At 65.5% G+C, this 56,305-nt stretch carries 61 protein-coding genes (1 of these 61 cut by a window edge); 43 read left to right on the forward strand and 18 right to left on the reverse strand.

Annotation, left to right across the window (positions count from 1 at the left end; all coding sequences use genetic code 11):
* On the forward strand, nt 1-208 hold a 208-nt coding region (locus tag ACOQFP_RS05340), incomplete at its 5' end, for an HNH endonuclease signature motif containing protein (protein WP_421583704.1).
* Between the two features lie 82 nt (nt 209-290).
* Here ACOQFP_RS05340 and ACOQFP_RS05345 read toward each other — a convergent pair.
* On the reverse strand, nt 291-980 hold the full coding sequence (locus ACOQFP_RS05345) for a hypothetical protein (RefSeq protein ID WP_421583705.1): 690 nt from the start codon (nt 978-980) through the stop codon (nt 291-293).
* A 128-nt stretch (nt 981-1,108) separates the two neighbouring features.
* On the opposite strand from ACOQFP_RS05345, the gene ACOQFP_RS05350 reads away from it, so the two are divergent.
* Nucleotides 1,109-1,792: a response regulator transcription factor gene (locus ACOQFP_RS05350; RefSeq protein ID WP_421583706.1), complete on the forward strand. Its 684-nt coding sequence runs from the start codon at nt 1,109-1,111 to the stop codon at nt 1,790-1,792.
* Complete coding sequence (locus ACOQFP_RS05355) at nt 1,789-3,237, forward strand: sensor histidine kinase (protein ID WP_421583707.1); 1,449 nt, start codon at nt 1,789-1,791, stop codon at nt 3,235-3,237. Before ACOQFP_RS05350 ends, ACOQFP_RS05355 begins: the two co-directional genes overlap by 4 nt.
* A gap of 12 nt (nt 3,238-3,249) precedes the next feature.
* On the opposite strand, the gene ACOQFP_RS05360 is transcribed toward ACOQFP_RS05355, so the two are convergent.
* Together ACOQFP_RS05360 and ACOQFP_RS05365 are read right to left on the reverse strand one after the other, a co-directional pair.
* Nucleotides 3,250-3,735: a GNAT family N-acetyltransferase gene (locus ACOQFP_RS05360; protein ID WP_421583708.1), complete on the reverse strand. Its 486-nt coding sequence runs from the start codon at nt 3,733-3,735 to the stop codon at nt 3,250-3,252.
* A 9-nt stretch (nt 3,736-3,744) separates the two neighbouring features.
* On the reverse strand, nt 3,745-4,485 hold the full coding sequence (locus ACOQFP_RS05365) for a lysophospholipid acyltransferase family protein (RefSeq protein WP_206492958.1): 741 nt from the start codon (nt 4,483-4,485) through the stop codon (nt 3,745-3,747).
* A gap of 70 nt (nt 4,486-4,555) precedes the next feature.
* Between ACOQFP_RS05365 and ACOQFP_RS05370 the strand changes: the two genes are divergently transcribed.
* Nucleotides 4,556-5,422, forward strand: coding sequence for a hypothetical protein (locus tag ACOQFP_RS05370; RefSeq protein WP_421583709.1), 867 nt, complete (start codon nt 4,556-4,558; stop codon nt 5,420-5,422).
* 31 nt (nt 5,423-5,453) lie between these two features.
* Here the strand turns inward: ACOQFP_RS05370 and serS are convergent, their stop codons facing one another.
* Nucleotides 5,454-6,707: a serine--tRNA ligase gene (gene serS / locus ACOQFP_RS05375; protein WP_421583710.1), complete on the reverse strand. Its 1,254-nt coding sequence runs from the start codon at nt 6,705-6,707 to the stop codon at nt 5,454-5,456.
* Between the two features lie 11 nt (nt 6,708-6,718).
* Nucleotides 6,719-7,111, reverse strand: coding sequence for an ankyrin repeat domain-containing protein (locus ACOQFP_RS05380; RefSeq protein WP_206491218.1), 393 nt, complete (start codon nt 7,109-7,111; stop codon nt 6,719-6,721).
* Nucleotides 7,112-7,145: 34 nt separating this feature from the next.
* On the opposite strand from ACOQFP_RS05380, the gene ACOQFP_RS05385 reads away from it, so the two are divergent.
* From ACOQFP_RS05385 to ACOQFP_RS05405, 5 genes are all read left to right on the forward strand, one after another.
* A complete protein-coding gene (locus tag ACOQFP_RS05385; protein ID WP_206491219.1) occupies nt 7,146-8,231 on the forward strand; it encodes a septum formation family protein in 1,086 nt (361 codons plus the stop codon).
* 13 nt (nt 8,232-8,244) lie between these two features.
* Nucleotides 8,245-8,577, forward strand: a complete 333-nt coding sequence (locus ACOQFP_RS05390) for a metallopeptidase family protein (RefSeq protein ID WP_206491220.1) — start codon at nt 8,245-8,247, stop codon at nt 8,575-8,577.
* 140 nt (nt 8,578-8,717) lie between these two features.
* A complete protein-coding gene (locus ACOQFP_RS05395) occupies nt 8,718-9,029 on the forward strand; it encodes a PE family protein (RefSeq protein WP_206491221.1) in 312 nt (103 codons plus the stop codon).
* Nucleotides 9,030-9,130: 101 nt separating this feature from the next.
* Nucleotides 9,131-10,315: a PPE domain-containing protein gene (locus ACOQFP_RS05400; protein WP_421583711.1), complete on the forward strand. Its 1,185-nt coding sequence runs from the start codon at nt 9,131-9,133 to the stop codon at nt 10,313-10,315.
* Nucleotides 10,312-11,175, forward strand: a complete 864-nt coding sequence (locus ACOQFP_RS05405; protein ID WP_421583712.1) for an ESX secretion-associated protein EspG — start codon at nt 10,312-10,314, stop codon at nt 11,173-11,175. Before ACOQFP_RS05400 ends, ACOQFP_RS05405 begins: the two co-directional genes overlap by 4 nt.
* Here the strand turns inward: ACOQFP_RS05405 and ACOQFP_RS05410 are convergent.
* The 3 genes from ACOQFP_RS05410 to ACOQFP_RS05420 are packed head-to-tail and all read right to left on the reverse strand — an operon-like array spanning nt 11,168 to nt 13,495.
* Entirely contained in the window at nt 11,168-11,833 is a 666-nt protein-coding gene (locus ACOQFP_RS05410) for a histidine phosphatase family protein (protein ID WP_421583713.1), read from the reverse strand. The two genes, ACOQFP_RS05405 and ACOQFP_RS05410, sit on opposite strands and share 8 nt — an antisense overlap.
* Nucleotides 11,830-12,762: a prephenate dehydratase gene (gene pheA / locus ACOQFP_RS05415; protein WP_421583714.1), complete on the reverse strand. Its 933-nt coding sequence runs from the start codon at nt 12,760-12,762 to the stop codon at nt 11,830-11,832. The genes ACOQFP_RS05410 and pheA overlap by 4 nt, the downstream gene beginning before the upstream one ends.
* Before the next feature lie 10 nt (nt 12,763-12,772).
* Entirely contained in the window at nt 12,773-13,495 is a 723-nt protein-coding gene (locus tag ACOQFP_RS05420; RefSeq protein ID WP_206491226.1) for a hypothetical protein, read from the reverse strand.
* A gap of 116 nt (nt 13,496-13,611) precedes the next feature.
* On the opposite strand from ACOQFP_RS05420, the gene ACOQFP_RS05425 reads away from it, so the two are divergent.
* The 5 genes from ACOQFP_RS05425 to ACOQFP_RS05445 all read left to right on the forward strand — a co-directional run bounded on the left by ACOQFP_RS05425 (nt 13,612) and on the right by ACOQFP_RS05445 (nt 18,369).
* Nucleotides 13,612-14,379, forward strand: coding sequence for a DUF2470 domain-containing protein (locus tag ACOQFP_RS05425; protein WP_421583715.1), 768 nt, complete (start codon nt 13,612-13,614; stop codon nt 14,377-14,379).
* A 34-nt stretch (nt 14,380-14,413) separates the two neighbouring features.
* Nucleotides 14,414-15,223 carry a CPBP family intramembrane glutamic endopeptidase gene (locus ACOQFP_RS05430; RefSeq protein WP_421583716.1) on the forward strand — a complete coding sequence of 270 codons (810 nt, stop codon included), beginning with the start codon at nt 14,414-14,416 and terminating at the stop codon, nt 15,221-15,223.
* A gap of 647 nt (nt 15,224-15,870) precedes the next feature.
* Complete coding sequence (locus ACOQFP_RS05435; protein WP_421583745.1) at nt 15,871-17,109, forward strand: LCP family protein; 1,239 nt, start codon at nt 15,871-15,873, stop codon at nt 17,107-17,109.
* A 32-nt stretch (nt 17,110-17,141) separates the two neighbouring features.
* Nucleotides 17,142-17,702, forward strand: a complete 561-nt coding sequence (locus tag ACOQFP_RS05440) for a ferritin (RefSeq protein WP_341245417.1) — start codon at nt 17,142-17,144, stop codon at nt 17,700-17,702.
* 112 nt (nt 17,703-17,814) lie between these two features.
* Nucleotides 17,815-18,369, forward strand: a complete 555-nt coding sequence (locus ACOQFP_RS05445; protein ID WP_206491230.1) for a ferritin — start codon at nt 17,815-17,817, stop codon at nt 18,367-18,369.
* A gap of 126 nt (nt 18,370-18,495) precedes the next feature.
* Here the strand turns inward: ACOQFP_RS05445 and ACOQFP_RS05450 are convergent, their stop codons facing one another.
* The 5 genes from ACOQFP_RS05450 to ACOQFP_RS05470 form a co-directional block, all read right to left on the reverse strand.
* Entirely contained in the window at nt 18,496-19,407 is a 912-nt protein-coding gene (locus ACOQFP_RS05450) for a DUF5926 family protein (RefSeq protein ID WP_421583717.1), read from the reverse strand.
* 10 nt (nt 19,408-19,417) lie between these two features.
* Nucleotides 19,418-20,191, reverse strand: a complete 774-nt coding sequence (locus ACOQFP_RS05455) for a glycerophosphodiester phosphodiesterase (RefSeq protein ID WP_206491232.1) — start codon at nt 20,189-20,191, stop codon at nt 19,418-19,420.
* Nucleotides 20,188-21,195, reverse strand: a complete 1,008-nt coding sequence (locus ACOQFP_RS05460; RefSeq protein WP_421583718.1) for a DUF4328 domain-containing protein — start codon at nt 21,193-21,195, stop codon at nt 20,188-20,190. Before ACOQFP_RS05460 ends, ACOQFP_RS05455 begins: the two co-directional genes overlap by 4 nt.
* Entirely contained in the window at nt 21,196-21,519 is a 324-nt protein-coding gene (locus tag ACOQFP_RS05465; protein ID WP_206491234.1) for a rhodanese-like domain-containing protein, read from the reverse strand.
* Nucleotides 21,520-21,804: 285 nt separating this feature from the next.
* Nucleotides 21,805-23,097, reverse strand: a complete 1,293-nt coding sequence (locus tag ACOQFP_RS05470; protein ID WP_421583719.1) for a DUF2254 domain-containing protein — start codon at nt 23,095-23,097, stop codon at nt 21,805-21,807.
* A 134-nt stretch (nt 23,098-23,231) separates the two neighbouring features.
* Here ACOQFP_RS05470 and ACOQFP_RS05475 point away from each other — a divergent pair, with 134 nt between their 5' ends.
* Nucleotides 23,232-24,389, forward strand: a complete 1,158-nt coding sequence (locus ACOQFP_RS05475; RefSeq protein WP_421583720.1) for a permease — start codon at nt 23,232-23,234, stop codon at nt 24,387-24,389.
* Nucleotides 24,390-24,443: 54 nt separating this feature from the next.
* Nucleotides 24,444-25,370, forward strand: coding sequence for an LLM class F420-dependent oxidoreductase (locus ACOQFP_RS05480; RefSeq protein ID WP_341244778.1), 927 nt, complete (start codon nt 24,444-24,446; stop codon nt 25,368-25,370).
* 121 nt (nt 25,371-25,491) lie between these two features.
* Here ACOQFP_RS05480 and ACOQFP_RS05485 read toward each other — a convergent pair whose 3' ends face one another.
* Complete coding sequence (locus ACOQFP_RS05485; protein ID WP_421583721.1) at nt 25,492-26,628, reverse strand: acyltransferase family protein; 1,137 nt, start codon at nt 26,626-26,628, stop codon at nt 25,492-25,494.
* Nucleotides 26,629-26,887: 259 nt separating this feature from the next.
* Here ACOQFP_RS05485 and ACOQFP_RS05490 point away from each other — a divergent pair, with 259 nt between their 5' ends.
* From ACOQFP_RS05490 to ACOQFP_RS05515, 6 genes are all read left to right on the forward strand, one after another.
* Entirely contained in the window at nt 26,888-27,511 is a 624-nt protein-coding gene (locus ACOQFP_RS05490; RefSeq protein WP_206491237.1) for a superoxide dismutase, read from the forward strand.
* Nucleotides 27,512-27,743: 232 nt separating this feature from the next.
* Nucleotides 27,744-28,271: a peptidase gene (locus ACOQFP_RS05495; protein WP_206491238.1), complete on the forward strand. Its 528-nt coding sequence runs from the start codon at nt 27,744-27,746 to the stop codon at nt 28,269-28,271.
* Nucleotides 28,272-28,477: 206 nt separating this feature from the next.
* Complete coding sequence (locus ACOQFP_RS05500; protein WP_421583722.1) at nt 28,478-29,176, forward strand: TMEM165/GDT1 family protein; 699 nt, start codon at nt 28,478-28,480, stop codon at nt 29,174-29,176.
* Nucleotides 29,177-29,209: 33 nt separating this feature from the next.
* The gene (locus ACOQFP_RS05505) at nt 29,210-30,394 is read left to right on the forward strand and encodes an ATP-binding protein (protein ID WP_421583723.1); all 1,185 of its coding nucleotides are present in this window, start codon (nt 29,210-29,212) and stop codon (nt 30,392-30,394) included.
* Nucleotides 30,391-31,407: a hypothetical protein gene (locus ACOQFP_RS05510; RefSeq protein WP_206491241.1), complete on the forward strand. Its 1,017-nt coding sequence runs from the start codon at nt 30,391-30,393 to the stop codon at nt 31,405-31,407. Before ACOQFP_RS05505 ends, ACOQFP_RS05510 begins: the two co-directional genes overlap by 4 nt.
* 126 nt (nt 31,408-31,533) lie before the next feature.
* The gene (locus ACOQFP_RS05515) at nt 31,534-32,301 is read left to right on the forward strand and encodes an SDR family NAD(P)-dependent oxidoreductase (RefSeq protein WP_421583724.1); all 768 of its coding nucleotides are present in this window, start codon (nt 31,534-31,536) and stop codon (nt 32,299-32,301) included.
* Between the two features lie 34 nt (nt 32,302-32,335).
* Here the strand turns inward: ACOQFP_RS05515 and ACOQFP_RS05520 are convergent, their stop codons facing one another.
* The gene (locus tag ACOQFP_RS05520; RefSeq protein ID WP_421583725.1) at nt 32,336-33,961 is read right to left on the reverse strand and encodes a TM0106 family RecB-like putative nuclease; all 1,626 of its coding nucleotides are present in this window, start codon (nt 33,959-33,961) and stop codon (nt 32,336-32,338) included.
* A gap of 124 nt (nt 33,962-34,085) precedes the next feature.
* Between ACOQFP_RS05520 and ACOQFP_RS05525 the strand changes: the two genes are divergently transcribed.
* The 9 genes from ACOQFP_RS05525 (at nt 34,086) to ACOQFP_RS05565 (ending at nt 41,739) form a co-directional block, all read left to right on the forward strand.
* Nucleotides 34,086-34,736 carry a DUF6474 family protein gene (locus ACOQFP_RS05525; RefSeq protein ID WP_206491244.1) on the forward strand — a complete coding sequence of 217 codons (651 nt, stop codon included), beginning with the start codon at nt 34,086-34,088 and terminating at the stop codon, nt 34,734-34,736.
* Between the two features lie 13 nt (nt 34,737-34,749).
* Nucleotides 34,750-35,268 (forward strand): hypothetical protein, encoded by a 519-nt coding sequence (locus ACOQFP_RS05530; protein ID WP_206491245.1) that lies wholly within the window; start codon nt 34,750-34,752, stop codon nt 35,266-35,268.
* A gap of 46 nt (nt 35,269-35,314) precedes the next feature.
* Nucleotides 35,315-35,995, forward strand: coding sequence for a YcnI family protein (locus ACOQFP_RS05535; protein ID WP_421583726.1), 681 nt, complete (start codon nt 35,315-35,317; stop codon nt 35,993-35,995).
* A complete protein-coding gene (locus ACOQFP_RS05540) occupies nt 35,992-36,564 on the forward strand; it encodes a copper resistance CopC family protein (protein ID WP_421583727.1) in 573 nt (190 codons plus the stop codon). Before ACOQFP_RS05535 ends, ACOQFP_RS05540 begins: the two co-directional genes overlap by 4 nt.
* Before the next feature lie 16 nt (nt 36,565-36,580).
* Entirely contained in the window at nt 36,581-37,525 is a 945-nt protein-coding gene (locus tag ACOQFP_RS05545) for a copper resistance D family protein (RefSeq protein WP_421583728.1), read from the forward strand.
* Between the two features lie 70 nt (nt 37,526-37,595).
* Nucleotides 37,596-38,786, forward strand: coding sequence for a DNA cytosine methyltransferase (locus ACOQFP_RS05550; protein WP_421583729.1), 1,191 nt, complete (start codon nt 37,596-37,598; stop codon nt 38,784-38,786).
* Nucleotides 38,770-39,624 (forward strand): GIY-YIG nuclease family protein, encoded by an 855-nt coding sequence (locus tag ACOQFP_RS05555; protein WP_341244675.1) that lies wholly within the window; start codon nt 38,770-38,772, stop codon nt 39,622-39,624. Before ACOQFP_RS05550 ends, ACOQFP_RS05555 begins: the two co-directional genes overlap by 17 nt.
* 19 nt (nt 39,625-39,643) lie before the next feature.
* Complete coding sequence (locus tag ACOQFP_RS05560; RefSeq protein ID WP_421583730.1) at nt 39,644-40,552, forward strand: LysR family transcriptional regulator; 909 nt, start codon at nt 39,644-39,646, stop codon at nt 40,550-40,552.
* 68 nt (nt 40,553-40,620) lie between these two features.
* Nucleotides 40,621-41,739, forward strand: coding sequence for a TDT family transporter (locus ACOQFP_RS05565; RefSeq protein WP_341244674.1), 1,119 nt, complete (start codon nt 40,621-40,623; stop codon nt 41,737-41,739).
* A gap of 2 nt (nt 41,740-41,741) precedes the next feature.
* Here the strand turns inward: ACOQFP_RS05565 and ACOQFP_RS05570 are convergent, their stop codons facing one another.
* Complete coding sequence (locus ACOQFP_RS05570; protein ID WP_421583731.1) at nt 41,742-42,092, reverse strand: VOC family protein; 351 nt, start codon at nt 42,090-42,092, stop codon at nt 41,742-41,744.
* Nucleotides 42,093-42,260: 168 nt separating this feature from the next.
* Between ACOQFP_RS05570 and ACOQFP_RS05575 the strand changes: the two genes are divergently transcribed.
* From ACOQFP_RS05575 to ACOQFP_RS05600, 6 genes are all read left to right on the forward strand, one after another.
* Nucleotides 42,261-43,298: an ABC transporter substrate-binding protein gene (locus ACOQFP_RS05575; RefSeq protein ID WP_421583746.1), complete on the forward strand. Its 1,038-nt coding sequence runs from the start codon at nt 42,261-42,263 to the stop codon at nt 43,296-43,298.
* Nucleotides 43,291-44,907: an iron ABC transporter permease gene (locus tag ACOQFP_RS05580; protein ID WP_341244673.1), complete on the forward strand. Its 1,617-nt coding sequence runs from the start codon at nt 43,291-43,293 to the stop codon at nt 44,905-44,907. The genes ACOQFP_RS05575 and ACOQFP_RS05580 overlap by 8 nt, the downstream gene beginning before the upstream one ends.
* 24 nt (nt 44,908-44,931) lie before the next feature.
* Nucleotides 44,932-45,948 (forward strand): ABC transporter ATP-binding protein, encoded by a 1,017-nt coding sequence (locus tag ACOQFP_RS05585; protein WP_421583732.1) that lies wholly within the window; start codon nt 44,932-44,934, stop codon nt 45,946-45,948.
* A 120-nt stretch (nt 45,949-46,068) separates the two neighbouring features.
* The gene (locus ACOQFP_RS05590) at nt 46,069-46,554 is read left to right on the forward strand and encodes a MarR family winged helix-turn-helix transcriptional regulator (protein WP_206491254.1); all 486 of its coding nucleotides are present in this window, start codon (nt 46,069-46,071) and stop codon (nt 46,552-46,554) included.
* A gap of 3 nt (nt 46,555-46,557) precedes the next feature.
* On the forward strand, nt 46,558-48,555 hold the full coding sequence (locus ACOQFP_RS05595; protein WP_421583733.1) for an MDR family MFS transporter: 1,998 nt from the start codon (nt 46,558-46,560) through the stop codon (nt 48,553-48,555).
* Nucleotides 48,556-48,673: 118 nt separating this feature from the next.
* On the forward strand, nt 48,674-50,080 hold the full coding sequence (locus ACOQFP_RS05600) for a PQQ-binding-like beta-propeller repeat protein (protein WP_421583734.1): 1,407 nt from the start codon (nt 48,674-48,676) through the stop codon (nt 50,078-50,080).
* A 26-nt stretch (nt 50,081-50,106) separates the two neighbouring features.
* Here ACOQFP_RS05600 and ACOQFP_RS05605 read toward each other — a convergent pair whose 3' ends face one another.
* Complete coding sequence (locus ACOQFP_RS05605; RefSeq protein WP_421583747.1) at nt 50,107-51,699, reverse strand: succinic semialdehyde dehydrogenase; 1,593 nt, start codon at nt 51,697-51,699, stop codon at nt 50,107-50,109.
* 116 nt (nt 51,700-51,815) lie between these two features.
* Between ACOQFP_RS05605 and ACOQFP_RS05610 the strand changes: the two genes are divergently transcribed.
* Nucleotides 51,816-53,021 (forward strand): lipase family protein, encoded by a 1,206-nt coding sequence (locus tag ACOQFP_RS05610; protein WP_421583735.1) that lies wholly within the window; start codon nt 51,816-51,818, stop codon nt 53,019-53,021.
* 90 nt (nt 53,022-53,111) lie between these two features.
* On the forward strand, nt 53,112-53,864 hold the full coding sequence (locus ACOQFP_RS05615; RefSeq protein ID WP_421583748.1) for a MerR family transcriptional regulator: 753 nt from the start codon (nt 53,112-53,114) through the stop codon (nt 53,862-53,864).
* Here ACOQFP_RS05615 and ACOQFP_RS05620 read toward each other — a convergent pair.
* A complete protein-coding gene (locus ACOQFP_RS05620) occupies nt 53,833-54,162 on the reverse strand; it encodes a WhiB family transcriptional regulator (RefSeq protein ID WP_421583736.1) in 330 nt (109 codons plus the stop codon). The genes ACOQFP_RS05615 and ACOQFP_RS05620 overlap by 32 nt on opposite strands.
* A 130-nt stretch (nt 54,163-54,292) precedes the next feature.
* Here ACOQFP_RS05620 and ACOQFP_RS05625 point away from each other — a divergent pair, with 130 nt between their 5' ends.
* The 4 genes from ACOQFP_RS05625 to ACOQFP_RS05640 all read left to right on the forward strand — a co-directional run.
* Nucleotides 54,293-54,676 carry a DUF5313 family protein gene (locus ACOQFP_RS05625; protein WP_206491259.1) on the forward strand — a complete coding sequence of 128 codons (384 nt, stop codon included), beginning with the start codon at nt 54,293-54,295 and terminating at the stop codon, nt 54,674-54,676.
* A gap of 24 nt (nt 54,677-54,700) precedes the next feature.
* Nucleotides 54,701-55,180, forward strand: coding sequence for a ribonuclease E activity regulator RraA (gene rraA / locus ACOQFP_RS05630; protein WP_206491260.1), 480 nt, complete (start codon nt 54,701-54,703; stop codon nt 55,178-55,180).
* 96 nt (nt 55,181-55,276) lie between these two features.
* Nucleotides 55,277-55,864, forward strand: a complete 588-nt coding sequence (locus tag ACOQFP_RS05635; RefSeq protein ID WP_421583737.1) for a TetR/AcrR family transcriptional regulator — start codon at nt 55,277-55,279, stop codon at nt 55,862-55,864.
* Nucleotides 55,865-56,022: 158 nt separating this feature from the next.
* Nucleotides 56,023-56,305: the 5' portion of a serine hydrolase domain-containing protein gene (locus tag ACOQFP_RS05640; protein ID WP_421583738.1), read on the forward strand. 866 nt of this gene lie beyond the right edge of the window; the window shows 283 of its 1,149 coding nt (coding positions 1-283); the start codon lies at nt 56,023-56,025; its stop codon lies beyond the right edge, outside the window.

A 56,305-nucleotide genomic window follows, 5' to 3' on the forward strand; every position in this document is an offset into this window, starting at 1 on the left:
CCACATCCGACACTGGGCAGACGGCGGCCCCACCGACCTGAACAACCTCGTCCTACTCTGCGGCTTCCACCACCGACTCATCCACCATTCGGACTGGGAAGTGTTCATCGCCGACGACAACCACCCCTGGTTCATCCCACCCGCCACCGTCGACCCCAACCGACAACCCCGACCCTCCCACGCCCGAGCCGGCCCCCACATCGCCTGAACCCGGCCCACACCTCAACGACCCCCGAAACGCAATCCAGCCCCGCACCGAGAACACGGTGCGGGGCCGGAAGAGATTGTCGTCAGGAACCGGAAGAACCAGTAGGAGGTGCGGGAAGTGCAGCACCATCACCAGGCGCAGGAGGCGTAGCGCCGTCGGCAGGCGCAGGCGGGCCGGCACCATCACCAGGCGCAGGCGGTGTCGCACCCTCGCCCGGCGCAGGCGGGGCAGGCGGGCCGGCACCATCACCAGGCGCAGGCGGCGTCGCACCCTCGCCCGGCGCACACATCGCACCCGGTCCACCCTTTCCTGGACCACCCATGCCCGGACCACTCGCAGGCGGCGCAGGCGGAGTCGCACCCTCGCCCGGTCCACCCATGCCCGGACCACCCGCAGGCGGCGCAGGCGGAGTCGCACCCTCGCCGGGGGCCGGCGGGGTTGCGGCATCAACGGATGTAGGAGTGGTCGATCCATCGGTGGATTCCGGAGCGGTCTCGGTACTGGGGATATCCAACCCTCCACCACCGTCGGTGCGCTGCAGCGACGAGGACGAGGCAACGGTCGACACTGCAGGCGACGTCTCGGGCCCGGTGGCTGCGAAGACCGCCGAGGCTACGAGTGCTCCGACTGCGAGGCCAGCGGCCGCTGTTGCTACCAGCGGAACCCGCCCCTTCCATCGCTTCTGCTCGTTCGATCCAGTTGCAACTGCCTCCTCGTTCGGGCCATCTTCCGGGTTCGGTACAGCCGGGATAGGTTGGGTCTGATCGTTCACAGTCACTCCTTGGTCGGATGTGGTTCGTTCGCTTCGTTCTGTCACCGACCCTGCCGCCTCTAGCTGAAGTCACCCTGAAGCTGGACGCATCTTCAGGATCACTTCAGCTGCTGGGTGACAATCGAGGCATGACTTACAGTGCCGCTCCGCGGGTGATGGTGGTGGAGGACTCGCTGCCGATCCGGGAAGCCCTGGTCGCCGCGTTCGAGGACGCGGGATTCACCGTCGCGTCCTTGCCCGACGGTGCCGACTTCGAGACGACGATGGCAGGTTTCCGCCCGGACGTGGTGATCCTCGACATCATGCTGCCCGGCGCGCGGGACGGCTTCGATCTCATCGGCGTCGTCCGCCAGAGCAGCGATGCGGGACTGATCATGGTCACTGCCAAAGACCAGTTGGAGGATCGGCTCCGCGGGCTCGGCGACGGTGCCGACGACTACGTGGTCAAACCCTTTCAGCTCGACGAGGTGGTCGCGCGGGCGCGGTCGGTGCTTCGGCGACGCGGCCGATCCTCCGATGCCGTGCAGGTGGGCGACCTGCTGGTCGACGAGCCGGCCGGCGTTGTCACTCGCGCCGGGCATGTCCTCGACTTGACGGCAACCGAACTACGACTGGCCACGTTTCTGGTCGCGCAGCGCGGGCGTACGGTCTCGAAAACCTCCATCCTCGAGGCGGTCTGGGGTTACGGCGCGTACGACGCCAACCTGGTCGAGGTCCATATCAGTGCGTTGCGTCGCAAGCTGGAGGCTCACGGGCCACGGTTGATCCATACGGTCCGCGGCCTCGGTTACGCATTGCGGGCACCGCAATGACCAGACCAACGAACCACACACCTACCCCGTCGTTGCGCATGCGGGTGGTGACCACCGTCATCGCATTGTTCGCAGTACTGCTTCTCATCGTCGGGGTGTCAGTGGATGTTGTTCTGGGACAACAGCTTCGACGCGATCTGGATGCGCGGTTGACCGACCGGGCTGCTCGCGCGATCGAGTTGGTGAACAGTGGCGTCGGCTCGGAGGACCTGGTGCAGGCGTTGCAGGGAGATGCCATCCGGGTTCGCGTCACCACCGCCGACGGCACCGTCTACGGCGCACCTGGCGAGCCGCCCTCGGCTCCGGCGAGCAGACCTGCTGCGCCACCGGCAGGTCCGGCCAACGCTCCCGTTCGCCCGGGGCCTCCCACTCCACCAGCACCACCGTCGGATTCGCTCGAGATCACCGAACCTCTGCCGGATGGTTCGACGCTGTCGCTACTCGGCGACACCACCGCCATCGCCGATGTTCGGCAGCAACTGCGGATTCTGATGATCGTCGCAGGCGCGGTGACGCTGCTGCTGGCCGCGGCTGCACTCACTGGCGCGGTGCGGCGGGCACTGTCTCCGCTGGACTCGATGACCTCCGTCGCTCGTCGAATCACCAATGGAGACAGGGGAAGACGGCTGCTGCCATCCAAACCGAAGACCGACCTCGGCCGCACGGCCTCCGCCGTCGACGAGATGCTCGACGCCCTGGAGGAGGCCGAAAGCAGAGAAGCTGCGGCTGCGCACGCGGCGCGCCTCGCCGAGGAGGACATGCGCCGGTTTCTGGCCGACGCGGCGCACGAACTACGCACCCCGGTCGCCGGGATCTCGGCACTGACGCAATCGCTGCTGCGCGATGTCGAGCGCCGTCCCGATCGAGTCGGCAGGTGGAGCGAACTGCTGGTCGCCGAATCATCGAGGGCCTCGCGCCTCGTGGCCGACATGCTCGATTCGGTTCGCGCCGAGAATACTTCCGAGCTGGAACTGGCCGACGCGGACCTCTCGGAGATCACTCGACGCACCGTCGAACGCGCGGAACTGCTGTCTCCACATGTCGAATTCGAAGTCGATGCCCCGCAGTCGGTCCCGGCACGGGTGGACGCAGGCCGCATCGAGCAGATCCTCTCGAACGTTCTCGACAACGCCTGCCGTTTCACCCCGGACGAGGGGACAGTTCGGGTGACGGTCGGTACCGATACGCATGCCGTGATCACCGTCGACGACGAAGGTCCCGGCGTTGCCGAGATCGACCGCGAGCGTATCTTCGAGCGGCTCGTTCGGCTGACCTCCGCGCGCGACCGCGCCTCGGGCGGCGTCGGACTCGGCCTGTCGATCGCACGCACGCTCGCTCGCGCGCACGGCGGTGAACTCGTCTGCGCTGCAGGGCCTTCCGGTGCGCGGTTCCAACTGACACTACCGTTGGTCGACCGGCCGACGGACTCCGAACAACACCGATGAACAGACCGATAACTACTCTGCGATGAGATCCATCAACAGGTTGTCGTGCCAGCCCGCCGGGCCCTTCTCGTACTTGCGCATGATCCCCACCGGCTCGAAACCGACTGCGCTGTAACAGGCTATCGCTGCGGCATTGTCCGAGGCCGGGTCGATGACGAGGCGGTGATGCCCCAGATCGACTGTCAGATAACGCACCAGTGTGCCGACGGCATCCTTCCCGACACCATGCCCATGAACCGCCGGATCGAGAAAGATGTCGATCGAGGCGTGCCGGTACATCGGATCGGTCTCTTCGCCGTACTGGATCAATCCCACTGTAGCGCCGTCGAGTTCGACTACCGAGCGGTTCTCTTCGGGGTTGTCGAACGGCCAGTTCTCGTCGGTGTCCTCGTCGCCCCACCGCGCGTACACCTCGGGGGTGTGCAGTATTCGGCGTAGTTCCGGGACGTCCTCGGCGGTGACCGGTCGCAGCACGACCCGTTCACCGCGGAGATTCATCGGTCCGCTCTACTCCGCTCGCTTGGCTGCGCGTGCCGCAGCGTCTTGGGCGTCGAGCTTGTCTGCTTCCTCCAGGGTGGGGGCACTGCCACCCAGACGCGCCGGAACCCAATAGGCCCCCGGCTCGTGGTGGTAGTTCTCCTGCAGTTCCAGCAGCATCTTCTGCATCACCGAGCGGAGCTTCTCGGTGAGCTCCTTCGGCGGGCCCTCCGCTGGGATCGGCTCGCCCACTGCGATCGAGATGGGGGTGTTGGTGCGGCCCAAGCGTTTCGGGTGGCCCTTGGTCCATACCCGCTGCGCGCCCCAGATCACCGTCGGAATGATCGGCACCCCGGCCTCGATGGCCATCCGCGCCGCACCGGACTTGAACTCCTTGATCTCGAAGCTGCGACTGATCGTCGCCTCCGGGTAGACCCCCACTAGTTCACCATTGCGCAGGCTCTGAACGGCCGCCTTGTACGACTCGGCTCCCGCACCACGATCGACGGGAATATGCCGCAGTGCACGCATGATAGGGCCGGAGATCTTGTTGTCGAACACTTCCTTCTTGGCCATGAAGCGGATGTAGCGCTTCACGCGACGCGGGGGCAGTCCCGCGTAGGTGAAATCCATGTAGCCGGTGTGGTTGACGGCGATGACCGCTCCGCCGCTGGCAGGGATGTTCTCCTCGCCCTCGACCTCGAACTTCAGGCCCTCGAACGCGAAGATCGTACGAGCGATGCCGATGACTGATCGGTAGACGGGTTCCACAGTCCGTTAGCGTAGTCGGTGGACGAGGCCGGAGAAAAGGTCCGAGAAATTGCAACGGGGGAGAGAAACAGTGAATAACAGTGCGGCCCCGGCCCGGCGTTGGCGAGTCGCCCGAACCGCGTTGCCGCTGATCGCATCGCTCGCCCTCGTCGGAGCCTGTGATTCCGCCGTCGGGATTCCGTCGGATCAACCCGCCGCGACGAGTGAAACCGCCCAGCCGACGACCGTCCCGGAGACCACGGAACCGACCTCGACCACACCCGCACCCCCACCGATCCCGCCCGGCCCTCCGGTCGGCGAGGTGCCGGGAAACCCCGGCGCGGCGGCAGCGCTGCGTCCGTTCGTGGGCGATCTCGTCGGCGGTGGAATAGGTGTCGTCACAGCACGGTGTTGGACGGTTCCGCCCACCAAGATTCCCGCGATGTACGCCGACACCGCCGCAATTCTTGCCGCCGTTGCAGGCCCCGGCCTCGACGGCCAGTACGCGGTGACGTGGACCGGGCCCACTGCGACGGTCAGCATCAAACGCAGTGAGATCGCATCCGGCTATGCATGCCCCGCCGTCTATCCCACCGGCAGCCCTCAGGTGTTCGACGCGGCAGATGCGGCCTACACCGTCGACCGCTATCTGGGACGGGTCGCCGGGAGTCCGGTCAACCGCAACGACGTCGAGCAGAACTACCCGCTCGTCTGCGAAGCCCGACGAACATGGGACCCCGCGGCCACCGGATCCCCCACCGCGTCACCGCTGGCAGAGAACCCGGGCATCCTGCCCGCGATCACCTCGTTCGATCCCGACAGCGTTTTCGTCACCGCACAGAACGGCATCTACACGCAGGTCAACGCGGACATCATCGACGCCTCGGGCAACTACCAGAACCGAACCTTCGTGCTGACGATCGGCGGCGAGGGCTACTGCATCGGCAATATCGCCTGATGTCGCAGGCGACGACCCCCGGGAAGAACACCTAGCGCAGTACGTCCGTTCCGACGAACGGCACGAGAGCCTCCGGGACCCGGACGGTGCCGTCGGCCTGCTGGTGGTTTTCCAGGATCGCCACGATCCAACGGGTGGTGGCGAGGGTGCCGTTGAGGGTCGCGGCCGTCTGCGGCTTGCCGTTCTCGTCGCGGTACCGCACGCCGAGGCGTCGGGCCTGGAAGGTCGTGCAGTTGGAGGTGGAGGTGAGTTCGCGGTAGGCCTGCTGGGTCGGCACCCATGCCTCGCAGTCGAACTTGCGGGCGGCCGAGGAACCGAGATCGCCGCCTGCGGTGTCGATGACGCGGTAGGGCACCTCGACGGCAGCGAGCATCTCCTTCTCGAACTCCAGCAGCTTCTGGTGCTCGGCCGCTGCGTCCTCCGGTTTGATGTAGGAGAACATTTCGATCTTGTCGAATTGGTGGACTCGAATGATGCCGCGGGTGTCCTTGCCGTAGCTGCCCGCTTCCCGGCGGAAGCACGAGGACCATCCCGCGTAGCGCTTGGGGCCGTCGGCGAGGTCGATGATCTCGTTCGAGTGGTAGCCGGCGAGCGCTACTTCCGAGGTTCCGACGAGGTAGAGGTCGTCGGCTTCGAGTCGGTAGATCTCGTCCGCGTGTGCGCCGAGGAAGCCGGTTCCGGACATGATCTCGGGCCGCACCAGCACCGGCGGGATCATCATGGTGAAGCCGTTCTTGACTGCTTTCTGCGCGGCGAGCTGCAGCAGCCCCTGCTGGAGCAGCGCCCCGTAGCCGGTCATGAAGTAGAAGCGCGAGCCCGATACCTTCGCTCCGCGTTCCATGTCGATCAGGTTCAGCGCTTCGCCGAGTTCGAGATGATCCTTGGGCTCGAAGTCGAACTCCGGGAGATCTCCGACGGTCTCGAGCAGCACGAAGTCGTCTTCGCCGCCCGCAGGTGTGCCGTCCTGCACGATGTTCGAGATCGCCCGGTGAGCGGTATCGAGGGCTGCGTCGGCCTCGGCTTCGGCGGCCTGCGCTGCCTTGACTTCGGCGGCGAGTTCCGACGCCCCGGCGAGCAGCGCGGGCCGGTCCTCGGCGGAGGCTTTACCGACCCGCTTTCCCAGTGCTTTCTGCTCGGCCCGCAGCTGATCGCCCGCCAGCACCGCAGCACGGCGGGACGCGTCGGCGTCGAGAAGCGCGTCGACGAGAGCGGGGTCCTCGCCTCGGGTTCGCTGCGAGGCGCGCACGGCATCGGGATTTTCGCGAAGGAATTTCAGGTCGATCACGAGAGGGAACCTTACTTGCCGAGCAACCCCAGGTAGTCCTCGCGTCCGAACATCGTTGCAGCATCGATCGCCGTCGGATGGCCACCATGGGGGTCGGCTCCGCCGTCGACGAGTACGCGCACGATCTCGTCCTCGCCTTTGAATACCGCCCCTGCGAGTGGGGTCTGTCCCTTGTCGTTGGGCTTGTTCGCATCTGCACCGCGTTCGAGCAGCACCCGCACCGCGTCGGCATGTCCGTGGTACGCAGCGAGCATGATCAACGTGTCCCCGGACTCGTTGTGCAGATTCACCGGCACACCCGCGTCGAGATAACTCGCCAGAGCCCGAGCATCACCGGTGCGCGCCATCGTGAACAGACGCCCCGCCAGCTCGCTGAGGTCATCGTCACCTGTCGGGTCGTTCATGGGCACCGAAGATACTCGGGCATGATGGAGGGTGATGCCCGGATACGAAACCGACACCCCGACGAGCGAGAAGTCTCGTCGAACACTGTCTGCAACCACCGCTCGACGCGGTCTTGCCCTGGTTGCAGTCGGAGCAGTCCTGGCTGCTGGGGCGACGGTTTTCTTCTCCGACGGATTCTCGACGCCCGAGAAGATCATCACCCATACGACGGCAAGTGGCCCTGCCACCGCCGGGCCCGTGACGGCGTCCTCGTTCGGTGCGGCCGATCCCGGCACGTGTCTGCAGTGGACGCCCACCGACGATCCGGAGACGGACCGCCAGGATCTGGCCGAAGTATCGTGCGCCGATCCTCATCGTTTCGAGGTCGCCCGCGACATCGACATGAGTGTGTACCCGGGAGTCGAGTTCGGTCCGGGTTCGCCGTACCCCGGATCCATTCGCTTCGGCGAGTTGCGCGACGAGCACTGCGTGTCTGCCGTAGATCAGTACGTCGGTGCCAAGTTCGACCCCAGCGGACGCTTCGGCGTCGGGCTGATGTTCCCCAGCCAGGCCGGATGGGCCAAGGGCGAGCGAACTCTGCGCTGCGGAGTGCAGATGCCGTCGAACACCGGTGCCCTACTGGAAGTGACCGGCTCGATTCTGGACCAGGACCAGTCCAAGGTGTGGCCGACGGGCACCTGCATCGGCATCAATCAGAACGTGCCCGCCGATCCGGTTGACTGCTCGGCACCGCACGCCTACGAGGTCGCATCGGTGATCAACCTGACGCAGCAGTTCCCTGGCGGTCACCCGTCCGAGGGCGATCAGGACGCGTATCTGGAAGGCACGTGCACCGATGCCGTCAACGGCTACCTCGGCTCGGACACCGCCCTGCGCGACAAGACCCTGACGTTGTTCTGGGACACGATCGACGGTGCGAGCTGGCTGGCCGGTAGCCGTCAGGTGACGTGCTCGGTGGGCAAAGAACTCGACTCGGGCGGCTTCGCGACCATCGTCGGCACCGCCAAGGGCGACATCCTCATCAACGGTGCTGCCCCGGTGCCCCCTCCTGCCGCTCCCGAGGGCCGGGCTCTCCCGATTCCGCTGCCCGGTGCCGCTCCGATCACTGCCGGAGGATGACATCCCCACCCACATGACCCGGGTCGACTTCGAGGAAGCCGTCTCCGATGCCCTCGACACCCTGCCGCGAGAGCTCACCGATTTCATGAACAACGTCGTTGTTCTCGTCGAGGAGGAGCACCCGACCGAGGACATTCTCGGGCTGTACGAGGGCATCGCGCTGACCGACCGCTTCGAGTACAGCGGTCATCTCCCGGACGTCATCACCATCTATCGCAAGCCGATTCTGGAGATGGTCGCCGACGAGGCCGAGGCCCGACGTGAGATCGCCATCACCGTGGCCCACGAAATCGGGCATCACTTCGGCATCGACGACGAGCGACTGCATCAACTCGGCTTCGGCTGAGCTCACACGCACGACCGCGGGGCGCAACTGCGCCGCAGAGAGTTCGTGCTCAGTTTTTCGCATGTCGATGGAACCAAACCGCGCACGCTGGCGTCCTACCTACCGACAGCAGAAGTTCTCGAGATCGAGGAGCGTGGCTCATGACCGTCATCAAGGTGGATCCTGTGGCACTCGAGCTCGCCGCCTCGGAACTCGATGCGGTCGCCGCGCGCTTGCAGGCCGCCGTCACTGCTACCGCTGTTCCGATGCGGCCTCTGCCGCCGGGCACGGACGAGGTGTCGCTGCTCACCGAGAGATTCTTCGGCACCGCCGCCGATACCTTCGGACCCGCCGCGGCGCAGGGCATCGCGGAGCTGCACCGAGCGGCAGCGGAATTGCGGAAGCAGGCCGCGGATTATGTGGCCACCGACGACGACACGGCCGGTGGCCTGCCCGGGCTCCCCGGCATCTGAGGCAGGCACGCACTCGAGAGAACCCGTCTCGACCGGACCACGACAATCTCGACCGGACCACGACAATGACGCAGGGCTCGACACATCATGGGGGCTAGAGGATGACGCTCGGAGTGACAGGTGTGGTGTGGCTGCCACGCACGGCGACGGGAAATTCGACGCGATTGCTCGGGCCAGGTCCGGTGCCGCTGCACGTCGCGGGCGGTGCGTGGGGTTCGGTGGCGGCGGCGTTCACCGAGGCGTCGGCGAGCATCGCTGCCGTCACGGCGGCGTTGACCGAAGGTTGGGAGGGTGATTCGGCTCTGCTCGCCCAGGCCGCGCTCGCCCGGTTCGCCACGTGGACCGGCGCGACGGCAGCCAAGGCTGCATCGTTGTCGGTCGAGGCCCCGGCGGCCGGTACCTCCTATGGCGTCGCGCTGGCGACCATGCCCTCGCTCGTGGAGATCGGTGCCGTGCAGGCCGCGAAGGTCGCCGCGGCGTCGACGGGCGGTGCATTGAACGGCAGTTACGAGGCGGCCGAGGTGGCCGATCGATTGCTCGATATCCGTGCCGCCCTGGTGATGGAAGGGTTCGAGCTGGTGTCCTCGCATCGCATCGTCAAGACCACCTTCGATCACCCGCCTGCCATCGTCTCCGATTCCGGCAGCGGCCTCGGTCGGTTCGCCAACGGTGCACTGATGACCTCGCCGGTTCAGGCAGCGATCGGTGGCCTGATGGCGGCACACAACCCGGGAGTTGCCGCGGCGGCAGGCCAGCTCGGTAGCGCAGCCACGTCGGTCGCCGGAACGGGCGTCTCCACCGTGGCCACCGCCGCATCGAACATCGCATCGACGGCGCTCGCCGGCGGACCAGGGGCCGCAGGTGCTCACGGTCTCCCGCCCGCAGGTCCGGGGTCCGGGGCTGTCGGCCCGGCATCGACGCGTCCGGTCTCGTTCGCGGCTCCAGGCGGCTCCGGCGGAGTCGGCGCTATCGGCGGGTTCGGAATGACCGGCTCGGGGTTGGGTCCCGCGGGCGGCGGATCGACACCGTCGGTCGCAGGCCAGAGTGGTCCAAGCAGTGCATCGGGCGCACCAGCCGCAGCCGACGGGGGCCTGGCTCAGCGTGGAACCGGCGCGGCTGGAGCCCCGGCCGCAGGCGCACGCGGTCAGGCCGAGGACGACGAGCACGAAACACCGGACTACCTCAAGCAGTTCGAGCACTTCGCGGATGGTCGCACCGTCGCACCGTCCGTCATCGGCGCGGATCCGACGCTGCCCGCATCCGCTACCAGCGGGAACGGCCGTTGATCGACTTGGGAACCGTGCCGGTGGGCCACACATTGCCGAACGCCCGGCTCGGCATCGATGAAATGGACTTCCTCGTCGACGAACTGTCGATCGCCGAACTGCCGGTTGTTCTCGATGTGTTTCCTCGCTTCGACGACGTCCTCGCCCGAGACCGGGCCCTGGGTCGGGGCCGCAGCGCCCTCGACACCGCAGGACTGCTGGCCGGGGGCGAGGTTCACGAAGACCTTCAGCACTGGATGCGGGTCCTCGAACAACCGCACTGGTACGTCTCGGCCCGCATCTTCGATACCGAGGCAGAACAACCCACTCCCACCACCCGAATCTGTGTCGCTTCCGACGATCGGACCACGGTGTCGGCGGTCCGCACAGACGATGTGACGACAATCCGGTTGATCCTGGGCGACCCCGCTCGCGACCTCCTCGCCTCGATCGGTTCGGCCACATCGCTCGAACTGGGCAACGTCGAACTGGGCAACTCCAACCTGGGCGATGTCAACGCTCCTACCGATCTGCTGGCCGAGGCGCTCGATGCGGCACCGAGCGATGTCGGGGCAACCGCTTCCCGCCTACGCAGAATCGGAGTAGCGGACGATCGCGCCGCCGCACTCGCCTCTGCCCTGGCCACCTGCGCCGGACGAACCGAGATCACGGCCGTCGCGCGCAGGCACGGCACCCGTCAGGTGGCCGGCCGGCCCGTGGCCCTGTTCGACACCCGAGCAGGCCGCATCGTCGCGACCTCGGCCCTCGCCGCCGACGGCACGTCCTGGAGTTCACTGACCGGCGCGACGGACAGCAAGGTCGCGGCCGCCCTCACCGAACTGATCGGCTCGGCGCGGCGCGGCGCCATGGCCGCTAGCTGATCGGATTGTCTGCTTCGTCGCTGCCCTTGCCCTCGAACGGCGGCAGGAACGTGCCCCATTTGGCGCAGGCCCACCCACCGCCGGGCAGGGGAAGAAGCTCGACGGTGTCCGTGTTGTCGAGGTGATTGTCGGCCGCGAAGGTCCCGTCGACGCCGGTCAGTACCGCGGCCACCAATCTGATGGCGGCACCGTGACTGACGACAACCACATCGCCTGCCGTGTCGTCGCCGAGGTACTGCGATCGGAATCCGTCGAGCACCGGCACATAGCGCTCGAGCACCGACTGGCCACTGTCTCCACCCGGCACTGCCGCCGCCAGGTCGCCGTCGTGCCAGCGACGAAAGACCTCGGTGAACTCCCGGTGCGCGTCAGGGTCGTCTCGGTCTTCCAGATCCCCGGCGAAGGTTTCGTGAATTCCGTCGACCACGAGGAGCGGAACCGATGTCGCACGTTCGATGTACCCGGCCGTTTGTTTGGCGCGCAGCGCCACCGAGGACGCCAGCACAGCGGGAGGGCGATTGACCCACGTCTGTGCGTACCTCTCGGCCTGCTGATGCCCCAGCTCGGTCAGTTCGGCTCCCGGCGGTGCGGTATCGAGCATCTTCGCGACGTTGGCCTTGGTCTGACCGTGCCGCACGAGGATCAACTTACCCATCACAGATCACCGCGACCAGCTCGGATATCGGTGAGCCACTGCACGTGTTCGTCGATCGGCGGCGGCACCGATCCTCCCGTTCCCGTTGCGGTAGGCCATGATCCGAGGAAGCGCAGCGGCATCTTGCGGTGGAAGGCCGTCAACGCCTCGGCGACGAGCGGGTCCTCGATATGACCTGCGCAGTCGACGAAGAATCGGTAGGTGCCCAATTGTGAACGGGTAGGCCGCGATTCGATGAATGTCAGATCGATGTTGCGAATTCCGAACTCGGCCAACGCCGCGGGCAGAGTGCCGGGATCGTTCGGCGGTTCGAGCACCACTGCCGTGCGATCCGCACCGGTCCGCGGGGCAACCGGCCGCGGCGGCGTCACCAGCAGGAAGCGGGTTCGGGCACCCTCGACGTCGATGACGCCGTCGGCCAACGTCGCCAGCGACAGACGCTCACCGGCCAACCGCGTCGATATTGCAGAATCGACGATTCCGGCGGCAACATCCTCTGCCGCACCGGCATTCGACGACGCCGACTGGACCACCGCATCGGGCATCGTGGATTGCAACCACTGCCGCACCTGATTGAGAGCGATGGGGTACGCACTGATGGTGCGAGCCGATTCGAGCGTGACGGAAGGGCCGCCGAGGACGGTGAAGGCCACCTCGATCTCGGTCTCGGCGACGATCTGCAACCGTCGCCCCTCGGACAGCGCGTCGAGTGTCGGGGGGACAGCCCCTTCGATCGAGCTTTCGATGGGAACCACAGCCGCATCGGCCGCACCCGAGCGGACGGCCTCGAGGGCGGCAGGCGGGCTCGCGGCCGATACCCGCTCGACGGCACCGTGCAAGCCGACGGCTTCGATGGTTCCCAGCTTTTCGAACTGCGCCAGCGCCATCTCCGTGAACGTTCCCGATGGGCCGAAATAAGCTATGCGAGGCACGCCTTGAAGGCTACGTTGCCGCGCTGTCGTCGGCGATCAATCCGACCTCGACGAGCCGCGCGCGGGCACCGGCGGCATCGGGAACCTCGACTCCGAACAGCACGTCGCGCACCGCCTCGGCGGCCTCGGGGATCAGAGCCCGTAGTGCAGCGACATTCGGCGCGGCCAGCGCGCCGACGATGTCGTCCCCGCGCAGCGACGCCACCGTTGCGGCGAGGATCGCGAGCACCTCGTCACCGGTCTCGGCGCGTGCGACCAAACCGACGTCGGAGTGGGACACCACCGCGAGTACGTCGGCGATGCGCCGTGGGGTGTCGCCGACGCCGATGCCGAGCGTCCGGTGCGCGAGGGCGACGGCCTCCGCCGTCTCGGCGACGTCGATCGCGTCGAACACCGGGAAGACCACCAACGGGGAGGGCAACTGCAGCGCAAGCGCATCGGCGAGATGCTCGGCTGGCGCGTCGACCTCGAATCGAACTGCCTCGTAGCCGCAGGTCGGATCGTCGCGAAGCCGGTCGGGGTCGATGTCGAGACGGACCACGACGCGACCGAGGTTTTCCGATTCGGCGGTTGCGAGCAGGGTCGATGCCCGGACCACCGGCGGGCCGTACCCGGCTCCGCGTGGGGCGGCGTGCAGCTCGGCAGCATCGGAGCAGATCGGCAGCAGCAGCTCCTGCACGAGTGCGTACGGGTCGGGTCGGTGTGGCACACCGAGGGTCAATGGAATCGGCACATCCTCACGGTAGTCCCGGCACGCTCTTGCGATTCCCCCCACATCGCTATAACTTAGGGAACAGTAACTTAGGTTGCCCTCACCTACTTGGCCGTTCGATCGCATCGGAGGAACCCATGCTCGGCGCAACCACCACCGGCCCGTCCACCGCCGAACGCGTACGCAGCGCGTGCATGCGCGCCGACAACGCCAATCTCGCCATCGACGGCCGCGATCCGGTGATCACCTCGCTGCACCACCTGCGACCCAACGGTGAGATGATCCTCGCTGTCCCCACCGACACCCATGACGACACGGACACCCCGCACCGTTCCCGTACCGGACTCCCGGCCGTTCTCGAACTCACCGATCACGCTCCGCTCGCCCTCCGGGAACCGGTCCGTTCGCTGGTGTGGCTGCGCGGAGACCTGCGCCCGGTCCCGGCATCGCTGCTGCGCCCCATGGCCGCAGCCGTGGCCGCCGAACACCCGTATCCGGCTTTGCTGGACGTGGGCCACACGACCTCGCTGATGCGGCTGACCCTCGGATCTGCTGTGGTCGCGGACAGTAGCGGCGCGGCACCGGTGGACGTGGAATCGCTGTTGGCGGCCGAACCCGATCCGTTCTGGGAGATGGAGACCAGCTGGCTCGAACATCTCGATTCCGATCATCCCGACCTGCTCGCCCAACTGTCCCGACGCCTCCCGCCGTCACTGCGGCAGGGCCGGGTACGCCCACTGGGTATCGATCGCTACGGCATTCGACTGCGCATCGAAGGTGAGCACGCAGACAACGACGTTCGACTGGGATTCACGACGCGCGTCGACGATGTGGTCTCACTCGGCCGGGCGCTGCGCGTGCTTGCGGGCTGCCCGTTCCTCAACGGGCTGCGCGCCCGCGGCTGATACCCAAGCACGAGAAACAAGGCAGAATCGTGCGGTGATCGACTTCAAGAGCTGGTTGACGCCACCGCCGCCGGAACGTACCGCTCCCCTGCCGGACGCCCGCGAACGCACGACCATCAAGGTCGAGATCGCAATCGTGCTGCTGGTGACGTTCGGCCTCAGCGGCATGAGCAGCATCCTCTCGCTCATCGAGGACGCCCTCCAGACTGCTGCTCTGTCCGATCAGACCGTCGCACTGAACTCCTCGCGATCGAGCTTCAGCCTGATCGATCTGCTGTTCCAACTCCTGAGCATTCTGCGATTGTGCGCGTGGGGTGCGTTGGGCCTGTATCTGCTGTGGCGGGCCGATCTGACTCCTCGCATGATCGGTCTGGCCAGACCACGCCTGAAGCTCGACCTCGGTCACGGCCTCGGTCTTGCGATGCTGATCGGCCTTCCCGGTTTGGCGCTGTACCTCGTCGGCAACGCCATCGGCCTCAATCTGAACGTCGTCCCCAGCGCCCTGGACGACCATTGGTGGCGCATCCCTGCACTGATTCTGTACGCCCTGGCCAACTCCGGTGCCGAGGAAATCATCGTCGTGGCGTATCTGATCTCGCGCCTGCGCAGACTCGGCCTGAGCGAGAACGCGTCCCTGCTCGGTTCGGCCCTGCTGCGCGGCAGTTACCACTTCTACCAAGGGGTGGGAGGCGGGGTCGGCAACTTCCTGATGGGCCTGGTGTTCGGCCGCTACTGGCAGCGCACCGGCAGGCTCTGGCCGCTTCTGATCGCACACGCATCGATCGACATAGTTGCCTTCGTGGGCTACGCCCTGCTGCGCGATCATCTGACCTGGCTTCCATAGACCTGCCGGCAATGCATAGACCTGTCGCCTATCCATAGGCCTGTCGGCAACGGGCCTGTTGTTTCCGCGGCGGTGGGTACAGTCGATCCGTGAACGACGACGATCGCTACGGACGGCATGGCGCGCCGGACCGACGCACGCCGCCTCCCGGTCGAACGCCGCAGCCCGGCGCAAACCCACAGCCACGCGCAACTCCGCAGCCCGGCCCAAACCCGCAGCCCCGCGCAACCCCGCAGCCCCGTCGAATCCCGCAGTCCGAGCCACGTCGCGCCGGGGGTCAACCCCCGCAGCAGCCACCACGCAGGCAGCCTCCGCAACAACAGCCTCCGCAACAACAGCCACCACAGCAGCGGCCCCGACACCAGCAGCCGCCCGGCCCGAACCGGCCCGAGCAGCCTCGCGGCCGACAACCAGCAGGCAACCGGCCCGATCGACAGCCACCCGGAAACGAACGGCCCCGTAGCGAGCCGCCCCGCAACCAACGCTCCGGTCAGCAGCCACCACCCCCGCGGCACGATCGCCCAGCTCCGCCGCCGGGTCGGAACCCCCGCCACTCGCGCGCCGAACCACCCATGCGCCCTGCACCTGGTCGTCCTGCACCTGATCGCCCTGCACCGCACGGGTTCACCGCGGAAGACGCCGAGTTCATCAGACGCGACGGCAGGCCCGCCGCCGGTGCCGAAGGGTCGGGTGCCCCGCCGCGGGCGTGGTCTCTCGCCCCAGAACCCCGGTCGGCACAGTCGGGTACACCGAATTCGACACGCCGATACTCGCGCCCCTCCGAGGAGCGCGGTTCCGAGTACGCGCCCCGCCAGGAGCCGGAACCGTTCGCCGACCGCACGCCGCAACCGGCCCCCTCACAACGAGCGCTTCGACGACCTGAACCACAACGGCCGCAACGTGATTCACGTCCTCCGAAAATCGCCAAGCCACGCAGGCGCAGGCATTGGGGTCGACGTTTCCTGATCGTGCTGCTGATCCTCGTACTGGGGATCGGCGGCGTCGTCTACTACGTCGACAGCTCACTGACGCGGGTGGACGCACTCAGCTCCTACCCTGGCCGCGTCGGCGACACACCGGGCACCAATTGGCTGCTCGTCGGATCGGATTCACGCGCCGGCCTGACACCGGAGCAGGAAGCCAATTTGGCCACCGGCGGCGAGGTCGGCCCGAGCCGAACCGACACGATCATCCTGATTCACATCCCCGAGGGCGACGGCCCGCCCACGATGGTGAGCCTGCCACGAGATTCGTATGTGTCGATCCCGGGAAACGGCAAGAACAAGCTCAACGCGGCCTTCGCATTCGGTGGACCGCCACTGCTGGTGCAGACGGTCGAGGAGGCAACCGGGGTGCACATCGATCACTATGCCGAGATCGGCTTCGGCGGCTTCGCCGGGATCGTCGACGCGGTCGGCGGGGTCAACGTGTGCGTGCAGAATGCGATCGACGACCCGTTGGCAGGTATCAACATTCCCGCCGGATGCCAGGATCTCGACGGGTCCGAGGCGCTGGGATTCGTCCGGTCCCGCGCCACCGCGTTGGCCGATCTCGACCGGATGAACAATCAACGCGCGTTCATGTCCGCGCTACTCGAAAAGGCCACCAGCGCGTCGACTTTCCTCAACCCACTGCGGTTGTGGCCGCTGGTGTCCGATACCGCGTCCTCGTTGAGCGTCGACGACGGAGATCACATCTGGAACCTGGCGATGCTGGCCTGGGCGATGCGCAGTGGACCGGTGACCACCACGGTGCCGGTCGGCGGATTCGAGGACTCCGACGTCGGAAACGTACTGCTGTGGGACGACACTCGTGCGCCGGCCTTCTTCGAGGCCATCGCGCAGGATCGTGAGATTCCGCCGGAACTGCTGACCGGTGGACCCTGAGGCACTCACCGCACCGGTATAGGTTGGGGTTCATGACATCGCCGTCTGCCCCGTCCGCCGCGACTTCCGGTGGGTCGTTCCACGATCTGCTCCGAGCTCAGGTTCGCCACGAGTTCACCGCATCCCAGCAGTACGTCGCGATTGCGGTGTGGTTCGACCGTAACGATCTGCCCCGGCTGGCCGCGCGCTTCTATGCCCAGTCCGCCGAAGAGCGTCGGCACGCGATGATGATGATTCGGTTCCTCATCGACAACCGGCTCGACGTCGACGCGTCGGGCATCGACGATGTCGTCACCGATTTCTCGTCGGTGGTCGAACCGGTGGAACTGGCGCTCCAGCAAGAACTGTCGGTGACCGATCGGATCTCCGCGCTCGCGCATGCGGCTCGGTCCGAGGGTGACTACATCGGCGAGCAGTTCACCCACTGGTTTCTCACCGAGCAGGTCGACGAGGTCGCCGCGATGCGCACTCTGCTCACCGTGGTGCGCCGGGCCGGATCGAATCTGTTCGACATCGAGCAGTACGTCGCCCGCGAGATGGGCGGCTCGGTGACCCGAGCCACCAATGCCCCCGCAGAGGCGGGAAGCGCGTAGTCTTCGGCCCTGCTCAGAGCGGACAATTAGGATTCACTGTATTAGGCAACGTTCGCCTCATTAAGGTTCCACTTGGATGACAAGGGCCTCTGACCAGGCATATTGTCCTTCCATGAGCTCTGACATCAAGGAAACCAGCCACACGAAATTCCATGCCCTTCTTCGTGACCAGATTCGCAACGAGTTCAACGCCTCGCAGCAGTACATCGCCACCGCTGTCTACTTCGCGAATGTCGATCTGCCGCAGCTGGCCAAGCACTTCTACGCGCAGTCGGTCGAAGAACGCAATCACGCCATGATGATCGTGCAGTACTTCCTCGATCGCGACATCACCGTCGAGCTGACCGGCGTCGACGCATCGAAGTCCGTCTTCACCGATCCCCGTGAGGCAATCGCTCTGGCGCTGGCCCAGGAAGAGACCGTCACCGAGCAGATCATCACCCTGGCGAGCACCGCGCGCGAGGAGGGCGACTACCTCGGCGAGCAGTTCATGCAGTGGTTCCTCAAGGAGCAGGTCGAAGAAGTTGCCAGCATGAAGACCCTGCTCAACATCGCCGATCGCGCGGGCCACAACTTGTTCGATCTCGAGCAGTTCGTCGCCCGCGAGATGAACACCGCCGTGACCGTCGACGCAGGCGCACCGACGGTCGCCGGCGGATCCCTCTGATCTCACGCCGACGCGAGGCGTGAGTAACTCACGCTCGTACGGGTGGTCGTCGCACACGCACATCGCGATCGACGACCACCCGACTCACGTTCTGTTGCCGATCTCGGCGCGAGCGGATCCGGCCGATCAGCGCAGCGTGACCTGCCTGCCGCGCAGTCCGTCACGCGAACGCAGCTGCGCCGCAGTCAACGGAGCATCGACAGCGAGCGCCTGATCGAGCTTGTCACCGAATTCCTTGGTGGGAGCAGCCCATTCGGTGGGGTGCATTTCGGGATCGAGATCGAACACCGGCACCAGCAGACCGTGGGTGCGGAAAGAACCGGCGTAGCGCGATCCTTCGCCCAGGTGCAGATCTCCCGCAGCGTGGAGTCGGGCGAGAGCGAGCATCACCTCGTCCTCGCTTTCCGGGCGCACCCAACGGATGTGCGCCTTCTCGCCCGCATCGACCCACCAGGCCGCAACGACGCCGTCCGCCTCGATCCGCGCCGAGGGCATGATCGCCTGGTTCGCGCGTTCCACCGTGGCAGCGACATCTGGTGCCGGAGTGGCACTTTCGGGAATCCACCAGTTGAAGTCCTGATGGACGGTGATCTCGAGCAACGCGGAGGCGTCGAGCACATCGGTCAATGCGGGAGTGTTCTCGTCCACGGCCGCAGCCTCGAGGGACTCGCCGGCGGCGGCGGTCGACACCCAGCCCAGAGCGCTACTGATATCTGCGGCAAAATCTTTGGACTGTGTCTGCACCTGCAGGCCGACGAATCCTTCGACGGTGCCCGCGTCTTCGCGCACCAGTGCCGCGACCGCTCCGGGCAGCACGGTCGCCAGCGTCACGGTGCGACCCTCGACCGTGATCGGCGCAGTTGCCGTCGCCGATGGGACGAACTCACGCAGGGCCACCAGATCGCACTCGGCAGCGAGGCCCTCGAACGGGCGCGTCGACGCCGACTCCAGGCTCGCGCGTTCGGCCTCACGCTGGGCTAGCTTCGCCGCTCGGTTGCTGCCCTGCTTCGGTCCACTGTTTCTTTTGCTCTTACCCACGTCCGAGAACCTACACGTTCTTCGATTCGAGCCAGGCTCGCGTTCGGCCGGGATGATTCGTGGCGATCCACCCGACACCGAGTTCGCGGCACAGGTCCACGTCCTCTTTCTCGTCGACGGTCCACACGTAACTCGCCCGGCCCGACGCGGCAGCGCGGTCGATGAGGCCCGGGTGCTCGCGGAGTGCACGAATGGACGGGCCGACCGCGGTGGCACCGACGGTCGTCGCTGCTCCCCCGCCGAGGTAGTGCGAACTGTCGCCGAGAAGCACTGTCGGGAGCATCGGGGCCGAGCGACGAACTCGCCAGACCGCCGAGGGCGCGAACGACATGATGACCGCGCGTGAGTGGTCTGCCGAGGCCGGCGCGCCGATGCCGAACCTGTGCAACTCGGCGAGCACCGCGCTCTCGATCAGCGAGCCGTAGCGCACCGGATGCTTGGTTTCGATGAAGAGTTTGACCGGCTTGCTGCTCCAGTCGAGGACGAGGGAGATCAGGTCGCGCAACGTCAGAAGCTCGGCGGGTTCGTCGGGTTCGCCGTAGTCGAGCTTCGCCAGCTCGGCAAAGTTCATCTCGCTGACGATCCCGGTGCCGTTCGAGGTCCTGTCGACTCGGCGATCGTGCACACACACGATATGGCCGTCCTTGGTCAGCCGAACATCGCACTCGACACCGTCTGCGCCCTCCCGCAGTGCGAGATCGTAGGCGGCGAGAGTGTGTTCCTTCTTCGCGGCCGACGCCCCTCGATGCGCGACGACGAGCGGGCCGCGGCGGTCGGGGCTCACGAGGCCGACACCGCCCCGGGTTCGTGATCGGCGGGCCTGCGTTCGGTACCAGTGGCGATCACCCAGCGGGTGGGTAGCGCGAGAGTCGATCCTCGCAGCGTGCGGCCCTCGAATCGTCGCATCACCGCCAGAGTCAGCACCGCGGACGCGGCGGCGACCGCGGCGACGAACGCCGACAGCAGCACTCCGTCGGCCCGAGCTTGCAACGTCCCCTGCAGATTCCACAGCAACTGGACGATCACCAGCACATTGCTGGTGGCCCACACCCCCCACCAGAGGCGAACCAGCGCCAGCTCACGATCGACATCCGCCTCGCACTCACCCCTGAGGCGTACGACCTCGGTGAGGTACACCCCCGGCATCACGATGCGTACCACCGGCAGCATCGACAGCAGCAACATCCGCCGCACCGACCGCGGATCGCTGGAGCCGACCGCGGCGAAGGCATGCCTGCGTTGCTCGATCAGCCAGCACGACGAACTGATCAGCGCGAACAATCCAACGACGAGCGCGCCCACCTGAGCGAAATACACCAGGGCGTCCGATGCGGCCAGCGTGATCGGCGAGACCAACCGGGTCCGGTTGTACAGCAGTATTGCGTACCGGAACACTTCGGCGATGGCGGCGAGCCCCAGCAGCAGCGCGGTGACGAGGACGAGCAACTGCGCACTGGCGCCATACCGTTCGATGCGACCGACCCGGCGCTCGGCCATCGTGTCGCGGGGAGTGTCACGCAGCCCCCACGTAGGCATCGTGTCGTAGTGCGGCGTCGGCGTCGGCGACGCGGTTCGAGGTGCACGTGCGGCTCGCGGATTTCCTTCGGCCGGGCGGGCCACCCAGCGGAAATTTCGCCGACCCTGCGCGGGTGCCCGGGTGGACACCGGCGAGAGCAGAACCCCGTGGCAGCGGGGACACCACGTGCCCGGCCGTGCGCCGACCGCCCAGCGAGTGCTGCAGCGGGCGCAGACCTGGAACGCCTGTGCGCGTCCCTGCGGTGCCGTCATCTAGATGATTCTCGGTTCGTGGGAGTCGTCGTCGCGCTGAATCGGTCGACCGGATTCCTGCCAGGCCAACATCCCACCGTCGACGTTGATCGCCTCGAATCCGACGCGGTTGAGGTATTCGACGACTCGTGCAGAGCGGCCACCTGCCTTGCACACCACGTAGACCTCGGTTTGATTGTTCAGCTCACCGGCGCGGGACGGAATGTCTCCCATCGGGATGTGCACGGCGTCGGGAGCGTGTCCGGCCTGCCACTCCTCGTGTTCGCGCACATCGAGCAGCAGCGCCGTCGCCGGAAAGGGCGCCGGGAGTCGGTCTACGGTCACTGAGGGCGACTGCTCGGGGTGAGACACACCTCGATCTTGTCACGGCGTCGCGCGGGGCTGCCACCCGTGTCCCGACGGCCGAAGCCGAGGCCGGTTATGACCTATGTCACATCCGTCACAGAAGTTATCCACAGTATCCACAGGTTGATACACAGAATTGGGCCCTGTGCCGGTTTCCATCCACAGGTCAGAGCTCCGAGTCGGACTCGCGGTGTATCGAGTACCAACTCGGGTTGTGGATCAATGGTGATTTGACACAGCCTCGGTATGGCGGCTCGTGTGCCGCTACGAGGCCGACAGAATCGCCTGTCGGGCGACATCGATCTCGCCGCGGCAGAAATCGACATTGACCCGATCTGCCGTCGACGCAGCCTCCGCTGCATCGATCAACGCCAGATGTCGCAGGACCGACTCACGGACATCCGTGTCCACCGCGGCGATTCCGATACGACGGGCGAGCATGATCGCCGAGGTCATCGCCACCGGCGCGTCCAGAGCGTAGATTCGCACCGCGTCGAAGACATCGTCGATCAACTCCGTCAGCGGCAACCTGGTCACGATGAGCCGCACGGTCTGGCCGGAGTCGACCCGGCCCAACCTCGGCGCGGGGCGTCGGGCCATCGGGACCAGCCCGGTCGCCAACTCGTTGAAGGCATTGTGTGCGGTGTACGGATCGTTGGTTCCGGGCGACAACGCACGCACCGCCATCTCGACCAATTGCTGCACCGCGAACTGGATGTCCCGATACGGAGTTCGGGTGATCCCGAACTCCACCGCCTTGCACACCGCCTCCGTGACATCGGCTACCCGCTCCGGGGGATGAACGCACACCAGCTCTTCACCCTCGACGATATGGTCGCCCGGCCGCACCAGCACTTCCACCAGACAGTCGGCCGACTCCGCGGCCCGCAGCAATGCGTTCTCGTCCACACTCAGCACGAACCCGGACTCCGTGCTCACAATCGGCGCACTGTCCGTCCGGGGTGGAACCGCGGGCCTCGAGTTGTCCGGCTGCTCCTCCGGATACAGCGTGTCCACCACCGCAACCAACTCCGAACGCACCCGAGCCGACAGGGTCGACACCTGGATGGAACGAGCGATGTGATTGATGAAATACACCAGGACAGCAACGTCGAGAACGGCCAGCAGAACAGCAACGTTGACCGCGATGTCCGGAACGAACGAACCGTCGTCGATGGTGGCGTCTCGAATCGACCGCAGCACCATCAGCGAGTAGAGGAACGTCGCCCCGAATATCCCCAGCACGAACTGATTGCCGCGGTCGTTCATGAAGTTGCGGACCAGGCGAGGTCCGTAAGTCGAACTCGCGGTGGCCAACACCGACACCGTGATCGAGAAGGACGTCGCGGCCACCGCCAACATCGAGCCGCCGATCGCGCCGAGGATGTCTCGGCTACCGCTGGCCCCCACGCGGTAGAGAAGGCCACCCCAGAAGCCGAGGTCGGTGTCGTCGAGGGCTCGATCCAAGAAGATCAAACCCTGTGCGAGCACCAGCGCACCGATACCCAAGACCATCGGCAGAAACCAGAACACATCGGACAGACGTGACAGCTTCATTCTCATTCGATTTCCGTCCATTCCTGCCCGTGGTGCACGCGATCGCGCCCAGGCGTCTAGCGTCACACGCTATGTGACTCCGGCCGCACCGGGCCCATCGAACAGCACCGACCGAGCCCACGAAAGGGGAATCGATGAACGCTCTCGGTCACGCACTGAGCCTCACCGGTTCCATGGCGTGGAGCATTCTGTGGGCACTGATATTCGGGTTCACCCTCTCGGCCGTCATCCAAGCCGTGGTGCGCAGATCCACCATCGTGCGCGCTCTCGGCGATCACCGACCACGCACACTGGCAGTGGCCACCGGCTTCGGAATGGCATCGTCCTCGTGCTCCTACGCGTCGGTTGCGTTGGCCCGCTCACTGTTTCGGCGAGGAGCCGACTTCACAGCCGCGATGGCCTTCGAGATCGCGTCGACCAATCTCGTCATCGAACTGGGAGTCATCCTCGCCCTGCTCATGGGATGGCAGTTCACCCTCGCCGAATTCATGGCAGGCCCGATCATCATCGTGATCGTCGCGCTGCTGTTTCGCATCGTGCTGCGCCGGAAAGTGCTCGACGCAGCCGCCGAACAAGCAGACAAGGCACTGGCCGGGTCCATGGAGGGCCATGCGGCGATGGACATGTCCGCGGACGGAGACGGCAGCTTCCTCTCGCGTCTGTTCTCCGGCACAGGTGCCACCGCGGTCGCGAACGTGTTCGTCATGGAATGGGCGGCGATCTGGAAAGACCTCCTCGGCGGCCTGCTGATCGCGGGAGCGATCGGTGCGTGGGTACCGAACAGCTTCTGGCAGGGACTGTTCCTCGAAGATTCATCCCTGCTGTCTGCAGTGTGGGGTCCGATCATCGGCCCGATCGTCGGCATCTTCAGCTTCGTCTGCTCGGTGGGCAACGTCCCGTTGGCAGTGGTGCTGTGGACGGGCGGAATCAGCTTCGGCGGCGTGATGGCCTTCATCTTCGCCGATCTGCTCATCCTCCCGATCCTCAACATCTACCGGAAGTACTACGGCATGGCGATGACGGTGCGCATCGTTCTCGTCTTCTACATCGCGATGGTCGCCACCGGATACATCATCGAGATCGTGTTCTCCGCGTTCGACCTCGTGCCCGACGCCTCCTCGGCCCACCTACCCGACGAGGGCATCTCCTGGAACTACACGACCTGGCTCAACATCCTCGCGCTGGTGCTGGCCGCAGCGCTGGTGACCCGATTCTTTCGGCAGGGCGGCGCCTCGATGCTCTCGATGATGGGCGGGAGTCCCTCCGAATCCGACGGTGGCAAGTCCCACTGATCACGTCGCCGCGAGTGGCCCAGCACGAGGATTAGTCTGAAAATCATGACCTCCATCGAGTTGCGCGTGTTCACCGAGCCACAGCAGGGTGCCACTTACGACGACCTCCTGCGCGTCGCCAAAGCCGCCGAGGACTTCGGCTACGGCGCCTTCTTTCGGTCCGACCACTACCTCGCGATGGCCGGCGACGGCCAACCCGGCCCCACCGACGCATGGATCACCTTGGCGGGCCTGGCGCGCGAGACCTCGACCATCCGTCTCGGCACCCTCGTCACCTCGGCCACCTTCCGCTACCCCGGGCCACTCGCCATCGCCGTCGCGCAGGTCGACGCCATGAGCGGCGGACGCGTCGACCTCGGCCTCGGTGCCGGCTGGTTCGAAGACGAGCACAAGGCCTACGGCATTGCGTTCCCGCCGCTCGGGGAACGCTTCGACCGGCTGGAAGAACAACTGGCCGTCATCACCGGTCTATGGAAGACCCCCGACGGCGAGACGTTCTCACACCCCGGGAAGCACTACCCCGTCACCGACTCCCCTGCGCTCCCCAAACCGGTGCAGACCCCGCATCCGCCCATCGTCATCGGCGGCGGTGGCAAGAAACGCACCCCGGCACTCGCCGCAAAATACGCCGACGAGTTCAACATCCCCTTCGCCTCGCTCGCCGATACCCGGACACAGTTCGGCCGCGTCCGCGAGGCCTGCACCACCATCGAGAGAGACCCCGATTCGCTGATCTACTCCAACGCCCTCGTGCTCTGCTGCGGCCGCACCGAAGAGGACATCGCCCGACGCGCCGCTGCCATCGGCCGGGAGGTATCGGAACTACGCGAGAACGGCGCGGCGGGCAGCCCCGCCGAACTGGTCGACAAAATCGGAACCTTCGGAGCCGCCGGAGCGACCCGCGTGTACTTGCAGACCCTGGACATCACCGACATCGATCACCTCGAACTCGTCGCGTCCGAGGTGATGCCGCAGCTGTAGCGTCCGGAGACGTTCCCACCCGAGTCCACCTGCAGTCCCGCCCCCTGAAGTCCACTGAATGTGACATCGACCCCCGAAAAGGCCACTGAACGTCACATCGAGTACCCAGAGGTCCCTCGGGTCAGGCGGCGGATTCGGAGCGCAGGCGGGCGTAGGTCGCGCTGATCCGCCGCGCCGCGGGCAGTTCGATCCAGCGGTACATGATTTCGGAGAGTGCGGCGGTGCCTGCCAGGAATGCCAGTACCGCTGCGCTGGGGCCCAGGTGGGGCTCGACCGTGGCGTAGATGCGGTAGAGCACGAGGGTGTGGATCAGATAGATCGCGTAGCTGCGGGTGCCGATCCAGCGGACGACGGGCAGGCGGGTGATCGGCCCGTCGTATCGGGCCAGGAGTAGGACAGTGCTCGTGACGACCACCAACGTCCAGAGGTAGGTGTCGCCCATCCAGAAGGTGTGCACGTCGATGGACAGTCGGATGACTTCGACTTGGGCGATCACGCCGACCACCACCCACCGCCAGGTGACCAGCTTCGCCCAGCCGAGGTAGATGATCTGGCCGAGGAACAGGGTCGGCAGTACGCCTGCAACCTTGGTCAGGAACGGAACGGTGTAGGGCTGGGGCAGGTAGAGGTTGTAGGCGATGACCAGTGCGCACAGTGCTGCGCCCAGAAGTGGTACCGCGATCGGTGTGGTGCGCAGCGTCCCGCGCATCGAGATGCAGTAGAGGTAGAAGACGATTTGCACGACGAGGGTCCAGGTCACGCCGAGCACGGCGACTTCGGGTCGCAGGAAGAATCCGCCGAGGAAGAAGCTCAGCACGGCCTCGCCGTTGGTGATTCCGGGTTGTCCGCTGAACATGCCGTTGAGGCCGAGCCTGACGAGGATGATGGCCAGGGCGACGGCGAACCAGAGTGTCGGGATCAGGCGGGCGAGGCGGGCGACCATGAAGTCCCGACGCGATTGCCGCATCGCGGATCGGGTGATCAGCAGGCCGGTGAGCAGCATGAACATACTGACGCCGACGAAGGACAGGTGCAGGTTGAGCCCTGCGCCCCCGATGAGCACTGCGGTGACGACGTCGATGACCCACCAACCGCCGCCGACATCGTCGATCAGATAGAAGGAGATGTGCGAGTACAGGACGGCGAACACGGCGATCACGCGAAGCAGGTCTGCGCCGCCCAACTGGACTCGAGGCGCAACGTCGCGCTGTGTGACGGACTCCTCGACCGCACTCTGGCTCGGCCGGTTCCCCTCCACCCTCGCGAGTTTAGGTTCCGTTCATCTCGAGTACCAATCCAGAGCCGGTCCGCAACTGTTTCGTGATATTCGAAGGGGATTCTCAGCCGGTAATTCGACTGCCTTGTTCACACGAATTTATTCCGAGAAAAGCATCTCGGTTACAACGGTTGCACACGGGGTAGGAATGAGATTGGGTTGAACCCTACGAAAGATCCGAAGTAGGACGAACGTGCCCGCATCACACGATGGGTACGGCGTCGTTAGAGAAGGGAACCACGTGTCCGAGTACACCTTGCCCGACCTTGATTTCGATTACTCCGCCCTCGAGCCGCACATCTCGGGCGAGATCAACGAACTTCACCACTCCAAGCATCACGCCACCTACGTCGCAGGTGCCAACACCGCACTCGAGAAGCTGGCCGCAGCCCGCGAGGCCGAGGATCACGGCAGCATCTTCCTGCTCGAGAAGAACCTCGCGTTCCACCTCGGTGGCCACGTCAACCACTCCATCTGGTGGAAGAACCTCTCGCCCAACGGTGGCGACAAGCCCGAGGGTGATCTCGGTGCCGCGATCGACGATCAGTTCGGTTCGTTCGACAAGTTCCGCGCGCAGTTCACCGCGGCCGCCAACGGCCTGCAGGGCTCGGGCTGGGCAGTTCTGGGCTACGACTCGCTCGGCAAGAAGCTGCTGACCTTCCAGCTCTACGATCAGCAGGCCAACGTGCCGCTCGGCATCATCCCGCTGCTCCAGGTCGATATGTGGGAGCACGCCTTCTACCTGCAGTACAAGAACGTCAAGGCCGATTACGTCAAGGCGTTCTGGAACGTCGTCAACTGGGCCGATGTCCAGGCTCGTTTCGAGGCCGCAACGTCGAAGACTCCGGGCCTGATCTTCCCGTAGGTTTCGCACCACGAGCGTGGAGCTCGAGCATCACCAGCGTCACCGATAGCGTCGATGGACCACTGCCCCGCTCAGACGGGTGCAGTGGTCCATTCACGCTTCGAAGCCGTCCGACTCCGATGCTGGCACTCTCCCTATCTTGTGTGCCAGCCGTTTTCGGGTCATTCTCTTCTTTACCCAACGTCGTGTGCCTGGCTTTCTGCCCTGTACCTGTCTGGGAGGAATTGACGAGATGGACGAGCGAGATCTCATCGGTGTTTCACCGTTTCATGCCGCCGGCCTGCTTCGCGGCTTCGTGATTTCCGGCCGTTGGCCGGACACAACCAAGGAATGGGCTCAATTTCTGGCCCTCGCCGTCCGGGTTGCCTCGATGCCGGGCCTGTTGGCGACGTCGACGGTGTTCGGGGTGCGGGAGGAGTTACCCGAGGATCCCGCGCCCGGGACGGTGGGATTGGTGGTTGCCGAGGGCCCGGTGATCGGCGACTTCGCACTGGCTCCCGGACGCTTCTCCGAGCACCAACCTGCCGCACTGCTGATGTTGCATCCGCCATCGGAGACGACGCCGACCCTCCCCGAGTGCATGGGTGCAGCATCCGGTTGCGTTCTGCTTCCCGGCCTTCCCCACCTGGGCCTGGATCATCGGGCTGCATGGGTGGAGGCCGAGTCCGACGGCACCGTGACCTCGATGGTCAGCCGGGTGGGCCTCGACCCGATCAGCGATCCCGACACAGCGGTTTTGGCGATGCTCCTCGCATCCTGACCGGTACCCGCACCGGATTCTTCGGCACCCCAAACTTATTGCTGCATTGGACAATTGGCGATAGGGCCCATAAAGTCGATGCAGCGAAGGGGAGTAGCCCCCAATCATCGTGTCGACATACTGGCCGCCCAATACGGCCCGGCACCTGAACCGGCCAGTTCCGGTGGGCGAGACCTTCGGTCCGTTGGACGACCGAGGAGTCTGTTGTGCTGTCCGCATTACTGTTGAGTTTCGCTGTCATTTTCGTGGCCGAACTGGGCGACAAGTCCCAGCTCATGGCCATGACGTTCGCACTTCGATACAAGTGGTACGTCGTCATCGGCGGCATCACCGCCGCTACCACCGTCGTGCATCTGGTCTCGGTTGCGGTCGGACATTTCCTCGGCGTCTCGATCCCGACCGAGCTGATCTCCATCGTCGGCGGCATCGCGTTCGTCATCTTCGGACTCTGGACGCTGCGCGGCGATTCCCTGTCCGAGGACGAGGGCGCGAAGGCCTCCCGCGTCACCAGATCTGCATTCCTGGCGATCGCCTCGGCATTCTTCCTCGCCGAACTGGGCGACAAGACGATGCTGGCCACCGTCACTCTCGCGGCCGACAACGACTGGGTCGGGGTGTGGATCGGCTCGACTGTCGGCATGGTCGCGGCGGACGCGCTCGCCATCGTGGTCGGCGCGGTACTCGGAAAGCACCTGCCGGAGCGGGTGATTCAGTTCGGCGCGGCCATCCTGTTCTTCGTCTTCGGTGCCGTCCTGTTCTTCGAGGGCTTGATGCCGGGCACCGCCGCCCCGTACATCGCGGCCGGGGTGGTGCTCGCAGTCTCCGCCGTCGTCGTCGCAATCCTTCGGCGTTCTCGCGCGAGGTCCGCCCGGGAGCCAGAGGAGCAGAACACCACCGGAGCCTGACCCTGGAACTACACTCCTGCTCTGGAGGGGTGCATGGAAACAGATCATCAGGCAGCGGGGGCCGACCAGGCGCACCGATCGACCGAACGCCTGATCAGAATCACCGGCCGGTTCATCGGTGTCGGCTATGTGGCGTACCTGCTGCTGTTGATCCCCGATATCGCACGCACCGGTACCGTCGTTTCCGGATGGTGGACGCCAACTGCAGTGGTCGTCGTGTTCGGCACCGGGTTCGCATTCGCGGCCTCCACCTTCCACCCGAGCATCGGAGTCATCCGCATTGCCGGTTCCATCGCCGCGCTGGCGTTCCCGGTCTGGGCCGCACTGTGGTGGATTGCCTGGGACGGTGCGACGTTCGATCAGAGGGGACTGTTTCTCGATGCCTTTCCCGGCCTGGCAGCACTCGCGGCCGCCACGGTGTGGCCTCCGATCCCCGCATTCGTCCATATGACCGTCAGCGTCGTTCTTGTACAGCTCGCCAATCAAGCTGTACGCGAGCCATTTCCGCGCAGCAATGCGATTGCCGAGATCTTCTTCGCGTTGATGTTCTGCACGGTGTTCGTCGCCGCAACGCTCGCCGCGGTACGCACCGGACGTATTCTCGACGCCACCGTCTCCTCGGCTCACAACGATGCCGCCCGGGCAGCCGCGGCCACCGGCCGCGAGGTCGAGCGCGAACGGTTCGACGCGCTCATCCACGACGAGGTCATGTCGTCCCTGCTTGCCGTGACTCGATATGGCCGCACGCCGAGCCTGGCGCGTCAGGCCCGCTCGGCTCTAGCGCATCTGGATGACCTGACCACCGATACCGTCGCCGAAACGTTCTCGGCAGACGAGGCTCTGGCTCAACTGCGTTCTGCCGCAACGACAGTCGACGAGTCGATCGAGTTCACCGTGGACGAGCACATGCTCGTGCGGACGGAGCAGTATCCAGCCGATGCAGTAAGAGCCATCGCAGCCGCACTGGCCGAGGCACTGCGCAACAGTCGAATCCACGCCAGGGCATCGAACCGTTCGGTTGCCCTGGAGATGGCCGCGTCGTCGATGCGCGTCATCGTGAAAGACGACGGCGTCGGCTTCGATCAACGCTCGGTGCCACCCCATCGACTCGGCGTCGCCGTCAGCATCGAAGGCAGAATGCGGCAGCTCGACGGCGGTGCGGCCGAGATCGAATCGTCCAGCTCCGGCACCACCGTGACGTTGAGTTGGAAGCGATGAACGGTCAGGACATCCGTGACCTGTTGTCGATGAAGTCGCCGGCTGCGTACGCGGTTGCTGTCTTCTACATCCTCGCGTGCCTGGTATGCGCATCCGCGACCCTGACCGGGGTGTCCGCCGTGTGGCCCGAATACGCAGCGGTGCTCGTGCTCTCGGCCGCAGTCATCCTCTTGCTCAGGGCGCCGGGTGACCCACCGAGCCGGCGGGCGACCGCACTGATGGCCGCATCGGGCCCGGTCGCAGCCGCGCTGGTGTTCGCCGTGTTGCCGGTACCACTTGCCGGGAGCCTGCAGACTTGGCCCTTGGGCATGCCATTGGTGATCTACACCTTCATGTGCGTTCGCGGTCGCACCCTGGCCGCGTGGCTCGGGCTGACACTGACCATGTCGGTGGCCATCGGGTGGGCGGTGGTGACGGGCCAGGGATTCCTGTACGGACTTTCGTTCAGCGCGATCAACGCCGCGCCGATGGTGATGGCGACCTTCTTCGCCTTCACCATTCGCCCGTTGGCCGCGTCGATCTTCGAGCTGCGCAAGCAATCGACCGTTCGAATCGCTTCCCAGGCTGCGGCCGCGGCCGCCCTCGAGGAGCGGGACGCTCGCCTGGCGAGCCTCGACGCGCTGGCCCGTCCGTTGCTGCAGCGCATCGCCGACGGACCCGAACCCACCGAGGAGGAGATCCTCGCCTGCCTGCTCCTCGAAGCCGAGCTCCGCGACTCCCTGCGCGCTCGGGGTCTGATGCTGCCCGAACTCTCCCGTGCAGCACGATCCGCCAGGGCCCGCGGTGTCGAGGTGATACTTCTCGACGACCGCGGGTCGGCCGCGCTCGACGACGACGTACGCGAACGCATCGTGGCTGCCGCGTCGAGCACTCTCGATACCGTCGGAGCCGGCTCCGTGACCGTGCGGTTACTGCCTCCCGGCCGCCCCGTCGCAGCGACGGTTCTGCTCGACGACCTCGGCGACGGTGCAGAACGCGTCGAGTACGACGACACCGGCCGCATTCGGAGCTGAGCGGGACCCGGTCGCTGTGACGAGTGCCTCACGAGAGGGTGAGGTACCCCGCCGGTTATGGTGCAATCGACCACGAGGGTGCGGCCTGGCCGCGGCCCGCCACTGTGAGCGAAGGGGATCGACGACGTGGAGATTTCAGGAACAGCAGCACTTGTCACCGGCGGGGCTTCGGGCCTCGGTGCCGCAACGGCCGCACGTCTGGCCGCCGCGGGCGCGACCGTGTTCGGGCTCGATCTGCCGCAGTCCATCGAGCGCGCAGGCGACAGCGTCCCGGACGGGGTGACGCTGCTACCTGCGGACGTCACCAGCGAGTCCGAGGTCGAGGCCGCACTCGACACGATCGTCGAGTCCGGTGTGCCGTTGCGCATCGTCGTCAACTGTGCGGGTGTGGGCTGGGCTGGTCGCATCCTGTCCAAGAAGGGACCGCACGATCTCGAGCTGTTCCGCACGGTCATCACCATCAACCTGCTGGGTACGTTCAACGTGATGCGACTGGCCGCGAATCGGATGCAGTCGCAGTCCACCGTCGACGAGGCAGGCCAGCGCGGCATCGTCATCAACACTGCGTCGGTGGCGGCGTTCGAGGGTCAGATCGGCCAGATCGCCTACACCGCCTCCAAGGGCGGCGTGCACGCGATGACCATCACCGCGGCCCGCGACCTTGCCCAGGTCGGTATCCGCGTCAACACCATCGCTCCCGGCATCGTCGACACCCCGATGTTGGCCGGCGTCACCGAGGAATACCGTCAGGGCCTCGAGGCTTCGGTCCCGTTCCCCTCACGCCTGGCCCAGCCGAGCGAGTACGCGCAGCTGGTCCAGATGATTGCCGAGCACGACTATCTCAACGGCGAGACCATCCGGATGGACGGTGCGATCCGTATGGCTCCGCGCTAGAAGTCGATGCGTGGCCCCGTCGAAGTCGATGGGGTCACGCGCGAGCGCGCAGGTCTGCCACGGTCGGGATCTCGATCTCAGCCCTGTCGGACATCCACTCGCGCAACACTTTGGTGGCGAGAACGTCGTCCTCGTTGTAGACCAGCAGTCTCTCGCGTTGCGTCGGATCGGGCTCTGCGTCGTATCCGACGGCCTCGCGATACCAGCCCATCGAGGCCTCGCCGCCGGCCTCGTCGTCCCGCCAGGCGAACCCCGCCACCGGCGCGATCTTCTTGAGCCCCTTACCGTTCGGGCAGATGAACTGATCGCTCACGGCCTGGTAGACGTCCACCCATTGGGGACTGTCGATGAACTCGCGTATCTGCGCCTCGGTCGGCACACCCGGCACATCGGCGAACCGACGGGCCGAATCGAGCAACCACTTGTCCTCGGCTTGACGTGAATAGCAATACGCCGCAAAGGTTTTCCCACGAGCAGCGGCGTCGGCTCTGGTGTCCATCAACCAGTTCCAGAACACTGCGAACGAACGTCCCTCGTCGACTGTCGGCAAGGGATCCCAGGTGACGAACCCCCGATACGTCGACGGCGGGCCGCCCGCTTCGGTGAGCAATGTGCCCCACAGGTATGCGCCGTGTTCTTGATAGCTCTCCATGTCCACGTCCACCTCGACGTCGGCGCGATGGACCGACACGGTCTCGGAGCGGCGCAGCAGCGGCACGTCGGCACGCCAGGCCAGGGCGGCGGACACCGCATCGTCGAAGTTTCCGAACGGCCATTCCTCGGGAGCCGGGCCGGTCCATTGCGCCAGCTCGTCGATGGTGCGCACACCCGCGCTGCGCAGCACGTCCGCCCGGGAACCGGACGCGACGAGCGAGACGTCACGAACGGCGATCAGCTGCGGTTTGCAGTCGAACCACCACGCACACGATCTGCACTCGCTGACCTGCGAAGGAACGGTGTACTCGTTGCCCCTGGCGACGGCGAGCCGATCGGCGAAGCGCGTGTCGTATTCGGCGAGAACCGTCGTCAGGTCGTGCACCAGCATGCACTCGCCTCGATAGCCCACCGCGCCTCCGACGGGCGTGGCGGTGGCCAATCCCTCGTGGGCGAGCATCCGGTACAGGTGGGCGAGCCGAAGCTGGTCGCGTAGCTGACTACGCACCTTGCGGGTCTCGTCGACGATGGGTGCCCAGTGCGTCAGCGGTGTGGTTCTCGCGCCGCGGCCCGGGTCGGTGACCTTGTGATTGACGACGATGACGGGGATGTATCCGCCCGAGGGCTCGCGTACGAGTAGCTCACTGCGACCGCGGCGGCCGGTTTCTCGTTCGAGCGGTAGAACGGCGTTCCAGATGCGCTCGACGCCTGCGCGGCAGGCGGCGATGGTGGCATCGGCGGCGGCCCTGGCGGTGGGCTCGTCTATTTCGGTCCACTGCATCGGATCGGGTAAGGCCAGCTGCGCGCGGACGTTCTCTCGGTGCGCCTGAGCTGCTTCCCGACGTTGGCGTACGCCTGGGTTCTCGGGCTCTCCGCGGAGCAACGAGCCGTAGGCGGTGTCGAGGTAGAGACGATGACGGCACCGCGTCAGCGATCCGGCGTCGAGCAGCACGGGTTCCGGAGATGAGACTGGCGCACCTCGTTGACCGTTCACAGGGTTAGACATTAGGTCAGCCCTCCGACATCCTGCGGAACGACCCGACAGGCAGGAGTGGAGCCTGCGGAACGACCCGATACGCTGTGTGTGACGCACCGTTTCCGCCTAGCTGCACACGTCAGGAGCCTCGTCGATGGGTTTGTTCCGCAAGCGTAAGGGTCGTGCCACCCGCAAGGCAGAGGCCAAGGCACTCAAGCACAAGGCGACATTGGAAGCGAAACTCGGCGCGAAGAACGAGCGCAAGCAGTTGAAGTCGATCGCCAAGGCGCAGCGCAAGCTCAGCACGGTGGAGGCGAAGTCGCAGAAGAACGTCGAGAAGGCACAGGTCGCGGCTCTGCGCGCTCAGCAGAAGGCTGCAGCTCAGGGCACGCTCAGTGTCGCTCAGATCCGTAAGTACCTCGGCATCGCTCGGTTGCTTCTGCCGGTGTTGGCTCCGATCGTCTATCGCGGTGCCACCGCTGTGCGCGCCCAGCTGGACAGCCGCAAGGCTCAGCAGTTGGGAGTAGCTCCGGAAGAGCTCAGCGAGTACACCGGCCACGGCGGCAAGCTCAGTGCCCGTATCGCGGGTGCCGAGCAGTCGCTCAACACCATCGGTGAGCGTCACTCCGATCCCGAGACCAAGAGCTTCGGCGCGGCCATCAGCGAGCGCCTCGATGATCTGACGACCGCGGTGCGCGCGTCCGAGCAGATGCCGACTGCGCGACGCAAGACTGCCCACGCGGCCATTTCGGCCGAGCTCGACGGCATCGAAGCAGATCTGCTCGCCCGTCTCGGCGTGCGCTGAACCTGCACACGCGATGAACGATGCCTCCGCAGCACCGCTTCGAGGCGGAGCTGTCGGTAGCGTCACGGCGGTGCTCGCGGCGGCCGCACATGGCATGGCCGGCGGTGGTTATCCCGACGGATCGGCAGTGGCGCTGCTGGTCGTGATCAGTCTCGGTATCGGTGCTCTGACCGCTTTACCGCGACGATCGACGGTGTTGCTGCCCGCTCTGATGGGTGGCCAACTTCTCGCGCATCTCGGGCTGAGCATGAGCGATATGGGTTCGATGCACAGCCACTCGATTCTTCCCAGTGCCGCGATGATCGGGTTCCATGCGGCCGCTTCGGTGGTGGCCGGGCTGTTGATCGCCGCGGCCGAACGTCTCTACGGTCCGATCACGTCCATCGTCCGCGCGGTTCTCGCACTCCTCACTCCCCTGCCCGACGGTTCCGCCGTCGGTCGCGTCAGGTTCTCGGTTGCGGTGTCGTCGGTGCACGGCACTGTGCTGGACTGGGCCATTTCTCGTCGCGGGCCACCGGTGTCGGTGTACTGACCGACATCCCATTCCGCACTTCTGCACAGAAATGAACCGAATACTGATGAAGAGCTCTCTTTCCCGTGCCCTGTTCGTTTCCGGGGCCACCGTCGGCGCGTTGTTGCTCGGCGCAGGCGCAGCATCTGCCCATGTCGTCGTCGCTGCCCCGGACGCCGAGCAGGGCGGTTACTCGGTCCTGACGTTCCGGGTACCCACCGAGTCCGACACCGCCTCGACCAACTCGGTCAAGGTCACCCTGCCGGGCCTCAATTCTGCTCGTACGCAGCCCATGCCGGGTTGGACGTCCACCGTCGAGAAGAACTCCTCCGATCTCGCGGTGTCGGTGACGTGGACGGCGAATCCCGGGTCCGAGGTCGGCCCGGGCCAGTTCCAGGAATTCCTGCTCTCGGCGGGCCCTCTGCCCGAGCAGGAGACCGTCTCGTTCCCGGCCACGCAGACGTACACGGACGGCAAGGTCGTCGAGTGGGACGAGCCGATGGGCGATGACGGCAGTGAGCCCGAGTTGCCTGCTCCCACTCTGACTCTCGCTGCGTCCAGTGGCGATGCGCACGGTGGCTCCCATTCGGAGTCCTCCGAGTCTTCGACCGAGGCGTCCAGCGAGGCGTCGACCGAGGCTTCCTCGTCCGACAGCACGGCCCGATGGCTCGCCGGCATCGCGCTGGTGTTCGGAGCCGTCGGCGCGGGACTGGGCATCGGGGCGACGATCAAGAGTCGACGCTCGTGAGGGCGCTGGTCACGTCCACGAGGGCAGTGATCGTCTCCGTCGCGGCAGTGCTGACGCTGTTGATCGCCGCGCCCGTCGCGTCGGCGCATTCGCAGGTCACCGGATACAGCCCGGCCGACGGTTCGTCGCTCGATACGTCTCCGGCCACGGCATCGGTGTCGTTCAACGAGGTACCTCAGTCGCAGTTCGCCACGCTCAATGTCGTCGGGCCCGACGGGAACCTGTGGTCGAAGGGTGATGCCCGCATCGAGGGTCAGAGCGTCGTCGTCGATGTCGGCGAGTTGGGGCCGGCCGGCGAGTACACCCTCGCGTATCGCATCACCTCGGCGGATGGCCATCCGGTGAGCGGTACGTCGACGTTCACGTTGACGCAGGCGGGGACCGGCACGCCGGGTGCGTCGGCGGACGCGTCGGGTTCCTCGGACGAGTCCGAGAGTTCGTTTCTCGGCGGCTACGGCCCGGTCGCGTTGATCGTTGTCGCAGTCCTTGCGTTCGCCGGTGCGTTGGCATTGGCACTGCGCAAGCCCAAGAGCCAGCGCACGTCCAAGAGCCAGCGCACGGCGAAGTAGTACCGACGTGGCTGCGGTGGGCGAGAGAAGTGTTCGTCTCGTTCTCGCCGCCGTAGCCTCGGGATTGGTGGGGGTTGCGGCAGCTTTCGCGTTGGCGTATCCGACATTTCCCGGTGGGTCGTCGTGGTTACGAGTGGTGGCGGTGGCGTCGGGTTCGGTGGTGTTGGGGTTCGGCGTTCTCGCGGTGATGGACGGACATTCCGATTCCCGACGCCTCGCCGTGGAGCCATCGGTGATGTGGCGGGCCATCGGGTTTCTATCCGGAGTGTGGGCGGTGGCCGAGTTCGCCCTGTTGGCGGCGGCGGCAGCGGATTCGGCCGGTCGTACCCCGTTGACGTTGTCGCCGAGCGCATTCACGGCCTTCGCCACTTCGATCTCCGTCGGTCGGCTGGGTTCGGCGACGGTGATCCTGGCTCTGGCTCTGTGCGCTATCGGGGTGGTCGGGTATCGGCGCGCGGCGAGTTGGTCTCCGATTCCGGTGATCGTGTTGGCGTCGATCGCGCTGGTGGCGCGGCCGATCACCGGGCATATGTCGCAGTTCGCCTTCGGCTCCATTGCCGTTGCGGTGCATGTAATCTGCGCGTCGGTGTGGCTCGGTGTGTTGGGGGCGATGGCGCTGAGCGTGCGAAGCAAGTCCGGGTGGGCGGTGTTGCTGCCGATCTATTCCACGGTTGCGTTCTGGTGCGTTGTGGGGGTTGCCGTCACCGGTGTGCTCGATGCGATCCTGAAGCTGGGGAGTGTCGAAGCGATTGTCGAGACCGGATACGGCCGAATAATTCTCGCCAAGCTTTCGATCACGGTGCTCTTGGTCGCGTTGGCCCATCGGATTCGTGGGACGTGGTTGCCGACCGTGGCCGCGCATCGATCCACTGTGGAGTACTCGCTGGGGCGAGCGGCTGCGCACGTGTGCCTGCTGGCGGTGGCGTTCGGCTTGGCTGCGGCGCTGGCGACCACCGCCTGAGGGGCAGGAGTGGAGCCTGCGGAACGACCGGATATCCAAGCCTGTCGGGGTTCTGTACTAGCCTGAGTGAATGCCGAAGTTGACTGTGGTGCCGGGTGGTTCTTCGGCGTCCTCGGTCGGTCGGATCCACACGGTCGCAGAGTTCTTCGCCGGTATCGGTCTGGTACGAATGGGCCTGGAGCAGGCTGGTTTCGAGGTTCGCTGGGCCAACGACATCGAGCGCGACAAGCACTCGATGTACCGCCAGCATTTCGGTGACGAGGCGGGGCGTTTTCAGCTCGGCGATGTTGCGCATACACGTGCTGAGGATCTGCCGGAGAACCTGTCGTTGGCGTGGGCGTCTTTTCCGTGTACCGATCTGTCGTTGGCCGGTGGCCGGGCGGGCCTGGCAGGCAAGAACTCCTCGACGTTCCGGCATTTCACGCGGGTGCTCAGTGAGCTCGGTGCGGCGCGTCCCGAGGTGGTGGCACTGGAGAATGTCGTCGGCCTGGCCACCAGCCATGGCGGGGACGATCTGGCGGCGGCGGTCCGGGAGCTCAACGAACTCGGTTATTCGGTCGATGTCCTGACCATCGATGCCCGACGCTTCGTGCCGCAGTCACGTCCGCGGTTGTTCTTGATCGGTGCGCAGAATCCTCCCGAGGATGCCCGCGATCCCAACAGTGAGCTGCGGCCCGATTGGTTGCAGGCGGTGTTCGGCGATTCGACGCTGCTGACGCATCGGGCACCACTGCCCAGTCCGCCGATCCCGTTGACCAGTGGTCTCGGGGATCTGGTCGAGCGCATGCACTACCGCGACTCTCGGTGGTGGGATGCCGACCGAACCGCGGCGTTCGTGCAGTCACTGTCGCCGATTCAGTTGCAGCGCATCGAGATTCTGAAGAAGGCCCGCAAGGTCAGTTATCGTACCGCCTACCGCCGCACCCGCAATGGGGTCGCCGTGTGGGAGGCTCGACCCGACGATATCTCCGGTTGCTTGCGTACCGCACGGGGCGGCTCCTCGAAGCAGGCCGTGGTCAAGATGGGCAACGGTCGGCTGCAAGTGCGGTGGATGACACCACGCGAGTACGCCCGCCTGATGGGTGCGGGCGAGTACACACTCGATGGCCTGCGAAACAATCAGGCGCTCTTCGGTTTCGGCGATGCCGTGTGCGTTCCGGTGGTGGCATGGCTCGCCGAGCACTACCTCATGCCGCTCGTCATCGGGACGTTGAGCTCGAGTGCAGCCACTACAACAGCAGCGCATGTCCAGTCACGGTAAGTCCTCGCTGCGGTCGTCCGCCGTCGCGCCGCGCAAGAGCACTCTTCCCGCGGACGACGTTCAGTCCTTTCGCACCGCACTACGAGAAGTCCTGAGCGAGAAGGACGATCAGGGCCGGGTGTGGTCGGCTGCCAAGTGGGGCGTGTACGCGTTCTACGACTACGACGGCGAGCCGATCTACGTGGGGCAGACCAAAGAGAAGCTCAGCGTCCGCGTGCAGCGGCATTTGACCAACCAGCGGACCGATGCCGTCGCAATGCGGGTACTCGATGTCTTCGAAGTCGCCGAGATCGAGATCTGGCCACTGTGGCAGTACGAGGACCTCAAGAAGTCCGACGGCGCAGAGCAATTCCGCGCTGCCGAGCGCGATCTCAATGCCCACGAGTACACGGCGTATCTCGAGGCCATCGACAAGTCACGGCACAAGGCGATCCTCAACGAGAAGATCCCGCCGGTTTCCGAGCCCATCGCGCTCCCCGCGTCGCTGCGTCGGTCGCTGATCTCCGAACAGACCAGACGCGAGCGTGGTCATCCGGACATTCGCATCGCGCGCCGCGCCGAGACCATCTCTCGGCTGGCGGCCGTCACGCGCGAACGCGGGGAGGTCTCCGAGGGGTTGCGGCGCGTTCTGGTGGTGCAGGCGGTGCGGCTTGCGTACCTGTCGGCCGAGCGTCTCGCCTTCGTCGAGGGGCATCCGATTCCCGATCCCGCCGCGATCGACGTCACGGCCCTGGTGGGTTCGGTGCTGCACGAGCGCGAGGACGCAACACCCGACCCCGAGAGCGGCGAGACCGAGGAGGACGACGAGGGCGAGCTGGACCTGTTCAGCGATTACTGACGGAAAGTAGGCTCGCCTCGTGCCGCTTCCCCCTCACGTCGCCGATCTCACCAGCATCGATCTGTTGCTGTCGGTGGCCGAGCTCGGCAGCATCGGCCGAGCGGGTCGGGCGCACGGCATGTCTCAGCCCGCTGCCAGTGCCCGTATCCGCGCACTGGAGCGTCGTGTCGGTGCGCCACTACTGAAACGGGGCGCACGCGGAACGGTGTTGACCGAGTTCGGTGAGCTCGTCGCGAGTTGGGCCGCCCCGGTAGTTCGATCCGCTGCGGATTTGGCGACGGCCATCGCGACGTTGCATGCCGAACGCATCGGTCATGTTCAGATCGCTGCGAGTCAGACTGTCGCAGAGTATCTTCTGCCCCGCTGGTTGGTCACTCTTCACAGCCTGCTCCCCCATATCGTTCCGAGTCTGAGTTCGGGCAATTCGACGGTGGTCGCCGAGAAAGTACTGGCGGGCAGTGCAGACATCGGATTCATCGAGAGTCCGAGTGTTCCTGGTGCCCTTGCACATCGAATGGTGGCCGTGGACGAGTTGGTGCTCGTGGTACCGCCCGGCCACTCATGGGCGAGTACTGCACCCTCGGCCGCCGAGATCGTCGCCACCGCGTTGGTCACCCGCGAGGCTGGATCGGGAACCCGTTCCGCCTACGAGGCCGCTGTGGCGGCGGCCGGACTCGGACAGCCGACGGCTCCGCTCCTCGAAGTCTCGTCGACGACGGCGATCAAGTCGGCCGTCGCGGCAGGCATCGGCGGTGCGGTTCTCAGCTCGTTGGCAGTCGCGCCGGAGTTGGCTGCCGGAACTCTGGTACGCGTACCGATCCCAGGGCTGGTACTGCGCCGACAGTTGATGGCGATCTGGCCGGAGGGTCGCACCCCGACCGGGCCGGCTGCAGAGCTGCTGAGGGTGGCAACGACACCCCAGCCATAACGCTACGTTATGGCCGATGCCGATATCGGCATCTACCGGACTTCCGCCGAACCTCGCACGCTGGAGCCATGACCGTGTCAGCTCCCGCACTCGCCACCCGCGTGCCCCTTCCACGAACCGAGCCGTTCGCGCACATCACCCCGAACTGGTTCGCTGCAGTGATGGGTACGGGGATCGTCGCCACCTCGGCTGCGACCCTCCCCGTTCGGTTTCCCGTGGTGCACGTGTTCGCCGTCGCCGTCTGGATACTGGCGGCCGCAGCATTGGTCCTGATCAGCGTGGCGTTCGCACTGCACTGGGTCCGGCATCGCGAGCACGCACTCGGATACTGGCAACACCCGGTGATGATGCAGTTCTACGGAGCTCCTCCCATGGCCTTGCTCACTGTCGGCGCTGGTGCCGGCCTCCTGGGCGCGGATCTGTTGGGAACCGCGGCATCGACCGCGGTGTTCGCCACCCTGTGGATCGCAGGCACAGCCCTCGGCCTGCTGACGAGCGTTCTCGTGCCGTACCGGATGATCACCGCTGCCGATCCTCGCGGAGTGACGGCGGTGCCGGCCTGGCTGATGCCCGTCGTGCCGCCGATGGTCTCGGCATCGACCGGGGCAGTGCTGCTCCCCCATCTGCCCGAAGGCCAGTGGCGGCTGGCTCTGCTGTGCGCGTGCTACGCGATGTTCGGCCTGTCGGCGATCGTCGGGATGATGACCCTGACTCTGATCTACGGACGCCTGGTGCACGGCGGTATGCCTCCGGTCGCCGCGGCCCCTACCGTGTGGATCACCCTGGGTCTGATCGGGCAGTCGATCACCGCGGCCAATCTGCTCGGCACCGATGCGTCGACGGTGTTCACCGGGGCCCAGTCCTCGGTCGCGGTCGGCCTACACGTGTTCGGCATCGGCTACGGGCTGATCATGGGCGGTTTCGGCGCCTTGATGTTCGGGCTCGCCACGGCCTTGACCGTCCATGCAGCACGCCGGAACCTGGGGTTCTCGTTGACGTGGTGGTCGTTCACGTTTCCCATCGGCACCTGTGTCACCGGGGCGACTGCACTGGGCAACGCGCTCGAGTTCGGCGTGGTTCGCACACTGGCCGTCGTGCTGTACGTCGTACTTCTCGCGGCGTGGATCACCGTCGCCGCGCACACAATTCGCGGCGTCCTACGCAGAAACCTTCTCCAGCCCAGCTGATCTCACAGGTGGCCGAGCACGTTCACCACGTTGCCACCGGAGTCGCGGAAGAAGAATCGGCGAACGCCCCACTCCTCGTTGCTGATCTCGTAGACGATCTCGAGGCCCGCATCCATCGCTGCTCGGTAGGCCGCATCCACATCGTCCACCTCGACCGACGCGGACGGATTCATCGGTCCGGTGGGGTCTGCGGTGATCAGGCTCAGCTGAGCCGAGCTGTCACCGGCCGGGGCGAGCGTCGCGATCCATCCGTGGTTCATCACGACCTCCATGCCGGTGACCTGGACGTACTTGTCCAGTGTCCCGTCGAGATCGGTGACCGTGAGCAATGGCACCGCACGCACAACGTCCATGGTCGACAGTGTATGGCCGAACGATGCCTGGGGCGAGCGTCTCCGTAGCGTCACATCGATCCGACTGCGTCGTTCACCCCGGCGACACATGCAGTTCCCACAACACATGCCTGCGTGTCGATTCGGGTCGGAAGCATGGGCGACTTCCGTGCTCGATGCTTCCAGGAGATGTACCAAGTGAACACTGTTCGTCGCGTTGCCACCGGTGGAATCCTCGGTCTCGCAGCTGCTCTCACCCTTGTGTCCTGCTCCGAGCCTGCGGCTCCCGAGGCCGGCGGAGACGGCGACGGGGCAGGCGGCACCCTCACCGTGTACACCTCGGAACCGCAAGCGAAGATCGACGCACTCAATGCCGAGTTCACCGCAGAGAATCCCGGCATCGATGTGCAGGTGTTTCGCGCAGGCACCGGTGATCTCAACGCACGCATCGCGTCGGAGCGGCAGACCGGTTCCATCGGTGCCGACGTTCTGCTCGCCGCGGACGCCCCCACGTTCGAGAAGTACAAGGCCGACGACCTTCTGCTGCAGTACACCCCGGCCGATGTCGATGCACTGGACCCGAACGTCGTCGATCCCGACGGCTACTACGTGGGTACCCGCATCATCCCGACGGTCATCGCGTACAACACCGGGGCGATCTCGCAGCCTCCGACCTCGTGGAAAGAACTGGCGGATCCGCGGTACAAGGGCCAGATCACGCTGCCCAATCCCGACGTGTCCGGCGCGGCGGCCTTCAACACCGCCGTCTGGTTGGGCCAGGACGACCTCGGACTTCCGTGGCTCACCGACCTCGTCGCCAACGATCCCGTGGTCGCCGAGAGCAACGGTCCGGTCGCTCAGTCCGTCGCGGCCGGCACCCAGCCGGTCGGGATCGTCGTGGACTACCTGGTGCGTGAGCTGGCCGCGAAGGGCTCGCCCATCGCTGCGTCGTACCCCACCGACGGCGTCCCGTACATCTCCGAGCCCGCCGGGATCTTCAAGGACTCGGCCAACCGGGAGGCTGCCCAGAAGTACGTGGACTTCCTGGTCAGCAAGCGGGGTCAAGAGATCGCCGTGGAGCAGCAGTACCTGCCGGTGCGGTCCGATGTCGGCACACCGGAGGGCGCACCGGCGCTCGACGACGTCGATCTGTTGAACCCGGATCTCGACGCGATCACCGCCTCGCAGCCCGATGCCGTGCGTACGTTCAACGATCTTCTTGGCTGACCGCGTCACCTGGGTACGTGCCTGCCTGTGGTTGGCCGTACTGGCCCTGATCGGCGCACCGCTGGCCGCTGTGGTCTCGATCGGATTGGGCGGCAACCACATACAGGAGCTGCTCGACGGCGGAATCGCGTCGGCGGCAACCAACAGTGTCGTGTCGGCAGGTGTGTCGGCGGTGGCGGCGGTGGCGATCGCGACCGTCATGGCGCTCGTTCTGGATCGCACCGATCTGCCCGGCCGGTCGGTGCTGCGGCTGATTCTGCTCAGCCCCCTGCTGATTCCGCCGTTCGTCGGCGCGATTGCCTGGACGGGGCTGCTCGGCCCAAGCGGAATGATCAACTCGTGGTGGAACGAGACGTTCGGCGGGGGCCCGCTGTGGAACATCTACGGCGGCGACGGGGTGATCTTCCTACTCACGATCCATTCGTATCCGCTTGCGTACCTGATTGTTTCGGCCGCTCTTCGACGCGTACCCGGCGATCTGGAGCAGGCGGCTCGGATCGCCGGAGCAGCTCCGTTTCGGGCCATGCGCGATGTGACGCTGCCACTGCTGCGCCCGGCCCTGCTGGCATCACTGACGTTGACGACCGTGTCCAACCTTGCGGATTTCGGCATTCCCGCTCTGATCGGGTTGCCCGAGCGCTACGTCACGCTCTCGACCATGGTGTATCGATACATCCAGTCGGGCACCGTCGCTCGACCGCTCGAGGTCGTCTCCACCATCGGCATCGGACTCCTTGCACTGGCGGTGGTCGCGGTGACGGTCGATCGCATCGTCGGCCGCCGCTCCGTTCAGCTCGACGGTGCAGTCACGGCCCCGCAGGTACTTCCGCTGGGTCACAGTCGAATTCCGGCGGGCATTGTTGCCTGGCTCATCGGTCTGGCTCTGACGGTGCTCCCGATTCTGGCGTTGGCCACGCAGGCTCTGCTCCCGGCTCCCGGTGTGCCGCTCACCTGGAGCAACCTCACCCTGCAGAGCATCGAGAGCGCAGTCACTGCACCGGGAACCCTGGTCGGTATCCAGAACTCTGTGATGCTTGCTCTCGGAGCCGCATTCGTCTGCGGTTTCCTCGGATTGGCCATCGGCGTGGTCACCACCCGCACCCGATCCCGCGACAACGTCGGCCTGGATCTGGCAGCGATGCTGCCGCAGGCGATTCCCGGGCTCGTCATCGCGGTCGGTTGGTTGATCATCGGGCGATACACCGGCCTGTTCGACACCAGGTGGGTCATCCTGTGCGCCTATGTCATGGCGTTCCTCGCGATCGTCGTTCAGGCGGTGCGAGCACCGTTGATCTCCACTCCCACAGCTCTCGAAGAAGTCGCGCGATCCTCCGGCGCATCACATCTTCGATCGTTGTGGGACGTGCCGTGGAAGATGGCGATTCCGGCTGCGATCACCGGTGCGGTACTCGTCGCCCTCACAGCGGTGCGCGAGCTGACCATGTCGGTCCTCCTCGTCGCTCCTGGCACGCAGACCCTCGGTGTGTCCATCTTCAACCTGCAGCAAGCCGGGGATTACAACGCTGCCTCCGCCCTGTCCCTACTCGTCGCGCTCGTGGGATTCGCCGGCCTCGGCCTCGTCGCCTCCACCCGAGTCGGACGACCGTAGCTCCTCGCCGAGAAGAAGGAATCGATGTCCGCCATCACGATCGACCAGCTCGGCCTCAGATACCCCGACGGCTCGATCGGTGTGGCCGGCATCGACCTCGATGTCGCGGACGGCGAATTCGTTGCGCTCGTCGGCCCGTCGGGCTCGGGTAAGACCACGCTGTTGCGTACCGTCGCCGGCTTCCTCACCCCAACTGCCGGCTCGATCGCCATCGGCCCCGATGTGGTTGCGAACGAGCAACTCTCCACACCGCCCGAGTCGCGCAGGCTCGGCATGGTGTTTCAACAGCACGCACTGTGGCCACATCGCAGCGTCGGGCGGAACGTCTCCTACCCTCTCGAACTGGCCAAGGTCGCCAAGACCGAACGCGCGAAGAAGGTAGCCGATGTACTCGAGCTCGTGGGGCTACCCGGGCTCGAGAAGCGGGACCCGTCGACGTTGTCCGGTGGCCAACGGCAACGGGTCGCGCTCGCTCGCGCCCTGGTCTCCGCGCCGCGGGCGTTGTTGCTCGACGAGGCCCTTTCCGCGCTGGACGAGCCACTTCGTGATCGCCTCCGTCTCGAACTGCGCGCGCTGACGCGAGCGGCGAATCTGACCGTCGTGCACGTGACCCACGACCGCACCGAGGCCCTTGCCCTCGCAGACCGGGTCGTCGTCCTCGACGGTGGCAGCGTTGCTCAGATCGGTACGCCGGAGGATGTGGTGCGTGCACCGGCGTCGGCGTTCGTCGCCCGCTTCCTCTCCGACGCCACCCTGGTGGACGGCACCGTCGCGGGCGGCATCTTCACTTCCGGCCCACTCACACTCGAGGCGACGGGTTCGGGACCAGGGACTCTCGCGATCCTGCCGACCGACATCGAGATTGTGGTCGACGGTGGGGTGAGTGGCACCGTGACCTCCTCGCTGTTCGGGCGTGATGCCGCCGATGTCGTGGTGCGTTCGGGCGAGGTGGACTTCCGATGCTCGGTACGTGGACCGCGCCCGCAGGTGGGCGACGCCGTCGAGCTGAGGGTCCTTCGGTCGTTCTTCTTTCCCCGGTAGCCGCGAACGACCTCGCTCGGCCCCTGTGATCCACGAGACAGAAATATTATTTGCTTAGCGCATGTATGTATATATATGGTTGCGGACAGCAAGTAAATCGAACTCATCGTTGGAGCACTCATGGCAGTTCAATCCACGACGGCGGAGTCGCTGGTCGAAGAGGTCTTCCTCTTCGGGCGCACGCTGAAGCGGGCCGTGACCACCGGAGTCGAGGATTCGCCCCTGCCGCAGGCACTGACCGGAGTTCTGGCCATCCTCGCGACCGAAGGCGAATGCAGACAGACCGACCTCGCCAGCAGGCTCTGCGTCAGCCAGTCCGCCCTCAGCCGGCAGATCGCGGACCTCGTCGAACTCGGCTACATCGACCGCCACCCCGACCCCGACGACAAAAGAGCGTCCCGGGTCTGTGTGTCCGACGAAGGCCAGGCTCGACTGAAACAGATTTGGGACAGGCGAGCACGTCGCCTGGCAGAGATGTTGAGCGGATGGAGCGAAACCGAGGCACTCGATGCCCTCGATTCGATTCGCAAGCTCAACGACACGTTCACCGAAGACGCCCACGCCCATCACCAGGACGTGGCACGCATCGAATTGATTGCGAGATAAAAGATGACCACAACGTCTACCGCGGAAAATCCGCCCAACACGGCAGTCGGCGATCCCGATGCGATGTCACATCGCCAGATCCTCGAAGCCCTCACCGGCCTCCTGGCGGCACTGTTCACCGCACTGCTGAGCACCACCATCGTCTCGACGGCACTGCCCACCATCATCGGTGACCTGAAGGGCTCGCAGACCGCATACGCCTGGGTCATCACCACCGCCCTGCTGGCCAACGCTGCATCGACGCCCATCTGGGGCAAGCTCGCCGACCTGTTCAACAAGAAGGTCCTGGTTCAGACCGCGATCCTGATCTTCGTAGCAGGCTCGATGATCGCCGGGTTCGCACACAACGTCCCGATCCTCCTGGCCGCTCGCGTGGTGCAGGGCATCGGCATGGGCGGTCTGACGGCGCTCGTCATCGCCATCATCGGAACCATCGTCTCCCCGCGTGATCGCGGTCGGTACTCCGGCTACACCGGCGCAGTCATGGCCGTGTCGATGTCCGGTGGCCCGATCCTCGGCGGCGTCATCGTCGACAGCCCCCTCGGCTGGCGCTGGTGCTTCTTCGTCTGCGTGCCGCTTGCCGTCATCGCCCTGATCCTGCTGCAGAAGACCCTGCACATCAAGACCGTCCGCAAGGACAACGTGTCGATCGACTGGCTCGGTGCGCTGCTGCTCACCGCAGGCGTATCCGTTCTCCTCGTGTGGGTCTCGTTCGCAGGCAAGGCCGACTACTACGCATGGCTCTCACGTGAGACGGCATACCTGGTCGGCGGCGGAGTTGCGCTGCTCGTGCTGACCATCATCGTCGAGGCTCGGCACAAGTCGCCGATCATCCCGCTCAAGATCGTCACCGAGCGCACCACCGGCCTGGCCATCATCGCGTCGATCGCTGTCGGTGTCGGCCTCTTCGGGGCCACCACCTTCCTCGGTCAGTACTTCCAGACCGCTCGCGGCTACACCCCCACCGAGGCCGGATTGCTGTCCATCCCACTGGTGTTCGGCATGCTCGTCGCCTCTGTGGGCTCCGGTCAGCTCATCACCAAGTTCGGTAAGTGGAAGCCGTTCATCATCACCGGTTCCGTTCTGCTGGTTGTCGGCTTCCTACTCCTCGGCACCATCGATCACGCCACCAGCCTCGTCACGGTCGGCATCTTCATCACCATCGTCGGCCTCGGTACCGGCATGCTGATGCAGAATCTCGTTCTGGCAGTGCAGAACACGGTCAGTGTGCAGAACGTGGGCGCTGCATCGTCGACGGTTGCCTTCTTCCGTACCTTCGGCGGCGCGATCGGCGTCTCGGTCCTCGGCTCGCTACTGGCAACCCGGGTCGCGGAGAAGTCCGCGAGCGGCTTGGCTCAGCTCGGCGTCGACAGCTCGGGCGGCGGTGGCGGATCCCTCGACCTCGCCTCGCTGCCCGCACCTGTCGTCAACGTCATCCGTACCGCCTACGGTGACGCGACCGGACGCATCTTCATGATCGCTGGCTTCGTGGCGATCGTCACGCTGATCGCCGTGATCTTCATCCCGAATCGTCCACTGCGCCAGACGATCGACATCGCGTCGACCCCTGCCGCAGGGCCGGTCGACGAGCCGCGGGAGCAGCTCGCCGAGATCCCGTCCTTCGGTGCGACGCAGGACTACCTCACGGCCACTCCCTACGGTGCCGATCGGCGCCTGGAGGGTCGGCACGAGGCGCAGCCGGGGCAACGACCCTTCGAGGGCCTGAGCACCGATGCACGTGACCGACTGTTGGCTCTGCTGTTGCCCGAGCCCAAGGACACCTTGGCCGCGCTCGACGAGGCCGAGGCCCTTCGCGCCGAAGTTGTGGCATTGCAGCAAGAACTCGACGCGAAGATGATCGACTTCGACGCGGTGTGCGAGCGGTTGCGTCGCCTCGGGCTCAGCGAGGAGCAGATTGCTCGGGTGTTGGGAGACAACCACATTCCCGACAGTCGCAATCACTACGCACATGCCGGGCTGAACGGCCACAGCGTCAACTAGTTCGCCGCGGCCCTCGATTCCCCGCACCCTGCTCAGGGTGCGGGGAATTCTCGTTCTCTATGCTCGTGTGTCGGTCGACCGCCATTTCGGTCGGAACTACACAGGCGGGGAGGTTTCCATGGCACGTCGTCACCGGGTGTCCGCCGCCGCGGCCGTCCTGGCAACAGCGCTTGCCTGTGTAGCCTGCACAGGCGACAAGCCCCCGCCTCCGGCAGGCACCCCCATCGACGGCGCGACCGGAGCAGCTCCCGGTATGGCGTGGACACTCACTCCCGCGGACGCAGGAGTCCCGGGCGGGCAGTTTCGCGATCCCACTGCAGGCGCCGACACCGATTCGATGGAATCTGGTTCCATCACCGACGGCTCGACGGTCGTCACCCTCGTCGGTCACCTCGACGGACGTGACTACGACGACGCCGCGCTGGTGGGTTTCGACATCGCCGACGGTGCGGTGCGCTGGCGCGTCCCGGCGGAAGACATCCTCGGATGCGGTGCGCAATTCGTTGACGGACGTCTGGTCTGCTACCGCGGTGTCGGCGGCTCCGGCTCCGCGATACTCACTGTCGACGGCCGATCCGGACAATCGCGCACCTACGACGCTGGCTTTCCCATCATCGAACTGACCACGGCCGACAACCACGTCTACACCTCTCACACGGCCGGTGACAGTGGCCGGACGACGGTATCTCGCGGGACTGCGGACGACCTCGATGCAGACTGGTCGGTGCCGTTCGAGTCGGCGAACTCGCAGTCGGCCTCGACCTTGCGCACCGACAATGGAATCGGGCTGGTCGAACAGGCTCGGCACGTGTACGCATTCGACCTCGATACCGGCGACAGTCTGTGGTCCAGAACAGCTCCCGACTGCGCTCGGTCCGCCGCTGCCTCGCGTAGCGGCGCTGTGCGGCTCGTTCGCACCGATTGCTCCGACCCCAGTGCAGTCACGGGTTCGGAGATCGTGGACACCGATGGAAACGTCCTGGCCGCAACGGATTCGGCTACGATTCAGCGGCCGACATTCGATTCTCCTGCGGAGTCGAGTCCGCTACTGCTCGGCACCGGCGGATACCGGCCCGCCGAACCCGATCCGGTGTGGACCAACGACGCCCTCGTCTGGGCCCTTCCGCCGGACATCAGCGACTCGGCGACGAGGTTCCTGGCCACGAACGGACTCGCCTATGCCGTCGTCGGTTCGGTCGCCCTGCTCCGCGACGACGACGCGGCCACCGAATCGGCGATCGATCTCGACACCGGAGAACTGCTGTGGAGTCGAGATTCCGGAAGGTCCGCGCAGGTCGGCGCGCTGGACGGTTCCGTGGCGACGCTCTTCGGACCGGAGGTGCTGGAGGGCGTCGACGTCGCAACCGGAAACATCGTGTGGGACATCCCTACAACAGCATTCGACGACGAGGGAATCGATGCGCAGTCGCGGCCGATGCTCGATCGTGTCGGAACCGATTCGATCTACACCAGAGCACTGAGTATCTCGGTCCTTCGGGATATCTCGGTCCCTGAGGCGGGGTAGAGCGCCCCCGTCGTCGACGCTGCCTGCTACCGCCCGGGAACGTACTTCAGTGCCTTCACGAAGGGAGGCATGATCTTTGCCCACAGTTTCGGCGGAAGTCCTCGCGGCCCACCGAGATTGAGCAGGCGCGTCGTCGCAATGGTCTGCGGTTCGGTGTACTTGAGCAGTCCCTCGGTTCCGTGGCGTCGACCGACCCCGGACACACCCATCCCGCCCATCGGCGCGCCGGTGGTTCCCCAGGTCGGCGCGTAACCCTCGTCGACGTTGACGGTGCCCGAATGCAGGCGTGCGGCAATGGCTTCGCCCTGCGCCTTGGTCTTGGCCCACACGCTGGCGTTGAGTCCGTACTCGGTGTCGTTGGCCCTGTCAATGGCCTCGTCGACGTCGGCGACGGGGTAGATCGACACCAGCGGTCCGAAGGTTTCGGTCGCTGCGCACTCCATGTCCTCGGTGACGTTCGTCAGCAGCGTCGGCTCGTAGAACAGCGGGCCGATGTCAGGGCGTGCGTTGCCCCCGGCGACCACTGTCGCCCCCTTGACCTTGGCGTCGTCGACGTGAGAGGAGACCATCTTGATCTGGTCCTCGGAGACGAGGCTGCCCATCTCGATGCCGAACTCGTAGTCGGCCCCGAGGGTCATGTTGCGCACCCGCTGACCGAACTTCTCGGTGAACTCGGCGGCGATCGATTTCTCGACGTAGATTCGTTCGATCGAGATGCAGAGCTGCCCCGAATTGGAGAAGCAGGCACGTACGGCCGCGTCGCAGACCTCGCGCAGGTTCGCACCCTTGGCGACGATCATGGCGTTCTTGCCACCGAGTTCGGCGGAGAATCCGATGAGGCGACGGCCTGCCTGCTCGGCCAGCAGCTGCCCCGTCGCGGTGGAGCCGGTGAACATGACGTAGTCGGTGTTCTGGACCAACGCGGTACCCACCACCGAACCCGGACCTGGCACCACGGCGAACAAGTCGCGGGGCAGTCCTGCTTTGTAGAGCAGCTCGACGCACGCGAGCGCGCAGTACGGGGTCTGGCTGTCGGGCTTGAGCACCACCCCGTTGCCTGCCAGCAGGGCAGGAATGGCGTCCGACACCGCGAGGGTCATCGGGTAGTTCCACGGAGAGATGATCCCGACGATGCCCTTCGGCTGGTATCGAACCCGCGTCTTGGTCAGCACCGGCAGCATGCCGGTGACCTTCTTGGGGGCCAGCAACTTCGCGGCGGTGCGCGCATAGTGCCGCGAGGTCATCGCGATGTCGAGAACTTCCTCGAGGGCAGCGGCGCGAGACTTGCCGGTCTCGGCCTGTGCCATGTCCATCAGCTCGTCGCGGTGGGCGAGCACCAGGTCGCGGTAGCGGTGGAAGATTTCGGCACGCTCGGACACCGGCCGCTTGGCCCAGGCCGTTCGAGCTACACGCGCGCGCGCGATTGCCGCTGTCGCATCGGTAGCGGTGCCGACCGGGATCGTCGCCAGCTCCTTGCCGGTGAACACCTCTGTGATCGTTCTCGTCGGTCGCGTTTCGACGTCGGAGATGGCGATGAGATCGGCGAGCCGGGCAAAGGTCGAGGCGGACGGTGCAGGCATTTCGAGGTCCCTACTGGTGAGTAGTGTTCGGAGTAACAGATAACCTACCCGCTCTTGGGCTCAGTTCACAGGGCCGATTTCGTCCAACCCTGTGGCACGATGGACGGCGGTCTACTTCGACGTCGGGGCGTTCGGAGCAACAGGGTGGGGAATCCATGCGCAAGGCACTCGTTCTGGCCGGAGCAGCAGCGTTGATGCTGTCGTTCGCAGGATCGGCCCAGGCCGATCCCCTTCAGGACTTCATCTCGCCGCCGAGCGATCCGGCGGCCTATCTCCCCACCCCGCTCGGTGATCCGTGGTTCGATCCGCCGGCCGGGTACGAGGCTCTCCAGCCCGGCACGGTACTGAACCGCCGCGACGTCGCCATCACTCCCGAGGCCACGTCGGTGCAGTTGCTCTTTCGCTCGACGGACTCGAAGAACCGTCCGATCGCTGCTGCGACGACGGTCCTGACTCCGAACGCGCCGTGGAGCGGTGGCGGCGACCGGCCCGTCATTGCGTACAACGAGGCGACGGACTCGCTCGGAAACACGTGCGCGCCGTCGTACACACTCCCCCGCGGAAACAACAAGGAGATCGACCAGGTTCGCATCTTGCTCGGTCGCGGCTACACGGTGGTCGTCACCGACTATCAGGGTCCTCGTCAGGCGTACTCGGCCGGTATCGTCTCCGGACATACCGTGCTCGACGGCCTCCGCGCGTCGCAGACTGCCGGAGTGAGCGCGACGGCACCGATCGGCATCACCGGCTACTCCGGCGGTGCGATCGCATCCGGCTGGGCTGCGCAGTTGGCTCCCGAATACGCACCGGAGTTGAACATCGCCGGCGTCGCCTTCGGTGGCCCGCCCACCGATTACAAGATCTTGCAGACCTCGCTGAACGGCCAGATCGGATCGGGCCTGTTCACTGCGGCGACGATCGGACTGTCCCGTGAGTACCCGGAGATGCGGCAGCTTGCCAATGACAACGGCAAGCGACTGGCCCTGGCGCAGAAGGATCAGTGCGTAGATGTGTTGTCCTACACGGGACTACTGCTGTTGGACCAGCGAAACCTCTCCAGCGTCCCTGATGTCTTCGATCATCCGATCACCAAGGCCATCGTCGAGGAAAACCGCATGGGCCAGAAGAAACCGGATGCACCGATCTACATCTATCAGGGCAAAGAGGACTTCCTCATCCCCAAGGAAGGCGCAGAAGCGGTGCAGGACGAGTGGTGTGCGGCCGGCGCGTCGGTGCACCTGGAATTGGTTCCAGGGGAGCACACACTCGCTCAGTCCAACGGTCGCCCCGGCGCATACGACTGGCTCGCCCAGCGCCTCGCCGGAGTTCCTACCTCCGGCTGTGATCGTGTGATTCGCTAGAGGTCCGAATTTCGTCTTGACCCTCACGCCACGGGAGGCAGCACAGTGTCCTTCGTGAGTGATTCGGCCTTCGAACATGATTCGGACAGCATGCAGGTCGGTGCAGTCGCACGGTTGGTCGGTGTCAGCGTGAGAACGCTGCATCATTACGACGAGATCGCCTTGGTGGTGCCATCGGGAAGGACCCCGAAGGGCTATCGGACGTACTCCTCGGCCGATGTCGAACGGCTGCATCAGGTGCTGACCTACCGCGAACTCGGATTTCCCCTCGAGACCATCGCGGCTTTGCTCGACGATCCGGCGGTCGACGCCATGGCGCATCTGCGCCGGCAGCGGGAACTGTTGGACGAACGGATCGATCACTTGCGCGCAATGGCTACGGCCGTGGACAAGATGATGGAGGCGAAGAAGATGGGTATGCAACTGACTCCCGAGGAGCAGCGCGAGATTTTCGGCGACAACTGGCTCGGCGAGGAGTACGCCGAGGAGGCCGAACAGCGTTGGGGCAACACCGACGCGTGGAAACAGTCGCAGGAGCGTACGTCCTCGTTCACCAAGGACGACTGGGCGGCCATCAAGGAAGAAACAGACCGCCTGGAGGCCGATTTCGCTGCCGCGCTACGAAATGGTGTGGCTGCGGATTCCACCGAGGCCGGAGTCCTGGCCGAGAGACATCGCTCGGGTATAGCTCGGCACTACGATTGCAACCACGAGATGCAGGTCAATCTGGCTGAGATGTACATCGCGGATGAGCGATTCGCCAAGCACTACAACGATATTGCGCCGGGCTTGGCCCAGTACGTTCGCGATGTCATCGTTGCGAACGCTGCTCGCCAGGAGTGACGCGAGTCAACAGAGATCGCTCTTGTGCGGTCGATCCGCCCCAGACGCCGTATCTCTCGTCCGTGTCGAGCGCATGCCGTAGACACTGCGAGATCACGGGGCATCGACCGCACACGAGCTTCGCCTGCCGCTCGAGATGCCGCAACGAGTACCCCCTCATTCCCAGAGGTGGATAGAACATCGAGACCGGCATCGAGCTGCAGGCGGCTCGGATCTGCCAATCCCAGTGCTCGGATATCGGTTGCCGTGCCCGCGTGTTCGTCAATCTTGCTCGCCCCCCGGTGAGAGATTTCAGCAACGTACGGGCACCGTCTTTCGTCGTGGCCCGTCAGTTCTCGATTGCGCTCAATCTGACGCTATCGTCACATGTGAGATAAACCGCAGTCAATCCTGAGATCCACCGATACCGATCGGACTAGCATTGCGCGATGACGACCGAGCGCACCACGCCAACTCTGCGGCAATACCTGGGCTATTCGTTCGGACGCACGCTGCCCGAGTCGATGCAGGGCTGGGTGCGCGACGATCTCGTGGGCAACGGTGCGCAGGTTCGCTACATCGCACGGTTCATCGTGCCCGCCGTGCCGTTGTTGCTGCTGTTCCTGCTCGTCCCCGGGCCACTGTGGATGTCGTTGGCGATGATGTCGCTGCTGTTCATCCCGCTGGTGTACTTCTCGATCGCCCTGATGAACGTCTATCGGCGGCACCGCCTGCTGATTCACGGTCTTGATCCACAGTTGATCAACGCCAAAGCGCAGAGTCGCGTCGACCGCACTCGTGACGACTACGAGCGCCGCCACGGCCGTGGATGAGAGTCGAACGATAGTCTGAGGAATATGACTGCACCCGTGGAATTCAAGGCAACAGCTGATCTGGCCGATGACATCGGCCCCGACCTCCGCAGCTGCGACACGCAGTTCATTCAGTTCGGCAAGCACACCGAGTTCGCGGGACCTATCACCACGATCCGCTGCTTTCAGGACAACCTGCTGGTCAAGCAAACGCTGAGCGAGCCGGGCAACGGTGGCGTCCTCGTCGTCGACGGTGACGCGAGCGTGCACACCGCACTCGTCGGCGACATCATCGCCGGCCGCGGCGTCACCAACGGCTGGGCCGGTGTCATAGTCAACGGTGCGGTTCGCGATTCCGCGATCTTGCGCACCCTCGAGATCGGCGTCAAGGCGTTGGGAACCAACCCGCGCAAGAGCACACAAACCGGGTCGGGCGAGAAGAACGTCCCGGTCAGCTTCGGCGGCGTCACGTTCAATCCGGGCGAGATCGTCTACAGCGACCACGACGGAGTCGTCGCGGTCTAGCGCTTTCCGGTGTCAGGCGGTTCGACCTGCGCGAACATTCGCTCTACTAGGCGGACCAGTGCCGAGAACGTTGGTTCTCTCGGTGAGGGGAAGGCGATGACGAATACGGAACACGGGCGAGACGACGTGATCAGAGCAGCGGATACGCTGTTCTACGCCCGCGGAATACAGGCCGTCGGAATGGACGAACTGCGGACAGCGGCGGGCATCTCCCTCAAACGCATGTATTCGCTGTTCCCGTCGAAGACTGCCATCGTGGCCGAGGTTCTTCGCGGTCGCACGACCCGATGGAACGACCGAATCGAAACCGAAGCCGCCGCTCACGAGTCACCACGAGACAAGCTGCTGTCGATCTTCGACTTTCTCGATCACTGGTTTCGCGAGGACAATTTCCGCGGGTGCGCCTTCATCAACTCGTTCGGCGAGCTCGGGGCCACCATGCCCGAGGTCGCCGACGCCGCACATCAGCACAAGAAGAACTTCATCGAATACGTCACCGCACTGGCAGTCGACGCCGGATGCGCTCCGACCGTCGGACTGCAGATCGCCTTGCTCGCCGAAGGGGCACAAACCACAGCGGCCATCACCGAACTAGCCGAGACTGCCGCTGCGGCAAAGGCAGCGGCAACGGTTCTGATCGATGCGAGCGTGGGACGGCCCGACACGCGTGCATCGACGGCGTAAGCGCCCTCCGGCGGCGCACCTGACTGTTCAGGATCGTTCTCCATCGGCGGTGTCCCGCGCCTTCGGCCCACTTCTGAACAATCCGGTGCGTTCTCTCACCGATATTCACTGACATTTGACACTGAAATCCTCGACCGGACGGTAATAGCGTCGAAGACATGAGCACGCTACGAATCCTCGCCGCCCTCACCGTCTCGACATCCCTGCTGGTCAGTGGATGCACGTCGTCAGACGAGCCCTCAGCCGGTCAGGCGGCCACCACGACGACGTCGAGTGGGAACATCAGAACCGACGACGTGCAGGCCGCCCTGGACGCGCTGGTCGACGCCGGATCCGTGGCCGCTGTTGCGCAGGTTCGCGACGGCGAGGCGTCGTGGTCGGGGGCGGCCGGTCTGGTCGAGCGCGGCGGCACCGAACCCGCGTCCGCCGATGCTCCGGTCC

This window comes from Rhodococcus sp. MALMAid1271 (assembly GCF_049195265.1).
GTDB lineage: Bacteria > Actinomycetota > Actinomycetes > Mycobacteriales > Mycobacteriaceae > Rhodococcoides.

Coding starts and splice junctions, on each gene's coding strand:
- ACOQFP_RS05350 (WP_421583706.1), top strand. CDS start 1,109: ATGACTTACAGTGCCGCTCCGCGGGTGATGGTGGTGGAGGACTCGCTG.
- ACOQFP_RS05525 (WP_206491244.1), top strand. CDS start 34,086: ATGGGTTTGTTCCGCAAGCGTAAGGGTCGTGCCACCCGCAAGGCAGAG.
- ACOQFP_RS05595 (WP_421583733.1), top strand. CDS start 46,558: ATGACCACAACGTCTACCGCGGAAAATCCGCCCAACACGGCAGTCGGC.
- ACOQFP_RS05530 (WP_206491245.1), top strand. CDS start 34,750: ATGAACGATGCCTCCGCAGCACCGCTTCGAGGCGGAGCTGTCGGTAGC.
- ACOQFP_RS05440 (WP_341245417.1), top strand. CDS start 17,142: ATGACATCGCCGTCTGCCCCGTCCGCCGCGACTTCCGGTGGGTCGTTC.
- ACOQFP_RS05460 (WP_421583718.1), bottom strand. CDS start 21,195: ATGACGGCACCGCAGGGACGCGCACAGGCGTTCCAGGTCTGCGCCCGC.
- ACOQFP_RS05520 (WP_421583725.1), bottom strand. CDS start 33,961: ATGTCTAACCCTGTGAACGGTCAACGAGGTGCGCCAGTCTCATCTCCG.
- ACOQFP_RS05575 (WP_421583746.1), top strand. CDS start 42,261: ATGTACCAAGTGAACACTGTTCGTCGCGTTGCCACCGGTGGAATCCTC.
- ACOQFP_RS05585 (WP_421583732.1), top strand. CDS start 44,932: ATGTCCGCCATCACGATCGACCAGCTCGGCCTCAGATACCCCGACGGC.
- ACOQFP_RS05510 (WP_206491241.1), top strand. CDS start 30,391: ATGAACGGTCAGGACATCCGTGACCTGTTGTCGATGAAGTCGCCGGCT.
- ACOQFP_RS05475 (WP_421583720.1), top strand. CDS start 23,232: ATGAACGCTCTCGGTCACGCACTGAGCCTCACCGGTTCCATGGCGTGG.
- ACOQFP_RS05555 (WP_341244675.1), top strand. CDS start 38,770: ATGTCCAGTCACGGTAAGTCCTCGCTGCGGTCGTCCGCCGTCGCGCCG.
- ACOQFP_RS05610 (WP_421583735.1), top strand. CDS start 51,816: ATGCGCAAGGCACTCGTTCTGGCCGGAGCAGCAGCGTTGATGCTGTCG.
- ACOQFP_RS05355 (WP_421583707.1), top strand. CDS start 1,789: ATGACCAGACCAACGAACCACACACCTACCCCGTCGTTGCGCATGCGG.
- ACOQFP_RS05395 (WP_206491221.1), top strand. CDS start 8,718: ATGACCGTCATCAAGGTGGATCCTGTGGCACTCGAGCTCGCCGCCTCG.
- ACOQFP_RS05505 (WP_421583723.1), top strand. CDS start 29,210: ATGGAAACAGATCATCAGGCAGCGGGGGCCGACCAGGCGCACCGATCG.
- ACOQFP_RS05445 (WP_206491230.1), top strand. CDS start 17,815: ATGAGCTCTGACATCAAGGAAACCAGCCACACGAAATTCCATGCCCTT.
- ACOQFP_RS05425 (WP_421583715.1), top strand. CDS start 13,612: ATGCTCGGCGCAACCACCACCGGCCCGTCCACCGCCGAACGCGTACGC.
- ACOQFP_RS05380 (WP_206491218.1), bottom strand. CDS start 7,111: ATGAACGACCCGACAGGTGACGATGACCTCAGCGAGCTGGCGGGGCGT.
- ACOQFP_RS05495 (WP_206491238.1), top strand. CDS start 27,744: ATGGACGAGCGAGATCTCATCGGTGTTTCACCGTTTCATGCCGCCGGC.
- ACOQFP_RS05470 (WP_421583719.1), bottom strand. CDS start 23,097: ATGAAGCTGTCACGTCTGTCCGATGTGTTCTGGTTTCTGCCGATGGTC.
- rraA (WP_206491260.1), top strand. CDS start 54,701: ATGACTGCACCCGTGGAATTCAAGGCAACAGCTGATCTGGCCGATGAC.
- ACOQFP_RS05550 (WP_421583729.1), top strand. CDS start 37,596: ATGCCGAAGTTGACTGTGGTGCCGGGTGGTTCTTCGGCGTCCTCGGTC.
- ACOQFP_RS05615 (WP_421583748.1), top strand. CDS start 53,112: ATGCAGGTCGGTGCAGTCGCACGGTTGGTCGGTGTCAGCGTGAGAACG.
- ACOQFP_RS05600 (WP_421583734.1), top strand. CDS start 48,674: ATGGCACGTCGTCACCGGGTGTCCGCCGCCGCGGCCGTCCTGGCAACA.
- ACOQFP_RS05635 (WP_421583737.1), top strand. CDS start 55,277: ATGACGAATACGGAACACGGGCGAGACGACGTGATCAGAGCAGCGGAT.
- ACOQFP_RS05400 (WP_421583711.1), top strand. CDS start 9,131: ATGACGCTCGGAGTGACAGGTGTGGTGTGGCTGCCACGCACGGCGACG.
- ACOQFP_RS05390 (WP_206491220.1), top strand. CDS start 8,245: ATGACCCGGGTCGACTTCGAGGAAGCCGTCTCCGATGCCCTCGACACC.
- ACOQFP_RS05535 (WP_421583726.1), top strand. CDS start 35,315: ATGAAGAGCTCTCTTTCCCGTGCCCTGTTCGTTTCCGGGGCCACCGTC.
- ACOQFP_RS05625 (WP_206491259.1), top strand. CDS start 54,293: ATGACGACCGAGCGCACCACGCCAACTCTGCGGCAATACCTGGGCTAT.
- ACOQFP_RS05385 (WP_206491219.1), top strand. CDS start 7,146: ATGCCCGGATACGAAACCGACACCCCGACGAGCGAGAAGTCTCGTCGA.
- ACOQFP_RS05590 (WP_206491254.1), top strand. CDS start 46,069: ATGGCAGTTCAATCCACGACGGCGGAGTCGCTGGTCGAAGAGGTCTTC.
- ACOQFP_RS05570 (WP_421583731.1), bottom strand. CDS start 42,092: ATGGACGTTGTGCGTGCGGTGCCATTGCTCACGGTCACCGATCTCGAC.
- ACOQFP_RS05360 (WP_421583708.1), bottom strand. CDS start 3,735: ATGAATCTCCGCGGTGAACGGGTCGTGCTGCGACCGGTCACCGCCGAG.
- ACOQFP_RS05565 (WP_341244674.1), top strand. CDS start 40,621: ATGACCGTGTCAGCTCCCGCACTCGCCACCCGCGTGCCCCTTCCACGA.